The organism is Methylobacterium haplocladii (genome assembly GCF_007992175.1).
Taxonomy (GTDB): Bacteria; Pseudomonadota; Alphaproteobacteria; order Rhizobiales; family Beijerinckiaceae; genus Methylobacterium; species Methylobacterium haplocladii.
This window is the reverse complement of record NZ_BJZT01000045.1, coordinates 1-46,442: the sequence shown is the minus strand read 5'-3', so window position 1 is coordinate 46,442 and position 46,442 is coordinate 1. Positions and strand designations below refer to the sequence as shown.

Genomic DNA, 46,442 nt, shown 5'->3' with positions numbered 1-46,442 from the left:
ACCTAGCGGGCCAGCACGCGCGCCGCTTCCCGGGTCGTCGTCACCGCATCCGACACCTGGGTCACGCCCGAGGAGATCGCCGTGATGTTGTCCGCGATGGTCGCGACGGCGCGCGCGGCCTCCTGCATGTTCACGGACATGTCGCGGGTGACGGCCGACTGCTCCTCCACGGCGGCGGCCGTCGCCACCACGTGGCTGCGCATGATGTCGACGGAGCCCTGGATCGAATCGAGGGCGCCGACGACTTCGGTCGAGATCGCCTGAACGCCCTGGATCTCGCCGTTGATCTGCTCGGTCGCGCGAGCGGCCTGCCCGGCGAGGTTCTTCACCTCCTGTGCGACGACGGCGAAGCCGCGGCCCGCCTCGCCGGCGCGCGCCGCTTCGATGGTCGCATTGAGCGCCAGCAGGTTGATCTGCGCGGCGATGGTGTTGATCAGGCCGATGATCCCGCTCATCGCGTTGGCGGCGACGGCGAGCCTCCGCGTGTGGTCGCCGGCCTCCTGAACGCGGGCGAAGGCGCTCTCGGTGGCGGTCTGAGATTTCGCCATGCTCTCGGAGACTTCGGCGACCGACGCCGCCAGTTCTTCCGTGGCCGCGGCCATGGTCCCGACGCTGCTTGACGTGGACCGGGCCGCGTCGAGCGCCGTGCGCGATTCCTCGGTCGACCGGCAGAGGGCCTGATCGATCTCGCTGAAGTTGCGGTCGATCATCGTCCGCAGTTCGCCGAGCAGTTTCATCTGCGCGGTGATGTCCGTGGCGAACTTCACGATACGGTAGGGCTTGCCGTCACGCCCGAGCAGCGGGTTGTAGGAGGCCTCGATCCAGATGTCGTGGCTCGCCTTGGTGACGCGCTTGAACTGCCCGGCCTGGAACTCGCCTTCGCGAAGCCTATTCCAGAAGGCCCGGTATTCGTTCGAGTTGCGGTAATCGGCATCGACGAAGATGCCGTGATGACGCCCGACGATCTCGTCCCGCGTATAGCCGACGGCGGTCAGGAAATTCGGGTTGGCATCGAGGATCGTACCCGACAGGTCGAACTCGATGACACCCTGCACACGATCGAGCGCCGCCAGCTTAGCGTCTCTCAATGCTGTCTTCTGTGATCCAAACATCGGATTTCGTCATTCCAAGTGTAAGAATTACGTCGCTTTCTGCAGCTGCATCGATCAGCCGCCTCAATTCCCGAGCTGATCATGCACTCGGAATTTGTATGAAGACGGCGATTACATCGACGACCGACTGACCGGCACGACATTGTCCGTGTAATTCATAATGCAAACTTAAGTACATCCGCAGGACCTGCAATCTCTCATCCCTCTGGTGGAAAGCGCCTTTTCAGGCGCCGTGAAGGGCACTCTAAGGAAGCGTTTACCATTCCGCTTCACGATCCCGGCCGGCTGTGGCGCCCATTCGCGCGGCCTGCCGGAGGTCACCACCCGCCATGATGTCCCGCGCCGAGCGCACGCCCCTGAACGACTGGTGGTGGACGGTGGATCGCGGCCTGCTCGCCGGGCTAGGTTGCCTGATGGTGGCGGGCCTGGTCTTCCTGATGGGCGGCGGCCCGCCGGTGGCCGAGCGCATCGGCCTGCCGACCTTCTACTTCCTCAACCGCCAGGCGATGTATCTCGTGCCGACCATCGCGCTGATCATCGCGGTGTCGTTCCTGTCTCTGCGCCACATCCGCCGCTTCGCCCTGGTGACCTGGCTCGCGGGCGTCGCGCTCTGCGTGCTCGCCGGCAAGTTCGGGCCCGAGATCAAGGGCGCGCATCGCTGGATCCAGTTCGGCCCCTTCGGCCTGCAGCCCTCGGAATTCGTGAAGCCCGCCTTCGTGGTGGTCGCCGCCTGGGCCTTCTCGGAAGGCGCGAAGCGGCGCGACATGCCCGGCGGCATCCTGGCCATGGCGCTCCTGCCCGTCACCATCGTGCCACTCATCCTGCAGCCCGATTTCGGGCAGACGATGCTCATCACCATCGTCTGGTGCACGCTGTTCTTCGTCGCCGGCCTGCACTGGTTCTGGGTGGCGGGCCTCGGCGCCGGCGGCCTGCTTGGGGTGCTGGCGGCCTACACCTTCCTCCATCACGTCAAGGAGCGCATCAATCGGTTCCTGGACAAGGATTCCGGCGACAGCTTCCAAGAGTTCTGGTCGCGCGAATCCTTCACCTCCGGCGGCTGGCTCGGCACCGGGCCGGGGGAGGGCGTCGCCAAGCGCCACCTGCCCGACGCCCATACCGACTTCATCTTCTCCGTCACCGGCGAGGAATTCGGCGTGCTGGTCTGCCTCGGTCTCGTCGCGCTGTTTGCCTACATCGTCATGCGCGGCCTAAAGCTCGCGCGACGCACGGACGACACCTTCTCGAGGCTCGCCATAACCGGACTGACCACGCTCTTCGGGCTCCAGGCCTGCATCAACATGGCGGTGAACACCCAGCTCATGCCGGCCAAGGGCATGACGCTGCCCTTCGTCTCGTACGGCGGCTCGTCGCTGATCTCGCTGGCGCTCGGGATGGGATTCCTGGTTGCCCTCACCCGCAAGCGACCCCGCACCACGGCACTCGGCCAGCGCCCCCCAGGGACGGTGCCGTCCGCGGTGCCAGGCCTGATGCAGTGACTACGTTCTGGGAAACAATCGCGCACGGCGGCGCGCCCCCCCTCTCCCCGCAGGCGGGGAGAGGGGGGGCCGCGTCGCGCTTTGGTGAGGCGCGGCCATGACCGTCTTCCAGCCCCTCGTCCTGGTCTGCGCGGGCGGGACCGGCGGACACCTGTTTCCCGCCGAGAGTCTCGCCCATGCCCTGAAGGCCCACGGCATCCGGGTGGCGCTCGCCACCGATGCCCGCGTGGATTCGATCTCCGGCGCGTTTCCGGCCGAAGAGATCGTCACGATCACCTCGGCGACGCCGTCGGGCCGCTCGATCCTCGCGCGGGCCGGCGCGCTCGGAAAGCTCGGCCAGGGCTTCGGCCGGGCCGCGAAGGAAATCCGCCGGCTGAACCCGGCGGCCGTGATCGGCTTCGGCGGCTATCCCACCGTGCCCCCCGTCCTCGCCGCGCAGATGCTGCGCGTGCCCACCATCCTGCACGAGCAGAACGCGGTGATGGGCCGCGCCAACGGGTTCCTGGCCCGCGGCGCCCGCGTCATCGCCACCGGATTCCAGGACGTGCGCGGCGTGCCGGCCAAGGCCACGGCGCGGCGGGTGCACACCGGCAACCCGATCCGCCCCGCCGTGCTGGCGGTGGCCGACACGCTCTATCCGTCGCTCGAACCGGGCAGCCCGCTCCACCTTCTCGTCTTCGGCGGCAGCCAGGGCGCGCGGGTGATGAGCGACGTCGTGCCGAACGCCGTCGAGGCGCTGCCGGCCGATCTCCGCAACCGGCTCCACATCGTCCAGCAGGCGCGGCCGGAAGACCTGACGGCGGTGCAGAACCGCTACCTCGCCATGGGCCTCGCAGGCGTCGAGGCGGCGCCGTTCTTCCGCGACCTCCCCGGCCGGATGGCGCGCAGCCACCTCGTCGTCGCCCGCTCCGGCGCCTCGACCGTCTCCGAACTCGCCGCGATCGGCCGTCCGTCGATCCTGGTGCCGCTGCCCGGCGCCCTCGACCAGGACCAGGCGGCGAACGCCGCGACGCTGGCCGCCATCGGCGCGGCGCTACACCTCCCGCAGACCGCATTCACGCCCGACCGGCTGACGGCCGAGTTGGTGGACTTCTTCGGAAACCCCGAGAAATTGACCGCAGCGGCCAAGGCCGCCAAAACCGCGGGCATCCTCGACGCGGCCGAGCGTCTGGCGGCCGTCGTCGTCGAGACGGCCGCCCGCACCTGATTCCTTCGTAGTTTCGCTTCGGCGCTGAGACGGACCACATCCCATGAAGCTGCCCGACAAGCTCGGACCCATCCACTTCATCGGCATCGGCGGCATCGGCATGTCCGGCATCGCCGAGGTGATGTCGAATCTCGGCTATACCGTGCAGGGCTCCGACGCCAACGACAACGCCAACGTCCGGCGCCTGTCCGAGAAGGGCATCCGCACCTTCGTCGGTCACGAGGCCTCGAACGTCGAGGAGGCCGCCATCGTCGTGGTCTCCACCGCGATCCAGCGCGACAACCCCGAGCTCGTCGCCGCCCGCGACCGCCGCCTGCCGGTGGTGCGCCGCGCCGAGATGCTGGCCGAGCTGATGCGCTTCAAGTCCTGCGTGGCCGTCGCCGGCACGCACGGCAAGACCACGACGACGTCGCTCGTCGCGACCCTGCTCGATGCCGGCAACCTCGACCCCACCGTCATCAACGGCGGCATCATCAACGCCTACGGCACCAACATGCGCATGGGTGCCGGCGAGTGGATGGTGGTGGAGGCCGACGAGTCGGACGGCACCTTCCTGCGCCTGCCGGCGGACGTCGCCATCGTCACCAACATCGACCCCGAGCACCTCGACCATTTCGGCTCCTTCGACGCGATCAAGGACGCTTTTCGGCGCTTCATCGACAACCTGCCGTTCTACGGCTTCGCGGTGATGTGCATCGACCACCCGATCGTGCAGGACCTCGTCGGGCACATCGAGGACCGGCGCATCATCACCTACGGCGAGAACCCGCAGGCGGACGTGCGCCTGCTCGACGTCGACCTGAAGGGCGGCAAGAGCCGTTTTCGCGTCATGATCCGCGACCGGCGTCCGGGCCTGCGCCTGGAGATGGAGGACCTGGTCCTCCCCATGCCGGGCAAGCACAATGCGCTCAACGCCACCGCCGCGCTCGCCGTCGCCCACGAACTCGGCGTGCCGGCCGACGCGATCCGCAAGGCGCTGGCCGGCTTCGGTGGCGTCAAGCGCCGCTTCACCCGCACCGGCGACTGGAACGGCGCCACCATCTTCGACGATTACGGCCACCATCCCGTCGAGATCGCCGCCGTACTCAAGGCCGCCCGCGCCTCCACCGACGGCCGGGTCATCGCGATCGTGCAGCCGCACCGCTACACCCGCCTGCAATCGCTGTTCGACGATTTCTGCACCTGCTTCAACGACGCCGACACGGTCATCGTCGCCCCGGTCTACGCCGCCGGCGAAGCCCCGATCGAGGGCATCGACCGCGACTCCCTGGTCTCGGGCCTCCGCTCCCGCGGCCACCGCGACGCCATCGCGCTCGAGACGCCGGACGACCTCGCCGGCCTCGTCGCCGGCCATGCGGGGGAGGGCGATTACGTGGTGTGTCTCGGGGCGGGGACGATCACGCAGTGGGCCTATGCGCTGCCGGGTGAGCTGGCGGCGCTGAAGGGGTGAGTCTTCGTCCCGATGCGAGCCTCCGATCAGGAACGGACGCGTTTCGGGCGCAGGCTGCGTCGTGATCAGACGGAGGCCGAACGAAAGCTTTGGAGCCGCTTGCGTGACCGACGTCTGGCCGGCTTCAAGTTCGTCAGGCAAGAGAAAATCGGGCGCTACTTCGCCGATTTCATCTGCCGCGACGCCAAGCTCATCGTAGAGGCGGATGGCAGCCAGCACGCAGAGAGCGTGCGGGACCGTATCCGAGACCAGTGGCTCGTTTCGCAGGGCTATCGCATCCTGCGCTTCTGGAATGCGGAGATCATGAACAACACGACCGGTGTCCTGGACACGATCCTCGCCGCGCTCCACCCCTCTCCCCGCGGGCGGGGAGAGGGCCGCAACGACCTCGTCGTCGGCGCGGCAAGCCCGCAGGGCGAAGGTGAGGGGGTCTCGCCGAAAGAGGCTCTTTCGGATGCGCCCCCTCACCCTCGCTTCGGCTTCGCCTCCGCTGGTCACGGACCCGACGAGGGGTCCGTGACCCTCTCCCCGCACGCGGGGAGAGGGGAGGCGCGCGCATGACGATGATGATCGACACCATCCGCTCCGCTGCGCCCGCCCTTCGCGGCCGCCTGCTCGCCAACCAATCGCTCGCGGACCTCACCTGGTTTCGCGTCGGCGGGCCGGCGGAGGTGCTGTTCAGTCCCGCCGACGAGGAGGATCTGGCGCTGCTGCTCGGCGCGCTCGATCCGGCTGTGCCGGTCACGGTGATCGGCCTCGGCTCGAACCTGATCGTGCGCGACGGCGGCATTCCCGGCGTGACGATCCGGCTCGGCGGCAAGCCGTTCGGATCGGTTGCGGTCGACGGCGAGACGCTGCGCGCCGGCACCGCCGTGCCCGACATGCGCCTCGCCAAGAGCGCGGCCGAGGCCGGCCTCGACGGGCTCGCCTTCTACCGCGGCATTCCCGGCTCGGTCGGCGGCGCGCTGCGCATGAATGCCGGCGCCCATGGCGGCGAGACCACCGACGTGCTGGTCGAGGCCCGCGGCGTCGACCGGAGCGGGAACCTCCGCACGTTCAGCCACGCGCAGATGGGCTTCTCCTATCGCCACTGCTCGGCGCCCGACGACGTGATCTTCACCAGCGCGCTCTATCGCGGCCGTCCGGGCGACCGGGCGGAGATCGAGGCCGAGATGGACCGGGTCACCGCAGCCCGCGAGGCCGCGCAGCCGATCCGCGAGCGCACCGGCGGCTCGACCTTCAAGAACCCGGACGGCGGCAAGGCTTGGCAACTCATCGACGCCGCCGGCTGCCGCGGCCTGACGCGCGGTGGCGCGCAGGTCTCCGAGATGCACTGCAATTTTCTGATCAACCGCGACGGGGCGACCGCGGCCGACATCGAGGGGCTCGGCGAAGAGGTGCGCCGGCGCGTCCGAGACAACTCGGGCTATGAGCTGCATTGGGAGATCAGGCGGATCGGGATCGACCTGTAAGGCGTAAGGCGGTAAGTCGTTGCTGATCGGAGAATCGATGATGGCTGCACGCAACATCAAAACCGCCTATTCGAAGATCTCGGTGAAGAGCCAGACCGTGTTGCCGGCGGAAGTCCGCGAACGTCTGGCGGTGGGACCGGGCGATCGGCTTCGCTATCTGCTGACTCCCGAGGGCATCCAGATCGAGAAGGCTCTTCCCGAGAGCGACGATCCCTTCGCCACGTTCACCGAATGGGCCGGGGCGATCGATGAGGAAGACTATGCCGATCTCTAGGCCCGTCGGCCTACCTCCGGGATCGATCGTCGTCGTACCCTTTCCCTACTCGGATCGCTTGGCGGAGAAACGACGTCCAGCCGTCGTGGTGTCGGGGTCTAAGGTTGCGACGGCGGGATTTGTCTGGATCGCAATGATCACGAGCGCGCGTAATCCGATCATGTTCGGCGATCTGCCGATCCTCGACCTTGGTCCGACGGGCCTCGCGGTTTCGTCCGTCGTGCGTCCGGTGAAGCTCGCCTGCGTCGAACCCGGGCGCATCCTTCGCGTGATCGGTGCTCTTCATCCCGAAGAGGCGGACGACGTCTATGAAAGCCTTCGGGAAAGGCTCGGCCCGCTCTGATGCCGATCTCATTTCAGTCCGATCACTACCGGAGCCCTCCCATGCCCAAGCACGTCGCCGTCCTGATGGGCGGCTGGTCCTCCGAGCGGCCGATCTCGCTGAGTTCGGGCAATGCCTGCGTCGCGGCGCTCGAAGGCGAGGGCTATCGGGTGACGCCGGTCGATGTCGGACCGGACGTGGCGACCGTTCTCACCGCGTTGAAGCCGGACGTGGCGCTCAACGCCCTGCACGGGCCGGCCGGCGAGGACGGCACCATTCAGGGTCTCCTGGAAATCCTGAGGATTCCCTACACCCATTCCGGCGTCCTCGCCTCGGCACTGGCGATGCACAAAGAGCGTGCCAAAACGGTGCTGCATGCCGCCGGCGTCGCCGTGCCCGAGGGCCGCGTCGTTAACCGTCATGATGCAGCGAAGTCACACGCGCTGACTCCGCCATACGTGGTTAAGCCGATCGCCGAGGGCTCCTCGATGGGGGTCATCATCGTGCGCGACGGGCGCTCGCACCCGCCCCAGATCCTGGCCTCGGACGAGTGGGTCTACGGCGAGGAAGTCCTTGCGGAGACTTACGTTGCGGGCCGCGAGCTGACCTGCGCCGTGCTGGGCGACAGGGCCCTCGGCGTGATCGAAATCAAGCCTGCTTCGGGGGAGTGGTACGACTTCGATGCGAAGTACGCCGAGGGGGGGTCGATCCACGTTCTCCCGGCCGAACTTAAACCAAATGTTTACCAGCGTGTCCAAGAGTTGTCGTTAACGGCGCATCAAGCACTCGGGTGCCGGGGCGTAAGCCGTGCGGACCTTCGATACGACGACACGCCGGGTGGAACCGGGGCGCTCGTCGTCCTGGAGGTCAACACGCAACCCGGAATGACCCCGACGAGCCTTGTGCCGGAGATGGCAGCCCATGCGGGCTTGAGTTTCGGTGAGCTCGTTCGATGGATGGTGGAGGACGCCTCTCTGGGACGCTGAACGCCGCCGGGCATCCGGACGGCGCCGGCTTTCCAGCAGTGATCGCGAACCGGCTGCAGGGTGTCCTGAAGCCGGTGCTGCGCTCCCGCCGTACCAGGGGATCCCTGCCGATCGAGGCGCGGATTCCCCGCGGCTTCGGCGCCGCGCTGGTCGCCGGCACGCTGGCCACGCTCTCGCTCTTCGGCTTCGTCGCCAGCGGGCGCTACGACGCCTACGTCGCCGAGAACGGCCGCCCCCTCGACATCGCCGCGCGCATCGCCGGCTTCGGCGTCGAACGCGTCACGATCTCCGGTCTGTCGCGGATGTACGAGCGTGAGGTGATGCAGGCCGCCGGCATCGACTGGCGCTCCTCCGTTCCGTTCCTCGACGTCGCACAGATCCGCGAAAAGCTGATGGCCGTGCCGCTCATCGCCACGGCCTCGGTGCGCAAGCTCTATCCCAACGAGATCGTCATCACGCAGGTCGAGCGCGAGCCCGCCGCCCTCTGGCAGAAGAACGGCGAGATCCGGGTGATCGCGGCCGACGGCACCGTCATCGACGAGATGCGCGACGACCGCTACGCCAACCTGCCCCTCGTGGTCGGCGAGGACGCCAATGTCCACCTGCAGGAATATCTCGGCCTGATCGATGCGGCCGGCCCGCTGGGCGAGCGCATCAAGGCCGGCAGCTACGTCTCCGGCCGGCGCTGGACGCTGAAACTCGACGGCGTCGACATCCGCCTGCCCGAGACCGGCGCGGACGAAGCGCTCGCACGCCTGGTCGACCTGGAGCGCAAGAACCGCCTTCTGGAGAAGGACGTCATCGCAGTCGACCTGCGCCTCGCCGACCGGGTGGTGGTGCGACTGACAGAGGAGGCCGCCGCGGCACGCGCGGAGGCACGCAAGAAGACGAAGAAGGGGACCGCGACATGAGCCGTCTCGCCCCCTCCGCCGACCCCGTTGCAGCGTCCTCCCTCCGGTAAGCGTCCCATGCAATCCCACCACGGCCTCACGCCGCGAATGAAGCCCCTCTCGGCCCGCCGGAGCGCGACGCTCTCGGTGCTCGACATCGGCACCAGCAAGGTCGTCTGCCTCATCGCCGAGCTGCAGCCGATCGAGAGCCTTTCGACGCTTCGCGGCCGCACCCACATCGCCCGCATCATCGGCATCGGCCACCAGCGCTCGGTCGGCCTCAAGGGCGGCGCCATCGTCGACCTCGAAGCCGCCGAGAACGCGATCCGCCAGGCCGTGCACGCCGCCGAGCGGATGGCCAAGGTCGAGGTGCAGTCGGTTATCGTGAACATGTCCGGCGGCCGGCTCGCCTCGCAGCGCTTCGAGGCGCGGGTGAACGTCCGCTCCGGTACCGTGACCGGCCACGACGTCGAGCGCGTCCTGGAGACGGCGAGCGCCCACGGCGTCGCTCCCGGCCGCGCCGTGCTCCACGCGCTCCCCACCGGCTATGCGCTGGACGGCCAGGGTGCCGTGATCGATCCGTCGGGCATGATCGGCAGTTCGCTCGGTGTCGATCTCCACGTCGTCACCAGCGAGGCCGCCGCGGCCCGCAACCTGATGCTGGCGGTCGAACACTGCCACCTCGGCGTCGAGGCGGTGATCGCCACGCCCTACGCCGCCGGCCTCTCGGTCCTCGTCGACGACGAGGCCGAGATCGGCTGCGCCGTCGTCGACATGGGCGGCGGCACCACCAGCGTCGGCGTCTTCTCCGGCGGCCACCTCGTCCACACCGACGCCATCGCGGTGGGCGGGCACCACGTCACCATGGACATCGCGCGGGGCCTCTCGACCCGGGTCGCGGCGGCCGAGCGGCTGAAGACGCTCTACGGCTCCGCCATCTCCACGCCCTCGGACGACCGCGACATGATCGCGGTCCACGGGGTCGGCGAGGACGAGGGCGACACGCCGAGCCACGTCCCGCGCTCGCATCTCGTGCGCATCATCAAGCCGCGGGTCGAGGAGATCGTCGAACTCGTCCGCGACCGGCTGCGCAAGGCCGGCTACGCGGCGCAGGCCGGCAATCGTCTGGTGCTCACCGGCGGCGCGAGCCAGCTCGTCGGCCTGCCGGAGACGGCCCGGCGCATCATGCAGGGACAGGTCCGGATCGGGCGTCCGCTCGGCATCCGCGGCCTGCCCGAGGCGGCCAAGGGGCCGAGCTTCTCGGCCGCGGTCGGGCTGCTGGTCTACCCGCAGGTGGCCCATGCCGAGTTCTTCGAGCCACGCCGGCAGCGCGCTTTGGCGCAGACCGGCACGGGCGGGTATTTCGACCAGCTCAAGCAGTGGATCGGCGAGAGCTTCTGAAACGGACTGACACGGTCCCCCGCGAGGGGGGCCGAGCGACGAAAACCGGGCGCTTCAGGGCGCACAACCAACTGCTCAAGAGTTTGAAGGGGCATCACACCATGGCCATCTCCCTGCAGGCGCCGGACATCCGCGAACTCAAGCCCCGCATCACCGTCTTCGGTGTCGGCGGCGCCGGCGGCAACGCCGTCAACAACATGATCGAATCGGGCCTGCTCGGCTGCGAGTTCGTCGTTGCCAACACCGACGCGCAGGCGCTGACCTCCTCGAAGGCCGAGCGCGTCATCCAGATGGGTCTCGGCGTGACGCAGGGCCTCGGCGCCGGCTCGCACCCCGAGGTCGGCTCGGCCGCCGCCGAAGAGGTCATGGACGAGATCCGCGACCAGCTCTCGGGCGCGCACATGTGCTTCATCACCGCCGGCATGGGCGGCGGTACCGGCACCGGTGCGGCCCCCGTCATCGCCCGCGCCGCCCGCGACATGGGCATCCTCACCGTCGGCGTCGTGACGAAGCCCTTCCAGTTCGAGGGCACCCGCCGCATGCGCACGGCCGATTCCGGCATCGCCGAGCTTCAGGCCGCCGTCGACACCCTGATCGTGATCCCGAACCAGAACCTGTTCCGGGTCGCCACGGAGAAGACCACCTTCGCCGACGCCTTCGCCATGGCCGACCAGGTGCTCTATTCGGGCGTCGCCTGCATCACCGACCTGATGGTCAAGGAAGGCCTGATCAACCTCGACTTCGCCGACGTCCGCGCCATCATGCGCGGCATGGGCAAGGCGATGATGGGCACGGGCGAAGCCTCCGGCGAGAACCGCGCGCATCGCGCTGCAGAAGCCGCCATTGCCAACCCGCTCCTCGACGAAGTCTCGATGAAGGGCGCCCGCGGCCTGCTGATCTCGATCACCGGCGGCGCCGACCTGACGCTGTACGAGCTCGACGAGGCCGCCACCCGCATCCGCGAGGAGGTCGATTCGGAGGCCAACATCATCCTCGGCGCCACCTTCGACGAGAGCCTGGAGGGCATCATCCGCGTGTCGGTCGTCGCCACCGGCATCGAACCGGCCCTGATCTCGGCGAACTCGCCGAACAACATGGTCGTCGCCGAGACCGAGCAGCGCATCGCCGAAGTCGCCGAGAAGCTGCGCGCCGAGGCCCGCATCCGGGCCGCCCAGCCGGTCCCGCAGATCGCTCAGACGCCGCGTCCGGTCTCCGACTTCCAGACCGCCGCTCCGGTGCTGCAGGCTCCCGCCCCGCAGCCCGTCGCCGCCGAGCCGGCCCCCGCGCCGGTCGTGCGTGACGACGTCGTCCTGACGCAGGCCCCCCCGCGCACGCAGCTGTCCTACGAGCAGCCTCACGCCCAAGCGCCCGTTCCCGAGGCGGCCCCGCTCCAAGCCGGCCCGTTCGTGCCGCCCCGCCCGCAGGTCGCCCGCGCTCCGCGCATGCCGCAGATCTCCGACCTGCCGCCACACACGCAGGCTCAGATCCGTCAGAGCCAGGCCCCGGTCCAGGCCGAGCCCGAGCCGGATTCGAAGCGGATGTCGCTGCTCCGGCGCCTCGCGACCGTCGGCTTCGGCGGACGCCGCGAGGAGGCCGAGGCCGCCCCGCTGCCGCAGATGCGCCAGCCCGCCGCTCCGGTCCCGCAGGCCCCCTCGGCCCGCGCTCCGGTGGTGCAGCCGCCGCAGTATCGCCCGGCCCAGGGCAACCTCGACGCACAGGGTCGCGTCGCTCCCCAGCCACGGCTGATGGACGACGACCATCTCGAAATCCCCGCCTTCCTGCGTCGGCAGGCCAACTGAGCGGTCATCGCCCTATCCGTTGAAGCTTTTGTGCCACAGGCCCGGGACCGAAAGGTCCCGGGCTTAACTCTGTATTAAGACCTTGAACGAATTCCGCTTTTGAAACTTTGTGGCGGAACCGTGGCTGTAACAGAACGTAAGAATCCGTGATTTGGCCAGCGTTTGCAGCGCAGCTATAAATTCCCCCGGAACGAAAAAGGCGCGACGGTTTTCGGACGGTCAGCGCTCGCAGGGGCTTCAAGCAGCGGACGGACTTATCAGGCGGCATACCCTCGTTCGAGGGTGTGTGGGCCGGGTCCTGGCCGAGGGCTAAGGGAATGCGGACGAACCAACAAACGACGCTGAAGGCGTCCATCTCCCTGAGCGGCGTCGGTGTCCATTCGGGCAATCCGGTCGAGATCACGCTCCATCCGGCTCCCGCAAACGACGGGATCTGCTTCCTCCGGACCGGTATGCCGAATGGCAACGACCGGCTCATCAAGGCCCACCACGCCTGCGTGTCGGCCACCGAACTCTGCACCGTGATCGGCGACGTCGAGAGCGGCGCGGTCGCCACCATCGAGCACCTGATGTCGGCGCTCTACGGTCTCGGCATCGACAACTGCCTCGTCGAGATCGACGGCCCCGAAATGCCGATCCTCGACGGAAGCGCGCTGCCCTTCGTACGGGCCATCGACTCGGTCGGCCTCGCGAATTGCGCAGCCCCCAAGCGCTGGATCAAGGTTCTCCGCCCCGTCCGCATCGAGGTCGGCCGCTCCTTCGCCGAACTCCGCCCGATCGACCGCGGCTTCCGTCTCGACGTCGAGATCGATTTCGAGAGCCCGGTGATCGGCCGCAGCCGCAAGGCCATGGACCTCACCCCGGCGAGCTACCGCCGCGACATCGCCGGCGCCCGCACCTTCGGCATGATGAAGGACGTCGAGCGCTACTGGAAAGCCGGCTTCGCGCTCGGCGCCTCCCTCGAGAACACCGTGGCCGTCGGCGAGACCGCCGTGGTCAACCCCGAGGGCCTCCGCTTCGCCGACGAGTTCGTCCGTCACAAGATCCTCGACGCCGTCGGCGACCTCGCTCTCGCCGGCCTGCCGCTCCAGGGCGCCTACCGCTCCTATTGCGGCGGCCATCGCATGAATGTCGGCGTCCTCTCGGCCCTGTTCTCGGACCGCGCCAACTACCGCATCATCGAGGCCCAGAGCGCCCGCCGCGAGTCGTCCCTGGTGGAACTCGGCGCCGGCCTCGGCATCGCCGCCTTCGCAGCCGATCTGTAACCCTCGCGACACACCAGGCCGCGACGGGGGACGACACCGTCTCCGCCCCATCGCCGCCGCTTTCGCGCCCGAATCGACAGCCACGGTTAAAACGACGTGAAGGGGGAGGGACGGCATTCAGCCGCTGCCCCGCGACGTGATGGCGTAGGGATTTCGGCCCGCGACGAGGCTGCTCCCGCTAGAGGACGTGACAGGGATGCCTCTGACCTTTGCCAAAAGCTCCGCGATTGCGGCCGTGATCGTGACGCTCAGCGCAACTCCGGGTTTCTGTGCCTGGTATGATTCGCTGGACCCGAGCCAGTGGTTCTCCGAGAAGTACAAGCCCGAGGTTCAGCCGGACATTCCCGCGGACAAGCTCTACAGCGAGGGTCTGGCCAATCTCGAGGACCGCAACTTCGAGATCGCGTCGCAGAAGTTCGACGACCTCGACAAGCGCTATGCCTATTCGGATTGGTCCCGCAAGGCGCTGCTGATGACGGCCTACTCGAACTACGAGGGCCAGAAATACGACGACGCGATCAGCGCCTCGAAGCGCTACCTGCAGCGCCATCCGGCCACCAAGGATGCGGCTTACGCGCAGTATCTGATGGCGATGTCGCAGTACAAGCAGATCCCGGACGTCACCCGTGACCAGGACCGCTCGGAGAAGGCCCTCGTCGCCCTGACCGAGCTCGTCCAGAAGTATCCGACCTCGGAATACGCCGCCGACGCCAAGGCCAAGATCCAGATCACCCGCGACCAGCTCGCCGGCAAGGAGATGGAGGTCGGCCGCTACTATCTCGAGAAGCGCAACTTCCCGGCCGCCATCAATCGCTTCCGCGACGTCGTGTCCAAGTACCAGACGACGCGGCACGCCGAGGAGGCTCTGGAGCGCCTGACCGAGGCCTACATGGCGCTCGGCATCACCGCGGAGGCCCAGACCGCCGCCGCCGTGCTCGGCCACAACTTCCCGGACAGCCCCTGGTACAAGGACGCTTTCGCGCTCCTGCAGACCGGTGGCCTGGAGCCGCGCGAGGAAAAGGGCTCGTGGCTCTCGAAGATCTATCGCGGCGTGATCGGCCGCACCGCCGCCGCCGAATAGGCGCGGCGCAGCACATCATCGGGAAGGGCGGGAGCGGCGACGCTTCCGCCCTTTCTCATTTTGGGCGTGAGTTCTGCGTTGGTTCCGCTATTACGCCTTGTCGCGCTCTCTTGCGCCGAACCGGGTTCCCCTTCGGCGGAGCGCGCTCTAGACAGCGACGGCGTTTCACAACCGGGGTCCGCCGCGCGGCATGCTCGTCCAGCTCGCGATCCGTGACATCGTTCTCATCGATAAGCTCGCGCTGAACTTTTCCGAAGGGCTGAGCGTCCTGACGGGGGAAACCGGCGCGGGCAAGTCGATCCTGCTCGACGCCTTCGCACTGGCGCTCGGCGGGCGTGGCGACGGCGGCCTCGTGCGCCACGGCCAGCCGCAGGGCGGCGTCACCGCGGTTTTCGACGCCCCCCTCGACCATCCCGCCCGCGCGATCGCCCGTGACGCCGAGATCGACACCGAGGGCGACCTGATCCTGCGCCGCACGCAGTTCGCGGACGGCCGCACCCGCGCCTTCGTCAACGACCAGCCCGTCGGCGTTCAGGTGCTGCGATCGATCGGGGCGGCCCTCGTCGAAATCCACGGCCAGCACGACGACCGGGCGCTCGCCGATCCCGCGAGTCACCGCGCCATCCTCGACGCCTTCGGCGGCCTGCAGAAACCGCTCGCCGCCACCGCGCAAGCGGCCAAGCGCGTCAGGGCCGCCCGCGAGAAGCTGGCCGAGCACCGCGCCCGCGTCGACGCCGCGCGCAAGGAAGCCGACTTCCTGCGCCACGCCGTCGCGGAACTGGCGACGCTCGACCCGCAGACCGGCGAGGAGGCCATGCTCGCCGAGCGCCGCTCCGTAATGCAGCAGGGAGAAAAGATCGCCCGGGACCTTCAGGAGGCGCTGGACGCCGTCGGCGGCCCGAACTCGGGCGCGGCGCATCTCTCCTCGGCCGTGCGCAAGCTCGAACGGCGTGCGGGCCAGGCGCCGAGCCTGGTCGAGCCTTGCGTCGCGGCGCTGGACGCTGCCCTTACGGCACTGGACGAGGCCCGCGCCGTCATCGATGCGGCGATCCTGGAAGCCGAATTCGATCCGCGCGAACTCGAGCGTGCCGAAGAGCGCCTGTTCACGCTCCGTGCGGCCTCGCGAAAGTACGACGTCGCCGCCGACGACCTTGCGCGGCTGCGCGAGCGATACGAGGCGGATGTCGCCGCGATCGATGCCGGCGAGGAGGCCTTGGGTGGTCTGGAGCGTGACCGCGACGAAGCCGAGGCAGCCTTCGCCAAGGCAGCGAAGACGCTCAGCGAGGGGCGTGCGCGCGCGGCCAAATCTCTCGACGCCTCGGTGAAGGCCGAGTTGCCGCCGCTGAAACTGGAGCGCGCCCGCTTCATCACGCAGATCGTCATCGATCCGGACTCGCGCGATGCCGCCGGCATCGACCGCGTCGAGTTCCACGCCCAGACCAACCCCGGCACCAAGCTCGGACCGATGATGAAGGTCGCCTCCGGCGGCGAACTCTCACGCTTCATGCTGGCGCTGAAGGTGGTACTCGCCGACAAGGGTTCGGCCCCGACGCTGATCTTCGACGAGATCGATACCGGCGTCGGCGGTGCCGTGGCCGATGCCATCGGGGCGCGGCTCGCCCGGCTGTCCGAGCGGGTGCAGGTCGTCTCCGTCACGCATGCGCCGCAGGTCGCCGCCCGTGCGAACACGCATTTCCTGATCGCCAAGGACGCCGTGCGCGGCGCCGACCGTGTCGCCACCCGCGTCGCGTCGCTCGCAAGCGAGGCGCGACGGGAAGAAATCGCCCGGATGCTTGCTGGCGCCACAGTCACCGACGAGGCGCGTGCCGCTGCGGCGCGATTGCTACAGTCGTCGGATGCCTGATCCAATGCGCGACAAAAAGATAACCTTAACCATAAACCTTTGTTAACCACGTTGGGCGAGTTTGATTCGCGACGATAAATTCACGCGGTCGTTAACCGCTTCGATGTGCAGAATCAGGGTTCCGTCCATGGCACAGGTTGCACGTCAGACCGACGCCCACGGCTCCGACCGGATGCATCCCGCCATGAGCGGCGAGACACGCGAGCGTCTCGGCACCGCTTTGCGGGCTGTCTACGAAGGCACGGTCGAAGCTCAGCCTATCCCGGACGCACAGATCGATCTGTTGCTGCGCCTGCGTCACAAGGAACGCGACCAGCGCCGCTCGGCCGCCTGATCCGACAGCCGTACGCGTCGACCAATCACGGCATCGGTCGTCGGGATGACCGAGCTCTACCAGCGCCGCGCGCCGGGCTGGCGACGATACTCGGCGGCCCGGATCAGCGTCATCACGCGGTCGAGATCCAGGAGCAGCGAGGCCTCGCGCCGGCGCGCCCGCTCGATCCCTGCCTCTTCCGTCCCGAACCGCTGCTGCTGCTGAACCAGCGTCAGCTCCCGCTCCAGCCCTTCGCGTTCGCCGTGAAGGGCGAGGAAGGCCGCATCCTGCGGATCGACCGGCGCTCCGCCGTCGACAGGTGAGGGCGGTTTTGCCGCCACGTCGAGCTTCTCCAAATCCAGTCCCACGAACGCCGATACTCGCCCGAATCCACCCGGGTGCAACCGGCGGCGTCGAGCCTGAGCATCCAGAACGCACGGATCGGCAAAGCGGTTCGGATTTTCTGCGAACCGGCCGACACCAAGACTTTTACACTTCGTCCTCACGCATCCGTGAGCGTAGCCGGTGGATGTCATCGGCGTGTCATGTCGCGGTCATATGGCCGGCTGCGTCGAGAGGCTAATGCCGCACTGCCGAAAGGGCAGGGCACATGCCCGCGACAGCCCGGCGACCGCGCCGAGGCCGTTCGCCCGACAGACACGGAGATGCACGTGAAACCCTTCACCTTCGCGCTGGCCATCGGTCTCGCGACCGTTCAGCTCGCCTCCTCGGCGCTTGCCGGCGACATCACCGGCGCCGGCGCCACCTTCCCCTTCCCGGTCTATTCGAAGTGGGCCGAAGCCTACCGCAAGGACACCGGCACCGGCTTGAACTACCAGTCGATCGGCTCCGGCGGCGGCATCAAGCAGATCCAGGCCAAGACCGTCGATTTCGGCGCTACCGACGCGCCGCTCAAGGGCGCGCAGCTCGAGAAGGACGGGCTCGTCCAGTTCCCGACCGTCATGGGCGGCGTGGTCACCGTGGTGAACATCGCGGGCCTCGAACCGGGCAAGCTCAAGCTGACCGGCGACATCATCGCCGACATCTATGCCGGCCGGATCTCCAAGTGGTCCGATCCGAAGATCGCCAAGCTCAACGACGGCCTCAAGCTCCCGGACGCGACCATCACCCCGGTCTACCGCTCGGATGCCTCCGGCACGACCAACATCTTCACGACCTACCTCTCGGCGGTCTCCGAGGGCTGGAAGAAGGAATTCGGTGCCGCGACGACGATCTCCTGGCCCGCGGGACAGGGCGGCAAGGGCAACGAGGGCGTGACCGCCACCGTCAAGCAGGTCCCGAACGCCATCGGCTACGTCGAGTCGGCCTATGCCAAGCAGAACAAGCTCGCCTACGCCCTCATCGAGAACAAGGCCGGCAAGTTCCCGCTCCCCGACGACAAGGCGTTCCAGGCCGCCGCCGCCAGCGCCGACTGGAAGGCCCAGCCCGGCTTCGGCATCTCGCTGACCAACCAGGCCGGCGACGAGGCTTGGCCGATCACGGCCGCGACCTTCATCCTGGTCTACAAGGAGCCCGCCGACCCGGCCAAGGCCGCCGACGTGCTCAAGTTCTTCGACTGGGCCTACAAGAACGGCGACAAGCTCGCCATCGACCTCGACTACGTGCCGCTGCCGGACAACGTCGTCGCGCTGATCCACGACGAGTGGAAGGGCATCAAGGGCAAGGACGGAAAGCCCGTCTCGGGCATGTGAGATGGTTCAACCCTCCCCCGCTCTGCGGGGGAGGGTGCCTCGCGGATGCGAGGCGGGAGAGGGGCGGCTCCGCACTCTCCGGATAACGCGCTCCCCTCTCCCGACCCCTGCTAACGCAGGGGCCACCCTCTCCCGCGGAGGGGAGAGGGGACAGCCCGCTCAACCCGCGCTAAACGCCCCCGCACCGAAGAGCTCCAGCGGATGACCGCGTTGACCCAATCCATCGTCTTGGCCCGAGAGGCACGCCCGGTCCGCAAAGGCCCCAGCAAGGGCCTGGACCGGGCCTTCCGGGCCGCGTCCCTCGGCTCCGCGCTGCTCGTGCTGCTGGTGCTCGCCGGCATCCTCGGCTCGATCGTCTATGGCGGCTGGCCGGCGTTTCGCGAGTTCGGCTTCGGCTTCGTCACCTCGAGCGCCTGGAACATCGGCACCGAGCAATACGGCGCCCTCGTCGCCGTCATCGGCACGCTCGCCTCCGCGTTCCTAGCCCTGCTGATCGGGGTGCCGATCTCGCTCGGCATCGCAATCTACCTGACTCAGCTCTGCCCCGGCTGGGCCCGCAAGCCCGTCTCGATGACCATCGAGCTGCTCGCCTCGGTGCCGAGCATCATCTACGGCATGTGGGGACTGTTCATCTTCGCGCCGCTGTTCGCGCGGTTCGTGCAGACCCCGGTCTCGAACGTCTTCGAGGGCCTGCCGATCGTCGGCTCTCTGCTCTACGCCCGGGTGCCCTCCGGCGTCGGCATCCTCACCGCCGGCATCATCCTCGCGATCATGATCGTGCCCTTCGTGGCCTCGATCACCCGCGACATGCTCGACCAGATCCCCACCGTGCTCCGCGAGAGCGCCTACGGCATCGGCTGCACCACCTGGGAGGTCGTGCGCCACGTGCTGGTGCCGCAGGCCTCGGTGTCGATCATCGGCGCGATCATGCTCGGCCTCGGCCGCGCGCTGGGCGAAACCATGGCCGTGACCTTCGTCATCGGCAACGCGAACCGGCTGTCGGCCTCGATCTTCGATCCCGGCTCGACCATCGCCTCGCGCATCGCCAACGAGTTCAACGAGGCCGACGGCATGCAGCTCAACGCCCTGATGGCGCTCGGCTGCCTGCTCTTCGTCATCACCTTCATCGTCCTGATCATCGCCCGGCTGCTGACGCGCCGCGCGAAGCTCGCCTGAGCGCCGGGAGCCTCGACCCATGGACGCCCGCAATCCCATCCTCGCCACGGCTCCGGCCGGCTCCTTCCCGCCGCGCGCCAACCGCGTCCGCCCAGGGCGGCGTATCGCCGACAAGATCCTGATCACGGCGAGCACGCTGGCGACGCTCATCGGGATCGTCGTTCTGGGCTCGATCCTGCTGATGCTCATCGTCGAGGGCATCAAGGGCTTCTCGCCCATGATCTTCACCCAGCCGACCCCAGGCCCGGGTTCGGAAGGCGGCGGAATCGCCAACGCCATCCTCGGCAGCCTCGTGCTGACGGTCATCGGCATCGTCATCGCGACGCCGGTCGGCGTGATGGCCGGAACCTACCTCGCCGAGTACGGCCGCAACTCCAAGCTCGCCGACCTGATCCGCTTCCTCAACGACATCCTGCTCTCGGCGCCCTCGATCCTGATCGGCCTGTTCGTCTACACCCTGATGGTGCGGCCGATGGGGACCTATTCGGGCTGGGCCGGCGGCGTGGCGCTGGCCATCATCGCCACCCCCGTCATCGTGCGCACCACCGAGGACATGCTGCGGCTGGTGCCGAGCCAGATGCGCGAGGCCGGCGTGGCGCTCGGCGCGCCGCCCTCGCACGTCATCAAGAGCGTGACCTGGCGGGCGGCCTCGGCCGGCATCGTCACCGGCATCCTCCTGGCGCTGGCCCGCATCGCCGGCGAGACCGCGCCGCTGCTCTTCACAGCGCTCAACAACAACAGCTGGTTCAACGCCAACCTGCTCGGCGGCATCCCGAACCTGCCGGTGATGATCTATCAGTTCGCGCTCTCGCCCTACCAGAACTGGCAGAGCCTCGCCTGGGCCGGCGCCCTGCTCATCACCGTCACCATCCTGGCGCTGTCGATCGTCGCGCGCCTCGTCGTCAAGGACCAGCGGGCGCGCTGATCGCACCCCGCTCCGCCAACCCACCAAGGACTCTGACCCGATGAGCCCGACAACCTCGATGAGCGGCCAGCTCGCCGGCCGCAACCCGGCCAACGAATCCGCGCCGGTCCGCATCGCCGTCAAGGATCTGAACTTCTACTATGGCCAGTTCCACGGCCTGAAGAACGTCAACCTCAACTTCCACGACCGTCAGGTCACGGCGTTGATCGGCCCGTCGGGCTGCGGGAAGTCGACGCTGCTGCGCACCTTCAACAGGATCTACTCGCTCTATCCGGAGCAGCGCGCCGAAGGGCAGATCCTGCTCGACGGGCAGAACGTGCTCGACCCCAAGGTCGACCTCAACGAGCTGCGCGCCCGCGTCGGCATGGTCTTCCAGAAGCCCACGCCCTTCCCGATGTCGATCTACGACAACGTCGCCTTCGGCCTGCGCCTCTACGAGCGCCTGCCGAAGTCCGAGCTCGACGGCCGCGTCGAGGATGCGCTGCGCAAGGCCGCGCTCTGGGACGAGGTCAAGGACAAGATGAAGCAGTCGGGCACCGGGCTCTCCGGCGGCCAGCAGCAGCGTCTCTGCATCGCCCGCTCGGTGGCGCAGCGCCCGGAAGTGATCCTGTTCGACGAGCCGACCTCGGCCCTCGACCCGATCTCCACCGGCCGCATCGAGGAGCTGATCGAGCAGCTGCGCACCGAGTTCACGATCGTCATCGTCACGCACAACATGCAGCAGGCCGCGCGCATCTCGCAGTTCACGGCCTTCATGTATCTCGGCGAACTCATCGAGTTCGCGCCGACGACGAAGATCTTCATGAACCCGGACAAGCGGCAGACTCAGGACTACATCACCGGCCGCTTCGGCTGAGCCCCCCGACACCTATCGTACTGGCCCACGCCGGAGCCTTCGACATGCCCGACCACATCGTCTCGTCCTACGATCAGGATCTCGAAGACCTGCGCCGCCAGATCGCCGAGATGGGCGGCGTCGCCGAGAAGATGATGACCGATGCCACGGTGGCTTTGGTCCGCCGCGACACCACGCTCGCCCAGGCCGTCATCGCCGCCGACAAGCGCCTCGATCTGCTCCAGCGCGAGATCGAGGAGCGCTCGGTGCTGCTGATCGCGCGCCGCCAGCCCCTCGCCATCGACTTGCGCGAGACCATCTCCGGCATCCGCGTCTCGGGCGACCTCGAGCGGATCGGCGATCTCGCCAAGAACATCGCCAAGCGCGTCGTCGCGATTGCCGACCAGACCCAGCCGCAGAAGATCGTGCTCGGTGTGGAGCACATGAGCGATCTCGTGCAGGAGCAGCTGAAGGACGTGCTCGACGCCTATTCGAGCCGCAACCTCGACGCGGCCCACGACGTCTGGGAGCGCGACGGCGCCATCGACGCGCTTTACAACTCTCTTTTCCGCGAGCTCCTGACCTACATGATGGAGGACCCGCGCAACATCTCGTTCTGCACGCACCTGCTGTTCTGCGCCAAGAACGTCGAGCGCATCGGCGACCACACCACCAACATCGCCGAGACGATCCACTACCTCGTCACCGGCGAAACGCTGGCGGGAGAACGCCCGAAGAACGACGCGTCGAACTATGCGACGGTCGAGCCGAGCGTCTAAGGTTTGGAGCGAATTGAGCCCGCCGGGCGATCCATGAACGCGCGTATCCTGATCGTCGAGGACGAAGAGTCCCTCACGACCCTTCTGCGCTACAACCTCGAAGCCGAGGGCTTCGAGGTCGTCTGCGCCACCCGGGGCGACGAGGCCGACCTGCTGCTGCGCGAGCAGCTTCCCGATCTCATCCTGCTCGACTGGATGGTGCCCGGCCTGTCGGGGATCGAGCTGTGCCGGCGCATCCGCGCCCGCCGCGAGACCGAGCGGCTGCCGGTCATCATGCTCACGGCCCGCGGTGAAGAGGGCGACCGGGTCCGCGGCCTCGCCACCGGCGCCGACGACTACATCGTCAAGCCTTTCTCGGTGCCGGAACTGCTCGCCCGCGTGCGCGCCCTCTTGCGCCGGACGAAACCGACCCATGTCGCCGGCACGCTCAATGCCGGCGACATCGAGCTCGACCGTGTCAGTCACCGCATCCGCCGTTCGGGACGCGAGATCCATCTCGGGCCGACGGAGTTCAAGCTGCTCGAATTCCTGATGCGTAGCCCCGGCCGCGTCTTTTCGCGAGAACAGCTGCTCGACGGCGTCTGGGGCCACGACGTCTACATCGACGAGCGCACCGTCGACGTTCATGTCGGACGCCTCCGCAAGGCCATCAACCGCCCGAAGCAGAACGACCCGATCCGCACCGTGCGCGGTTCGGGCTATTCGTTCGACGAGATGTTTACGGACGCCTGAGCCGCATCACCGTCAGTGCGAGCGTCAGCGAAGCAATCCAGGGCCGCTTCCCGAACGATGCGAGGTGGCCCTGGATTGCTTCGCTGACGCTCGCACTGACGGAATGGAGCGGAACCCGGCGCGGTAGCGCCGGACCACCAACAAAAATCAGCGAACCCCGGCAACCCGCCTATCGCGCTTGCGCTCGGCGGCGGGCTGGTAGGCGATCTGGGCGTGTGCCGTGCAGTAGGGCAGGCCGGTGATCGCGCGGCCGCCGCAGAAGCGGAAGTCGGGCGAGGTCGGATCGCCGAGCGGCCAGCGGCACATCGACTCCCGCAGATCCATGATCGTGACGCGCTGCGAGACGGCGAGGCCGTTCGGCTCCGGCGCCGCGGGTGGCGGCACCAGCGGGAAATTCGGGGCGGGCCGGTGCGAGATCACGGCCGGCGGCTCCGGCAGGGTCTGCTCCTCGGCCAGGGCGATGGCGGCCTCATCCTCCTGCTCGGACTTCTTGCGCCCGGTGACCTGCCCGGCAGCGCCGTTCGGCTTCACCCGGCCGGCGAGACCGAGCCGGTGGACTTTGCCGATGACGGCGTTGCGGGTGACCCCGCCGAGCTGGGCCGCGATCTGGCTGGCGCTCAGGCCCTCTTCCCAGAGGCGGCGCAGCGACTCGACCCGATCGTCCGTCCAGCTCGGGACAGCTTCCACCATGGCCCCCTCCGATTCAGTCGCGCTCATCGATGGCCCGGTGCTCTGCGCTGTGGTGGTTGGACGGCGATACGCAAAACAAGCCCGCCACGCGCGTTCCGGCGACCTGTCGAGGATGTCCGCCGAGCCCCTCCCTGCGAACAACCGGAACCTACAGGACGGCTCGTTCCCGGTGCAAGGGTCGCGTCGCGGTGCGCGATGGTTTCCACCACCAAACCGGAGGGGCGGATGCGGAACCCGCCAGGAGAATAAGCCTCGGCCTGCGCTCTCAGGCGTCAAGCGCGCCTTAGGGTCAATTCACATATGAAACAATGCAGATCTCGAGCCGTTCGAAAGAGCCGAATAGTCCGTTTCTGCGCGGTTCTCGAGGATGAATTTTTCAGGTCTGTTGCAGATCGGTCGTCGTCAGCGGCGACGTTCACCATCGGATAGTGTCAGGTGGTGCGCGCGACGCAGGTTTGCCGGGCGGCCCCGACCGCCTATGTGAAGCTGCTGTCCGACCTCCGCGATGCGCGCAGGCCGAGGCCGTCGAATTTCCACGATCGGCTGTTTGTCTGGTCGTCGAGTACCTTGAGCATTTTCGAGCGAAGTGGTTTCCGGTTCGCGTGAAGAGAATGCGACCATATGGGAAGATGGAGCGGTTTTCGTGAATCGGAGATCACGGAAATCGATCCGGACCCTTTCGGGAGACGTCATGCGCCCCAGCCTCGCGACCGCCTGCTTGCTCGTGGCCTCGACCATGCCCGTCATGGCAGCACCGACCCAGGGCGCGCCGGCGACGCCGGATGAAGCCCCGATCCGGCTCGCCAACCACCGCGCTGTCTATGATCTCTCCCTCGCCAAGAGCGAGGGCACGCGCGCCGTCGAGAGCGCCACCGGCCGCATCGTCATCGATTTCGCGGGCGATGCCTGCAGGGGCTACACGATCCAGACCCGGCAGGTGACGGTGCTCGCCTCCGGCGAATCCGGCGACCGCACCTCGGATCTGCGCAACACCACCTTCGAGACCGGCGACGGCAAGAGCCTGCGCTTCAAGACCGGCGCCGTGATGAACGGAACGCCGACGCCACCGATCGACGGCACCGCCGAGGCCTCGGCGGACGCGCTCAAGGTGAAGCTGAAGGAGCCCAAGCGCGACCAGTACAAGGTCGACGGCCTGACGCTGTTTCCGAGCCACCACATGCTCCGGCTGATCGAGGCCGCCCGCAAGGGCGAGACCACGGTGGCCGTGAAGGTGTTCGACGGCTCCGACGACGGCCGCAAGGTATACGACACGCTCGCCGTCATCGGCCGCGCCGCCGCCACGCCGGCCGCCATCGCCGGAAACGACCGCGACAAGCCGCTGCGCGAGGGTGAGATGGCCAAGATGCGACGCTGGCCGGTAACGCTGAGCTACTTCACGCAGGGCGAGGGCGAGCGCACGCCGATCTACACCTTGAGTTTCGACCTCTACGAGAACGGCGTCAGCGGCGCGATCCACCTCGATTACGGCGACTTCGCCATCGACGGCACCGTAACCCGCTTCGACATGGCAAAGGCCGATCCGAAGGCCGAGGGCGAATGCGGGAAATAGCTCCCTCGATCACGAGGTCGCGAGCGCTGTAACGCCGGCCCCGCTCCATCCGTATCCGCACGCGGAACGCGTCGGCCTTCGCCGAGGCCGTGCAGCCGGAGAGCCCCTTGCCATGAAGTCGAACGGTCGTAGCCACTTGCAGGGCCTGATGCTCGCCCTGGCGCTCGCTGCGTCATCCGCGCTCGCGCTGCCGACGGTGGCGAGCGCTGTCGAAGTCATGGCGTTCACGCCGGCGGCGCTCGATGCCGCCAAGGCTTCGGGCAAACCGATCATCATCGACGTCACAGCGCCGTGGTGCCCAACGTGCCGGGCGCAGAAGCCTATCCTGTCGAAGCTGCTGGCAGAGCCGGCGTACAGGGACGTTGTCTTCTTCAGCATCGACTTCGACAGCCAGAAGCCGTTCTTGCGGAAACTCGGCGTCTCCGCTCAGAGCACGTTGATCGCCTATCGCGGCGCCCGGGAAGCTGCCCGCTCCACCGGCGACACCGATGCCGTGAGCATCAGGACGCTTTTGGACAAGGCGATTTGATCGCTGCGCGTCCCACGCCGCCGAGGTACCGACGCGGTGCGTACAGCACTCACCGCAAGAAATCCCCGAACGCCCGCGGCCCGTCCGGCACCGCGATCTTGCGCGTCACCGTCAGCGTCCCGGCGTCGATGACGCTCAGGGAATTGTCGCCCCAATTGGCGACGTAGAGGGTCTTGCCGTCCTTCGATGCGGCGATGCCCTCGGGGTGGTCGTCGACATCGATGGTGCCGATGGGTTTGAGGTCGTCGAGGCCGAAGGCGGTGACGGTATTGGAATACTGGTCGGTGACGAATCCGCGCCCGCCCGCCAGCGCCACCACGTAGGGCCGCTCACCGGTCCTGACCCGGCCGATCTCGCGGCGGGCCGCAACGTCGATCACGGAAACGTCGTTCGAAGTGACGTTGGCGGTATAGGCACGGCTTCCGTCCGCCGAGAGCGTCAGGCCGAACGGGTGCTGTCCGACGGCGATCTTCTGCGACTCCTTGGCCGTCGCGAGATCGATGACGGAGACCGAATCCGCCTCGCGGTTGGCCACGAGCAGCGTTCGGCCATCGGGCGTGACGGCGAGGCCGGAGGGTGACTTTCCAACAGCGATCTCACCCGTCTGCTTCAGGCCCTCCGGGGAGGGGGCGAGCACGACGACGCGGCTCGCATACCAGTCGGCAATGTAGACCATGCCGGTCTTCGGGTTCACGCAGATGCCGAGGGGACCGCCCGAAACCGCGAGACTCGCCGTCACCTTCCGCGCGTCGAGATCGATGACTGCGACCGACTGGCCTTCGGGACGCGTGACGTAGGCGCTCTTGCGGTCCGGCGAGAACGCAATACCGGCCGGGGCGCCGTCGAGGGGGATGTGGGCGATAACCTTGGCCTGCCCGAGATCGACGACCGCGACTTCGCCCGCGAGTTGGGCGGTGACGTAGGCTTCTTGGGCTGTGGCGGGCACTGCGAGCAATAGGGAGGCGAGGAGCAGGGGCAAACCGGTGCGGAAGCTCATGCGGGGTCCTGTCGCGTCGATCCGGTTGGACGTCCGATCACCACCATCTCACCCCCAACCCTCGTCCTGAGGTGCCGGAGCGCAATGGAAGCCTCGACAGAGGGCTGCAGCGGCCACTGCAATCTCAGGAGCTTTCCTTCGAGGCTCGGCGATGCCGCGCACCTCAGGATGAGGGGGTGGGCAGGCCGAGGCAATCAGGGAGCCGGTGGCACCCCCAAAAGGCCTGCTCCACCTTGTGGGAGGAGTGGGAGGTGGGAGTGACTCCGCCGGCCTCGCTCGGAGTCCGGCGCGCCCACCCCCGCTTTCGATCCCTCCCCGCAGGGGGAGGGACGAAGCGCTAGCTACGAGCCCTTCTCGGCCTTCTCTTTCACGTTGGCGAGGCTGGCCTTGTAGAGGTCGCTCACGGCCTTCTTGGAGGCTTCGTCGTTCAGGTCCGGCGGCGGATCGTTGTTCATGTAGCCGCGGTAGAACGCGCCCTTCCAGGTGAGCTTGGTCTTGCCGCCGGCATCCTCGACCTCGACCGTCGAGGAATAGTCGTTCACCGGCAGCACCTTCACGTCGACCTTGTCGATCCGGTACATGAAGGTCTTCTTGGCGTCGTCGTACTTGGCGAGTTCTTCCACGACCGTGGCGCCGCCCTTCAGGGTCAGCGTACGGGTCGCCTTGACCTCGTTGCCGCCCTTACCCTCGGTCTTCTCGACCACCGGGATCCAGCTGCCGTCCTGGAAGTTGCCGACGATCTTCCAGACCTTGTCGGCCGGGGCGTTGATCTCGATCGACTCGGAAACCTTCTGGCGACTCGGCCCGTGGGCCTGCGCCGAGAACGACACCGTGGCGAGGGCCGCCACCGTGGCTAGTGTCAAAAATCGCATCGTGTGTCCTCCAATCACGCCGCGTCAGGAGGCGGCGTCGGGTTTTTCGAGAACGCGGTCGGTGCGCCCGAGGGCTGCGGCGACCTTGTCCTCGATCCAGTCCCAGGCCTCGCGCTCCGCGGGCCCGGCGGTCTTGGATATCGCGATGGCGTGGTAGGCCATCTCCGTCAGGATTTTTTCCGGCTCCAGCATCTTCAGCCGGGTCGAGAGGATGGCGGCCTCGAGCACGGCCGCCTGCGCGCGGTTGTAGCCGAGGAAGGGCTTGTGGCTCGCCGCATGCACCATTCGGCCGCGATAGCGAGGACGCTGGGCGTCGTCATCCTTGGCGATCACCTCGAACTCGGCATGCCCGAAGCACGAGGCCAGCCGCCTGCCGCGGATCGTATCGCAATCGACCACCGGCCAGTCGCGCCGTCCCGTGACCACGCCCGCGATGATGCGCACATCGGTCGGCGACGAAGCGACGAAATACGGCGAGGCTTCGAGGTTCAGGATCGTCGGCGAGGGCCGAAACGGGGCCAGCACGTAATCCTCGCCGTCGCGGATCAGCCCGAACGGCACGAGGTGCAGTTCGCCCTCCGGCGACAGCGTGGTGACGATGGTCTCGAGGATGAACGGCACGCGAACTCAGCTCTCGTCCGGCACGAGCTTGCCGCAGACGATGCGGCCGGATTTCGGTGTGCTCAACGCGTCGCTCTCCGTGTTCGATCCGCGGCCTCCCACGGCCTCCGGCTGCACGGCATCGGCCTCAGGCCGCGCGTCGCGCGTGCCGGGTGGCGGCGCGTCGGGGCCGCTGTGTCTGGTGTGCCCGGCCTTCTTGAAGGCCGTGGTGTCCTCTTGGGTACGGTCGGCCGCGCTGCCCCAGTCGAGCGGCTCGTCCTGGACGTAGCGCTTGCCGAGCCGCAGGGCCATCTCGGCCTTGGTCAGTTCGCCGCCGAGATAGAAGGCGTGGGCGCCGTCGCTCGCGACGTCCAGATCCGAAAAGAAGGCCATCGCGTCGGTGCCGACCTTGTGGATCGCGCGGTTGTAGACGTGGATGCCGTCCTCCGCGACCGCGATGCGATAGTTGGGATCGCGCACCTCGGCCGCCAGAGCGGCGATCTCGTCCGGCGTCTGCACGAAGGGCCGCTTGTCGTGAAGTGCCAATAGCTCCCGACTGTAGCCCTTGGGCAGCGCCGAATCCGCCTTGGCGGCGTACATCACCCGCCGCGCCGCATCGTGCTCCTCGACCGTGCGGCGTGTGTGGTTCGAGACCTGCACGATCAGCACGTTGCGGATGGACAGCTCCGAACACATTCCCGCGAGGAGCGCGGTGACGCCGAGGCTGTCGGCCTCCGTCAGCTCGGTGAGGTTGCCGGTGCCCATCATCATCTCGATGTCCGGCCAGCGCTTCCTGACGTCGTTGTAGCGCGCGATCGACTCGACGAAGCCGAAATGGATCGGCTCCAGGATCGGGTCGGCCATGTAGGGCAGGCCAGCCTTCTCCATGCGCTCGATCGCCCGATCGAGGGAGGGCATGTCGTCGGGCCGCATCGGCACGAGGACCGGCACGGCGTCGATCTCGAAGGCGAGGTCGAGGGTCTCTTCGTTGAGGCTCAGCAGGTAGTCCGCGCCCGCCTTCGCGCCGCGCGTGAGCTCGTCGAGGGAGAACGAGTCGACGCTGACCCGGAGCCCGGCCGCCTTCATCGCGCGCACGGCATCTTCGAGATGCAGGAACGGCGTATCGGGCAGGCCGCCGAGATCGATCACGTCCGAGCCGCGGCGAGCGAGATCGAGGCCCTTCGCCACGATCTGGTCGACGCTCATCTTCGAGGCATCGACGATCTCGGAAAAGATGCGCAGGTCGTGCCGGGATAGATCGACCTTCCGGCCGGCGAGCCCGAGAAACGCCGGCAGGTCGACGATCTCGTCCGGCCCCCGCTCGACCGGCAGCCCGAAATGTTCGGCCAGCACCTCCGGGTTCGCGCGGCAGCGCCCGGGCAGCACAATGCGCGTCGCGCCCGCAGGGATCGTAATGCGGCGCTTGATGATCTCCTCGGTCATCAGCGCGGCGACCTTCACGCCGGCATCGGCGATCGACCACGTGAAGCGCTCGGGCGGAAAGGTGTTCGCGACCTTTTCGAGCCGGGCATGGGCGAGCTTGCCGGTGATGAAGACGAGATGCTCGGAGGTTTTTGGTTCGGAGCCGCCGCTCATGCCGCAGCGTCCTGAGACGGTACGCAGGGCGCCTCACCCGCATCCTCGTTCTGAGGTGAGAGGCGAAGCCGAGCCTCGAAGGGCGGATCGAGATGCTGCCACGATGTCTGGAGCCTTCCTTCGAGGCCTCCACTTCGCTCCGGCACCTCAGGACGAGGGGGACGGTCGGCGTTGCGGTCCGGACCGCGCAGCACGATCTCGCCGGCGAAGGCGCGCGCAAAGTCCGGAAATGCCCGGTCCACCAACCCGAGCCGAACGAGTTCGTCCGGCGTCGCGCCGACGGGGCAGGGTGCCGACTTCAGCAGGGTACAGCGTGTCGCGCGGAGCGCCGTGGCAAGCCAGAGCGCGAGACTGTCGGAGGAGACATCCCAGGTTTCGGGAATGTCGGGATGGCCCGAGCGCAACGCCACGGGGTCCCACAGGCAGACACCCTTCGATTCCGCCGCGGCCTCGACGCTACGGAGGATGGCGAGCCGCGGCTCCATCTCAGAAAACACTTCGGCCATGCAGCCCATGGCGTCGAGGGCGAGACGGTGGGCGAGTGCGTCCGAGTAGCCGAGCGCAGTTTGCGCAGTGCGAACGGCATCGGCGAAGGGACCGCCACCGGGGACGATCACGATCGGCCCTTCCGCGCCATCGGCGAGCGCCGCCAGCGCGGAGCGGAGGCGCGCCGCATCGGCGAACAGGCTGCCGCCGATCTTCACGACGTTAACGCGGCTCGAGGCACTCATCGTCACGCCGCGTCGCGCCGACCGAGGGCGCGGAAAGCTTCGACCGCGGCGCTCACACGCACCGGATCGAGCGCGTTGCGCCGGTCGCCATCGCGGCACAGGCCGCCCCGAAAGCCGAGATAGCCCGGTTCGTGCGCAGCAAGCGTCGATACGTCGTCCACGCTGAGCGATCCGGCCAGTCCCGATAGCAGACCGTGCGTTCGGCACGTCGCGACGAAGGCGGCGAGATGGTCGGAGGCGAGCCAATCGCCGAGGCGGCGTCCGGTCTTGCCCCGCGTGTCGATCATCGCGCCGCGAAACCCGGCCGCAGACAGCCGTGCCAGCGCATCGAGCGCGAGACCGTCTTCCGCGAACAACACGCCGATCAACCGCCCGCTCGCGGCCTCGGCAGCCGCCTGCAGAGCCGCGTCGCTCTGCCCCGGCCACACGGCGACCTTCACGTAGTCGACGCCCGTGTCAGCCATGGCAGCGACACATCCCGCCAGGGAAGCCTCCTCGTCGGGCTCGCCCGCGACGGCGCTCGTGGCCACCCGCGCGCCGACACGGGCGACGATGCCTCGCACGATCTCGACGGGCAGAGCACCGAGCGCCCCGTTCTCGGGATCCTTGGCATCCACCAGATCGGCGCCCGAGGCACAGGCGAGGGCGGCTTCGTCCGCGTCGCGGACGCTGACGAGGAGACGGGGGCGGATCGGCTTGGGTTCGAGATCGGGACGCATCGGGACTCGGTGATCGCGGGGCGCCGGTCGCCGATCAGGAGCGGTTCGGCAGCGGCTCGGCGAGGAGGCGGTTCTTCACGACCGAGCGCACGGCGTGCATCCAGTCGTCGTCGGTGTTGGCCCTTATCACGACGAGGCCCTGACGCACGATCCTTCCGGACGCAGCCTCGGCAATCGTCACGGTCAGGTTGAAGAGCTGTGCCGAGCCCTTCTCCGCAACCCCCGTCACCATGAGCTCGGCGCCGGCCGCCTTGGCGATGTCGCCGGTGCATCCGTTGCACTTGAATAGCGGCGCCTGCTTCTTGATCTCCTCGGCCTGTCCGGCGAGGTCGACGAGTTCGAGGCCGCCCTTGTCCACCAGTTGCTTGCGCAACTCGTCGGTGGCGAGATCGAGGCGCTTCAGCTGGGCGGGAGGCGCCTTGCGGCCATAGGGCAGGCTGGGATCGTCGAGTTCTACGGCAAAGATCGCCGCCTTCCGCCCGCCCTCGGCCATGACGGTCGCCGGCAGCAGGGGTGCCAACACCGAGGAGGCAAGTGCGAGGCGGCGGAGAACGCGCATCGGGCGCTGGGTCATGGGCGATGTCTCGTCGAACGCGGCGGCAGACAATGGGCCGTCGCTGACGAATAGCTTGTGCGCGAGGAGGGTTTGGCAACTCCCGGCCGTCGGGACTCCCTGCCCAATGCGCTCAAATTGCCGCGATGCGGCAAGCGCAGCACGGCGCTGAGAGCTTAGAAGATCCTTATGCATCAGCCGTTGAGGGCAGGGCCGAGATGTTGTTAGCGTCCGCCGGCATGCCTCTCTCCGACCTTCGCCTCCTCGCCGTTCCGTTCGCTTTCGCCGTCTGTCTCGGCGGCCCGCCCGGGGTGGCCGCCCAGGAGCCGAAAGCCGAGACCGGCGAACCGCCGCCCGGTTCGCCGAATGCCCAGCCGCCCGCAGCGATGCCGGGCAGCGAGACGCATGTGGCGTTCCTCTACCGCCCGGTCCCGGCGCCGTCCTCCTACGATGCCGAGGCCGAGCCGGAAGACCTCGGCGTCGCCGGCGCACGTATGGCGGTGAAGGACAACAACACCACCGGCCGCTTCACCAAGCAGACCTACACCCTCGACGAGGTCGCGCTGGAGGAGGGCAAGAGTGCCGTCGACGCCGCCAAGGAACTTGCGGCCAAGGGCGTGAAGTACTTCGTGGTGTCGCTGCCCGCCGCCGAGGTGCTGGCCGTCGCCGACGCGCTCAAGGGCGACGGCGCGGCAGTCTTCAACGCCGGCTCGCCGGACGACGCCCTGCGCGGGGCCGATTGCCGCGCCAACGTCTTCCACACCATTCCCAGTCGCGCGATGCAGACCGACGCGATCGCGCAATACATGACGCTGATGCGCTGGCGGAAGGTGTTTCTCATTGTCGGCCCGAGTGACCGGGACAAGGCCTACGCCGAGGCCATGAAGAACTCGGCCAGGAAGTTCGGGCTCAAGATCACAGCCGAAAAGCCCTGGACGTTCGGCCCGCTGATGAAGGCGCGCGGCGACACGCCGACGCGGGCCGAGGCGATGGTGTTCACCCGCGGCCTCGACTACGACCTCGCCGTCGTCGCCGACGAGGAGCAGGATTGGGGCGAGTACGTCCCCTACCGCACGGTCGACCCGCGGCCCGTCGCCGGCACGGCCGGGCTGGTGGCGACGACTTGGCATCCGACCCTGGAGACCTGGGGGGCAGCCCAGGCGCAGAACCGCTTCCGCCGCCTCACGGGCCGCCTGATGCGCCCGCTCGACTACCAGGCTTGGGCGGGCGTGCGCACCGTCGGGGAGGCCGGAACGCAGAAGAAGACCACCGACGCCGCGACGCTCGTTCCGTATTTCACCGATCCCGCCTTCAGCCTGCCGGCCTACAAGGGCGTCTCGCTGAGCTACCGCCCCTGGGACCACCAGCTGCGCCAGCCGATCATCGTCGTTCAGCCGAAGGCGATGGTCTCGGTGGCGCCCGAACAGGGCTTCATCCACCAGCGCACGCCGCTCGACACGCTGGGGGTCGACCAGCCCGAGACGACCTGCAAGTTCAACTGAAGACGCCGCATCGTGCGGCAATCAAACGCTGATGTTTCAAGCGGGCTTGGGCAAAGGCGAATGTTCCTGCGGGGAAAATGCGCTAGATCGCCGGAGCGAATGCGCGAAACAGCGTGCGCGACAGGGAGGATGCGGATGAGCGGTCGCTTGAAGGCGAGCGTGAGCGTTGCGGTGCTCGCCGGAATTTGGCTCGGGCTGTCGGGTGCCGCAGAGGCGTTCACCGCCTACGTGTCGAACGAGAAGGGCAACTCGGTCACCGTCATCGACACCGCAACCATGACCGTCACCGGCACCTGGAAGGTCGGACGACGCCCGCGCGGGATCACGCTTTCGAAGGACGACAAGGAGCTCTTCGTCTGCGCCAGCGACGACGACCGCATCGACGTCCTCGACACCGCCACCGGCAAGGTCGTGCGCTCGCTGCGCTCCGGTCCCGACCCGGAGCAGTTCATCCTCGGTGCCAGCGGCAACCCGCTCTACGTCGCCAACGAGGACGACAGCCAGGTCACCATCCTCGACATCGAGAAGAATAAGGTGCTGGCCGAGGTCCCGGTCGGCGTGGAGCCGGAGGGCATGGGCCTGTCGCCGGACGGCAAGGTTCTCGTGAACACCTCCGAGACCACCAACATGGCCCACTTCATCGACACCAAGACCTTCGAGGTGATCGACAACGTGCTGGTCGACGCGCGCCCGCGCTTCGCCGAGTTCACGAGCGACGGCAAGATGCTGTGGGTTTCGGCGGAGGTCGGCGGCACGGTCTCCGTGATCGACGTCGCCACCCGCAAGGTCGTCAAGAAGGTCACCTTCAAGATCCCGAGCGTGAACGACGAGCAGATCCAGCCCGTCGGCGTTCGGATCACCAAGGACGGCTCGAAGGCCTTCGTGGCGCTCGGGCCGGCCAACCGCGTCGCGGTGGTCAACACCAAGACCTACGAAGTGGAAAAGTATCTGCCGGTCGGCCAACGCGTCTGGCAGCTCGCCTTCACGCCGGACGAGAAGCAGCTCTACACGACCAATGGCACCTCGAACGACGTCTCGGTGATCGACGTCGAGTCGTTGAAGGTGATCAAGAGCATCCAGACCGGGCTGCTCCCGTGGGGTGTGGCCATCTCGAAGAAGTAGTTCAGCGCGTCGAAGCATCGGACCGCCGACAAACGGCGGCAGGAGGGAACGGAATGAAGGCGTTGAAACTTGCCGCGCTGTTCGGAGCGTTGCTTTGCCTGGCCGCACCGGCCACGGCGCTCGACCTCACCAAGAAGCGCCAGAACCTGCCGGACCTCGTGCTCGGCAACGAGGACGGCAACGACTTCGTGGTGGAGAACAAGGACATCGAGCTGGAGGCCGGCAAGGCCTATCGGCTGCGCATCGTCGCCAAGGGGCACCAGGAATACAAGTTCTACGCGCCCGAGTTCTTCCGCAACATCTGGTTCAACCAGATCGTCATCGAGCACAAGGAAATCCACGGCAGCGGCCCGCCGGATCACCTGGAGTTCGACGATCCCGGCGAGATCGCCATCGAATTCGTCGCGATCAAGCCGGGCGAGTACAAGTGGTATTCGCAAGGCCTGGAGGCCAAGGGTCTTACCGGCACGATTTCGGTGAAGTGATGGGCACGGTGACGAAGCTCGACACCAACCCCTGCCCCCTTTGCGGGGGAGGGTGGCCCTCGCGTCAGCGAGGGTCGGGAGAGGGGAGCGCCGGTTCCGGAGAGGTCGCAACCCTCTCCCGACCCGCTTCGCGGGCTATCCTCTCCCGCAGACGGGAGAGGATTTTCGCTGGAGCGCTGGTTTCGGCAGCGCTGTTCGTCGCCGACCCGGCGCTCGCCGACGACAAGTCCGAGTGCGCGGCCGACATCGCGATGATCCAATCCGAGATCGCGAAAGCCCCAGCAGAACCCGTCCTCGCCAAGCTCCGCAAGGCCCTGAAGGTCGCCGAGCGCGAGCAGAAGGAGGGCGAGTTCGACGAGTGTCTCGACGCCGTCGGCGACGCCAGGCGGGCCTTGAAATGAGCGCCGATCCGCGTGAGGGCGCCGCCCTCGACATCGCCGACGTCAGCCACCATTTCGGCCAGCGCGCGGCGCTGTCGAACGTGTCGCTGCAGGTCGGGCGCGGACGCTTCACCGCGCTGCTCGGACCGAACGGCGCCGGCAAGACCACGCTCTTCTCCGTGGTGACGCGGCTCTACAGCAACCAGAACGGCCGGGTCTCGATTCTCGGCCACCCCCTCGATCGTGAGCCGTCCCGCGCGCTCGCCCGTCTCGGCGTGGTCTTCCAGGCGCGCACGCTGGATACCGATCTCACCGTCGCGCAGAACCTCTTTTACCATGCGAGCCTGCATGGCATCGCACGCCGCGCCGCACGAGACCGCATCGACGTGCTCCTGAACCGCGTCGGCCTCGCCGACCGGCGCAACGACAAGATCCGCACGCTGTCCGGCGGCCAGTCGCGCCGCATCGAGATTGCCCGCTCGCTGATCCACGAGCCGCGCCTGCTGCTCCTCGACGAGCCCACCGTCGGGCTCGATCTCGAGTCGCGCGCCGACATCGTCGGCATCGTCCGCGCGCTGGTGCGGGAGGAGGGGCTGTCGGTACTGTGGGCGACCCACATCTTCGAGGAGATCTCGTCCGAGGACGATGTCGTGGTGCTGCACAAGGGCCGGATCGTCGCGCGCGGCCTCGCCGGCCAGATCGGAACGGCGGGCGAGACCCTGGAGGCAACGTTCCGCCGGTTGGTCGCCGAACCCGTCAAGGGCGCATCGCCGAAGGTCGCCGCATGAGCAACACCTCGAACCCAGCCGTCGCCGGCAGCCCGCCTGCGGGCGAGGCCGTCAGGCCGATGCCGCATCTGGGCCGGCTCGATTTCGTCGGCTACCTGCGGGCGCTCGGCGGCATCGTCCGGCGCGAGCTGCTGCGCTTCTTCAATCAGAAGGAGCGGTTCTTCTCGGCGCTGGTGCGGCCGCTGGTCTGGCTGTTCATCTTCGCGGCGGGCTTCCGCAACACGCTCGGTGTCTCGATCGTGCCGCCCTACGAGACCTACGTTCTCTACGAGGTCTACGTCGTGCCCGGCCTCGCCGTGATGATCCAGCTCTTCAACGGCATGCAGTCCTCGCTCTCGATGGTCTACGACCGCGAGGTGGGCTCGATGAAGGTGCTGCTGACCTCGCCCTATCCGCGCTGGACGCTGCTCTTCGCCAAGCTCGTCGCGGGTGTCTCGGTCTCGGTGGTTCAGGCCTACGCCTTCCTCGCCGTGGCTTGGTTTTGGGAAACCGACATCCCGCCGCTCGGCTACCTAACGGCGCTACCGGCGTTCCTTGCGGCCGGGCTGATGCTCGGCGCGATCGGGCTGTTCCTGTCCTCCCTGGTGAAGCAGCTAGAGAACTTCGCCAGCATCATGAACTTCGTGATCTTCCCGATGTTCTTCGCCTCTTCCGCCCTATATCCGCTCTGGCGGATCCGGGAGTCGAGCGAGACGCTCTACTGGATCTGCGAGGCCAACCCGTTCTCGCACGCGGTCGAGCTGGTCCGCTTCGCCCTCTACGCGAAGTTCGAGCCCGTCGCCTGCGCGGTGGTCATCGGAACCGGCCTCGTGTTCTTCACCATGGCCGTCATCGCCTACGATCCCGGCCGCGGCATCATGGCCCGGCGCGGTGGACCGGCAGGCGAGGCGAGCTGAGCCCAGACGTGGATCGATCTATGCTCCGTCCTCTCCTCGCCGCCACCTTCGGTCTCGCTTTGGCGACGCTGCCGGCTCTCGCGCAGCCGAAGCCGGACCCCGATTGGCCCTGCGCCCAGCGCAAGGTACCGACGCTGGGCTACGGCTCGTTTTGGACCGGCCCCGACCTGATGGCCGTCGGCGAATGGGGCAACGACCGCGAGGCGGCACAGCTGGCCCGCAAACTGGCATCCCGGCGGACGGAGCTGAGCGAGGTCGACGGCCTGCTCGACGATTTCGTCAAGGATATCAAAGACAAGGACGAGAAGGACAAGCGCCTGACACGGGTCTTCGCGGGCGTGTTCGAGGTCATCAACGGTGAGCGCAACACCGTGGTCAGCGGCATCATCCGCTATGCGCAGGGGCAACAACGGCTCGCCAAGCGCATCCGCGAGGAGGCCGACAAAGTCAGCGAGACCCGCGACGGACCGGCCGAAGATGCCACCAAGGTCGCGACCAAGGAAGGCACCGACCTCGAAACCGCCTTCAATTGGGACCGCCGCATCTTCGACGAGCGCAACAAGTCGGTGACCTATGTCTGTGAAGTGCCGACGCTGTTGGAACAGCGCCTCGGCGATCTCGCTCGGAAGATCCAGGCGAAGCTTTAGCGCGTCGTTGAGCGGTCCGACCGGACTTGACCGATATCCGTGTCAGTCATCATGCGACGAGCCGCCGATGTCGGCTCGTTCTGCCCGTCGAGTCTGCGAACGCGTTCTAACTGCTGCGCGCATTACGTCGTGTTTCCGCATTGATTCCCTGAAATCGACTGCAGACACCACGACCGAGAGGCCTCGATAATCCCAAAAAATCTTCGAACCAATTGCGGTATCGGATCTTACCACATTATCCCAAAACTTCTGCCTATAACTCCCTAAACCTCTGAATTTGCATCAAAAATCTGTTGCGGGAACACCACGCGCCCGGTCAACTTTCATCAAACGCTGATAGCGCGGGCGATTGTGCCGCGCCGGCAATTGCCCAGCTTGCCCCACCCGTCGAATGTCCTGGCAGACCCCGGTCAACGGGGACGCCACACGACAAGGGCTGGGGAAAATGACGATGCGGGTGCTGCGGGGCAGCCTGATTGCTTCGGTTGCGTTGTTGCCGGGAACGGGCTGGGCGCAGGAATCGACGACGCTGGAGGAAATCAGCGTGGTTGCCACGACGCCGGTCGGCGTCAGCGGCGTCGGACGGGGCGGGGGCCGTGTGGTGTCCACCGGCCCCGATCTCGGCGGCTCTTCGGCGACGGTCTCCGAGCCGCGCCTGCGCGGCGGCGCCCAGCCGCTCTACAAGATCCCGAGCACCGTCGAGTCGGTCACGGCCTCGCAGATCGAGCGTGATACCGGCACCTTCAACGCCGTGGCGACCCTCGCCCGCGTCACCCCCGGCCTGAACCTCTCGGACTCGCAGGGCAACAACAACCGCGTCGACATCAACTATCGCGGCTTCCAGGCCTCGCCGGTGACCGGCGTGCCGCAGGGCCTCGCCGTCTACCAGAACGGCGTGCGCATCAACGAAGCCTTCGGCGACACCGTCAACTTCGACCTGATCCCGCCTTCGGCGATCCAGCGCATCGACATCGTCACCTCGAACCCGGTCTTCGGCCTCAACGCGCTGGGCGGCGCGGTCAACATCCAGATGAAGAACGGCTTCACCTGGCAGGGCACCGAGGTGACCGCCCTCGGCGGCTCGGACGCACGCATCGCCGGCGGCCTCCAGTACGGCAAACAGGTCGGCGACTGGAGCTTCTACTTCAATGGCGACGGCCTGAACGATCGCGGCTGGCGCTTCGAGAGCCCCAGCACGATCGGCCGGATCTACTCCGATGTCGGGTACCGCACGCCGGATTCGGAATTCCACCTTATCGGCAACTTCGCCCGTACCTTCTTCGGCGCCGCCGCCGCGACCCCGACCGACTTCACCCACATCGATCCGCGCGCGATCTTCACCTATCCGCAGACAACGACCACGCAGCTGGGCACCGTCCAGCTTACCGGCCGCGTCGACATCTCACCGACCTGGGATCTCGCCGGCAACGCCTATTACCGCCGCTTCAGCCAGCAATACATCGACGGCAACGACGGCAACTTCGAGGGCTGCAATCGCCAGGGCAGCTTTTTCACGCCACGGAAGCTCTGCTTCGAAGATGACGGCTTCGCGATCGCTCCGGGGCAGACGCAGCGCCAGTTCCGGGACCAATTCCTGATCCTCGGACAAGGCGTCAATGCGCCTGGTATTCCCTTCACGCCCGGCGTTCCATACGGCACGCTCGACGTGACCAAAACGGAGGCGACCGGCTACGGCGGCTCGCTCCAGGCGGCCAATCGCGACCGCGTCTTCGGCTTCGGCAACAGCTTCGTCGTCGGCGGCAGCATCGACGTCGCCGACTATTCGTTCAAGTCGTCGAGCACGCTCGGCGTGATCAATCCGGACCTATCGGTCACCACCGATCCGAACAATCCGTTCTACGGCACCATCCCGGGTCTCGGCACGACCCAGCTGCGCACGGCGGCGGCGCTCGGCATCGCGCCGAGCTCGGTGATCGGCTCGAACCTCTACATGGGCCTCTACGCGACCGACACGTTCGACATTACCGACAGCCTTTCGCTGACGGCCGGCGCGCGCCTGAACTTCGCCCGCGTCACGACGACGGACCAGACCGGCTTTTCCCCGGACGTCAACGGCACCCACTACTTCACCAAGATCAACCCGGTTGCCGGCCTGACCTATCGCTTCACGCCGACGCTCTCGCTCTACGGCGGCTACTCCGAGTCGAACCGCGCCCCGACCCCGCTCGAACTGGCCTGCGCCAATCCCGACAGGCCGTGCCTGCTGCCGAACTCCCTCGTGGCCGACCCGCCGCTCAAGCAGGTCACCGCGCAGAATTACGAGGTCGGCTTCCGTGGCTCGATCCCGAACTTCTATGACGGCGGTCTGCTGAGCTACAAGATCGGCGCCTTCCGCAACGATCTGGCGAACGACATTCTTCAGCTCTCGACGCCGGGTAACGCTGCCCGCGGCTATTTCGTCAACGTTGCGGCGACGCGGCGCGAAGGCATCGAGGTCGGTGCCGAGTACACCCGCGGCGATGTCTCGATCTATGCGAACTACGCATTGATCAACCCGACGTTTCAGTTCAACGGCGAGCTCTCGTCGCCCAACAATCCGCTGACGAACGGCGGCGACGACCCGATCATCGTGCGCCCGGGCAACCAGATCCCCTTGATCCCGAACCACCAGTTCAAGGTCGGCTTCGACTATCTGGTCCTCCCAGGCTGGCGCGTGGGCATGAATCTGCAGGCGTTCTCCTCGGCCTACTATCGCGGCGACGAGGGCAATCAGCTGCCTAAGCTTCCGGCCTACTACGTTCTTGGCTTGAACACCTCTTACCAGGTCACGCCGAACCTGCAGATCTTCGGCCTGGTCACGAACCTGACCAACAACCGCTACGCGACGTTCGGAACGTTCTTCGAAACCGGTCTGGTGGCCAACCGCTACCCCGTGAACGATCCTCGCACGACGACGCTGGCACAGCCGCTCTCGATCTATGGCGGACTGCGCTACTCCTTCGGCGACGCAGCGCCTCCGATGCAGGAGCCGATCATCCGCAAATACTGACGCGGACGGCACGATCGAGACAGCGGCGCGGCTCCCCGGAGCCGCGCCGCCTTGCGTTTCGGCCTACACCGTTGACCCGAAAAAGTCTCTCGCACCCAGGATAAGGCCCGGAATTCCCTAGACCCTATTGCCAGATCATCCCGGGCGGGTTACGCAATCCTGGCTAGGCCATGGGTCGCCGCGCAGCAGCTTTCTGCCGCGGCGCGATCCGGCGGCCGGTTCTTTCGTGCAGGGCGACGTCGCCCACCGAACCACCCAGGAGTGACAGACAGATGGCATTCAAGCTCACCAGTGCAGCTCTCCTCGCTGCCGTCATCGGCGCCGGCATCGCGGCCCCCGTCGTGGCCGCCCCGTCCATGACCAAGATCGACATCGCCGCCTTCGATCCGGACAAGGACGGCACCATCGACGCCAAGGAAGTCGAGGCCGCCGCCACCGCCGCCTTCGCCAAGCTCGAGAAGGACAATGACGGCACCGTCGACGCCAAGGAGCTCGAGGGCCGCATGACCGCAGCGGACATCAAGAAGGCCGATCCGGACGGCGACGGCACCCTCGACAAGAAGGAATACGTCGCCCTCGCCCTCGGCCTGTTCAAGGCCGCCGACCCGGACAACGACGGCACCATCGACGCCAAGGAGCTCATGAGCCCCGCCGGCTCGGCCCTGGTTCAGGTCATCCGCTGAACCGTTCGCAGCGGTCGGGGATCGTCCCATAGAGCACCGACGCCACAAGGCGTCGGACGTTTCCCCCGTTAGAACGGAAGAAGAGGCGTGGATCGTGAGATCCGCGCCCCTTCTGTTTGTGCCGCAACCCGTCGCCGGACCGGACCACCGCGCGGGGCGGCAGGTCCCGCGCTTCCCGCCTCAGTACGCGTTCTCGGTCTTGAACAGCGCGAACGGCGTCGTCGCCAGGATCTGGAGGTCGAACAGGATCGACCAGTTCTCGATGTAGTAGAGATCGTGCTCGACGCGGCGCTGCAGCTTCTCCGAGGTATCGGTCTCGCCGCGCCAGCCGTTGATCTGCGCCCAGCCGGTGATACCGGGCTTGACCTTGTGGCGGGCGAAATAGCCGTCGACGACCTGATCGTAGAGGGTGTTGGCCGCCTTGGCCTGAAGCGCATGCGGGCGCGGGCCGACGAGCGAGAGATTGCCCTTCAGCACGTTGAAGAGCTGCGGCAGTTCGTCGAGGGAGCTCTTGCGGATGAAGCGGCCGACCGCCGTGACGCGCGGATCGCCCTTGGTCACCTGCTTGGCGCAGGCAAAGTCAGTTTGGTCGACATACATCGAGCGGAACTTGAACACCTCGATCAGCTCGTTGTTGAAGCCGTGGCGCTTCTGCTTGAACAGCACCGGCCCCTTCGAGCCGAGCTTCACCGCCAGTGCGACGGCGAGCATGACCGGCGCGAGTGCGATCAGCGCCAGCACGGCGACGACCTTGTCGAAGACGTTCTTGAGAACGACGTCCCAATCGGCCAGCGGCTTGTCGAACACATCCAGCACCGGCACGGCGCCGAGGTAGGAATAGGCGCGCGGGCGCAGCCGCAGCTTGGTCGCATGGGCCGAAAGCCGGATGTCGATCGGCAGCACCCAGAGCTTCGCCAGCATCTGCAGGATGCGGGTCTCGGCCGAGATCGGGATCGTGAAGACGATGAGATCGATACGCGCCCGCCGCGCATAGGCGACGAGGTCGCTGACGTTGCCGAGTTTCGGGTGTCCGGCGACGACGTCGTTCGAGCGGATGTCGCCGCGATCGTCGAACACGCCGACGATGCGGATGCCGCTGTCCGCGGAGGCTTCGAGAGAGCGGATCAGCTCTTCCGCCGCCTCGCCGCCGCCGACGATGGCGGTGCGGCGGTCGAACAGCCCCTTCCGCATCTGCACGCCGGTGAAGACGAACAGGCCGATGCGCTCCAGCGCGAGCAGGCCGAGGCCGCCGGCATAGAAGCTCGCCAGCCAGACCCGCGAGTAGTGGTCGGCGACCTTGGCGAGCACCATGGCGGTCGCGACGATCAGGAAGGCCATCGTCCAGCCGACGGCGAGCTTGGCCGCGGTCTTGGCGATGCTGCGGAACGCGCTGATCCGATAGCAGCCGCTGACCTGGAAGAACCCGGCGGCGAGCCCGGCGATGGCGACGATCGCCGCAATGTAGGACCAGCCGAGGGGCACGAGGCCGGCGAGTTCGATCCGGTGGATGGCGAAGCCGAGACCGGCCAGGAGGACGAGTTCGAGCCCCCGGACGCAGCCCGACAGCACGACAGGGGTGAGTGCAGGGCCCTTCAGCACCGGCGCCAACGCCTCCGCCGGCAGCTGCGCCGAGGCCGGCGGGCCCGCGATGTGCTCGCCCGCATTCTGCAAACGGGACTGCTCGGGGCGACCGGGCGCCCCGGCCACGTCGAGCAGATCACGGACCCCGAAAGCACTCATCGCAGACGCCCAGATTCGCGCTTGAAGACTTCACACGCCGACCGGTCATTCTTGCCAGTCGAGGCTCTCGGAAGCCTTAATGGCCGCCTGTCCGATCAGGCCGATTTCGATGCAATCCCGATGGGCGCCGACCGGACCGATCCTGCTTCGACTGCGCGTGCGACGATGGCGGCGGCGTATCCGGAGAGCACGTCTGCGCCCATCTTCGTCATCGAGAAGCGCGCCTGGACCCAAAGGCTGAGTTCCGCGAACCGCGCATCGCGAGCCTCCGGCGCCATGTCGAGGACCTTGGCGATCGCCGTGGCGAGCGCCACCGCGTCACGCGGGGGAACGAGGTCGAAAGCGCTCGTGCCGAAGATCTCCGGGATACCGCCGACATTGGTCGCGACGAGGGGCTGGCGTGCCGCCGCCGCCTCGATCACGACGTAGGGCAGCGACTCCGCGAGCGACGGCACGACCATCAGGCGTCCGCGGGCGAGAACGGGACGGATCGGCTGGGGCGGCTCGAAGGTCACCGCGTCCCCGAGGCCGAGCTTCTGCACCTGGGCCTGGAGCGACGCGACATCGGGGCCGGAGCCGACCATGAGAAGGCGCAGCGGGCGGCCCTCGGCGTGCAGCGCGGCAAGCGCATCGAGCAGCCAGGGAATGCCCTTCGCCTCGCGCAGCTCTCCGACATAGATGAGATCGTGCTGCGCCTCCGCGGGGACGATCGGCACGAACTCGGCCGCGCTGATCCCGTTATGGACGATGCGCATCTGGCACTTCGGCTCACCGACGAAAGTGCGGTGACGGGCGGCGACGAACTCGCTCTCGAACAGGAAGACGTCGGTGCGGCGGGCCAGGAAGCCTTCGGCCGCCATGTAGGCCCGATGCAACAGACTGCCCGGCCGCCAATTGTAGCTGCCGCCGTGGGGGGTGTAGGCGCGGATCGGCGCCGGAATCGCGTCATCGGCCCGTACGGGCGCCAAGCGCGCGTAGACGCCGCCCTTGGCGCCGTGGCCGTGCAGAACGGTGGCACGCACCCGCTCGGCGACATCGCGCACGACGGTCATGGCCGCCAGGTCCGAGAGGTGCGGGTTTCGACGCATCGGGATGCGCGTCACGCCGAGCGCCAGGCAGGGGGCCAGCTCCCGAAGCGTCTGTTCGGCCATCGTCCCGCCCGTGCTCGAATCGCAAACGAGGCCGACCTTGTGACCCGCCGCGCTCTGCAACCGGGCGAGATCGACCACGTGCCGAAACAAACCACCGATCGGTGCCCGAAACACGTGCAGGATGCGATTCGTATGGGCAGCTTCGGACGTATGGACGGACGCAACCACGGCAGGCCCCTCTCATGGACGGCGATCGGCCGGCTGAAAGGTTGTGCGGCGCCAGCGGTGCGGAGTTGGTTAAAATACCCAGTGTCCGGCCGGCTCCGACGACGATTCCGGAAGTACGGTAAGCGCCGAACTAACGCTCAAGGGACACAAGTTCACGCGCCGTTTCGATCCGTTGAAATCGCCGGCCCCCAGTTGCCCGTGACAGTTTATTTAGTTTAATTCTAATCTGATGAAGGCAGGGTCGGGGCAGACATTCTGGTGGCAGCTGACGCCCCTGCAGCGGGCGCTGCTCAAGCGCGTCGCCCGCGAGGGCTCGCTGGATCATCTGAGATCATGGGAAGGGCGCACCGTCCGCTCCCTCGTCGCCCGCGACCTGCTTCGCCGCCGCTACCGCGAGCGCAAGGGGGCAGGTGCCTGGTTCCTGACACAGAGAGGCACCGACGTCCTGCAACGGGCCGCGGGCGTAGCGGCCCACGATCCCGACCCGTGAGGGCCGCCGCAGGCTCAGGTCGGACCGATGTCGGGCGCCTCTTCCGTCGTCACGACGAAGTCGACCAGCGCGTTCGGGCCGAAGGTCAGCGTCAGCGGCACGTCGGCGGCGTCACGTCCGTAGGCGATCAGGATGCGGCCGATGCGCGGGCTGTTGTTGCGCGGGTCGAACATGTGCCAGCGCCCACCGAGAAACACCTCCATCCAGGCCGCGAAATCCCCGGGTGCATGCGGCAGCGGCAGGCCGATGTCGCTGACATAACCGGTGCAGTAGCGCGCCGGGATGTTCAGGCAGCGGCAGAAGGCGATGGCGAGGTGCGCGTAGTCGCGGCAGACGCCGCGCTGCTCCTCGAACACCTCCGCGGCGGTGCGCGTCGGCCGCGAGTGCTCGTAGCCGAAGGTGATCCGGTCGTGGACGTAATCGCAGATCGCCTGCACCCGCGACCAGCCGGGCGTCAGATGCCCGAAGAGATCCCAGGCGATGTTCGAAAGCCGGTCGGTCTCGCAGTAGCGGCTGCCGAGAAGGAACATCAGCGTGTCCGTCGGCAGCATCGAGGCGACGGCTTCGGTCGCGCTCGTGTCGGGCGGCGCGTCGCTCTCGCTGTGGTCGCGCACCACCGTATCGGTCTTCAGCGTCATCCGGCCGGCCGGTGCGACGAGGCGCATGCACCAGTTGCCGAAGCTGTCGCGATAGCCCTCCAACGGTACAGCCGGGATCGTCAGCAGATAATCCGGACGTTCGAGGTCCGAAAATCGCGAAGAATGGACGTTGAGCATCGCAATGACGGTCGTCGGATACTGGAATTCGTAAGTCATTTCACAGCCGACGAGAATACGCATGCGTTCTTTCCAACGTGATGTTTCGATCGGATTCAAGTCGATGGATGCAAGCCGCGCACCAGCGCCCATCGATCGCGGGTTCATGCAAACGGCAGTCGACCCGAGACGACAATCGATCGGCCGGACGCGCGCACCGTCCGGCCGCCCGTCGAGCCGATCCGCTACTTGCGGCCCGAGGCCTTCACGGCGTCGCTGACGATGTTCTTCGTCGAAGGCGCGGCGGCATTGGTCTTCACGACGGGCTTCTTCGGCTTCTTGGTCTCGCGGCTTCCGCGCTGCTTTTCGGTGGCCATGGTGATCTCTCCCGAATGTCCGGTTGACGTGAATATCGATGCGCGGCGACCAAAACGGCCGCCGATCGCTTCGGGACGAGCGTAGGGCCAATCTTCCAGGAACACGCGCCACACGGAGCAACGGGGCCTCCGAACGGCAGACCCGCCCGGCGCGCTGCGACGGTGATCACGCGGAGAGGAGGAAAGCCACGCGCCTGCCCGGTTCCTGCAGGCGGGGACACGCGGCCCTCAGCCACCGGAGCCTGTGGTGTCCGTCCGGTGATGATCGAGAGTGCCCCGCTTCCAGCGGGAAAGCTAGCT

The 46,442-nt window shown here is 67.3% G+C and carries 46 protein-coding genes and 1 pseudogene; 33 read left to right on the top strand and 14 right to left on the bottom strand.

Annotated elements, in window-relative coordinates; translation table 11 throughout:
- Positions 1–2: 2 nt before the first annotated feature.
- On the bottom strand, positions 3–1,088 hold the full coding sequence (locus MHA02_RS20055) for a methyl-accepting chemotaxis protein (protein WP_238180326.1): 1,086 nt from the start codon (positions 1,086–1,088) through the stop codon (positions 3–5).
- Positions 1,089–1,441: 353 nt separating this feature from the next.
- On the opposite strand from MHA02_RS20055, the gene MHA02_RS20050 reads away from it, so the two are divergent.
- The 15 genes from MHA02_RS20050 (at position 1,442) to MHA02_RS19980 (ending at position 16,953) form a co-directional block, all read left to right on the top strand.
- The gene (locus MHA02_RS20050; protein WP_147082050.1) at positions 1,442–2,608 is read left to right on the top strand and encodes an FtsW/RodA/SpoVE family cell cycle protein; all 1,167 of its coding nucleotides are present in this window, start codon (positions 1,442–1,444) and stop codon (positions 2,606–2,608) included.
- Positions 2,609–2,705: 97 nt separating this feature from the next.
- Positions 2,706–3,815 (top strand): UDP-N-acetylglucosamine--N-acetylmuramyl-(pentapeptide) pyrophosphoryl-undecaprenol N-acetylglucosamine transferase, encoded by a 1,110-nt coding sequence (locus MHA02_RS20045; protein WP_147082048.1) that lies wholly within the window; start codon positions 2,706–2,708, stop codon positions 3,813–3,815.
- Positions 3,816–3,858: 43 nt separating this feature from the next.
- Positions 3,859–5,265, top strand: coding sequence for a UDP-N-acetylmuramate--L-alanine ligase (murC, locus tag MHA02_RS20040; RefSeq protein ID WP_147082046.1), 1,407 nt, complete (start codon positions 3,859–3,861; stop codon positions 5,263–5,265).
- Between the two features lie 12 nt (positions 5,266–5,277).
- Positions 5,278–5,826, top strand: coding sequence for an endonuclease domain-containing protein (locus tag MHA02_RS20035; RefSeq protein WP_147082044.1), 549 nt, complete (start codon positions 5,278–5,280; stop codon positions 5,824–5,826).
- Entirely contained in the window at positions 5,823–6,737 is a 915-nt protein-coding gene (gene murB, locus MHA02_RS20030; RefSeq protein ID WP_147082042.1) for a UDP-N-acetylmuramate dehydrogenase, read from the top strand. The genes MHA02_RS20035 and murB overlap by 4 nt, the downstream gene beginning before the upstream one ends.
- A gap of 40 nt (positions 6,738–6,777) precedes the next feature.
- A complete protein-coding gene (locus MHA02_RS20025) occupies positions 6,778–7,011 on the top strand; it encodes an AbrB/MazE/SpoVT family DNA-binding domain-containing protein (protein WP_147082062.1) in 234 nt (77 codons plus the stop codon).
- Positions 6,986–7,354, top strand: a complete 369-nt coding sequence (locus tag MHA02_RS20020; RefSeq protein WP_306424457.1) for a type II toxin-antitoxin system PemK/MazF family toxin — start codon at positions 6,986–6,988, stop codon at positions 7,352–7,354. Before MHA02_RS20025 ends, MHA02_RS20020 begins: the two co-directional genes overlap by 26 nt.
- Positions 7,355–7,395: 41 nt before the next feature.
- Entirely contained in the window at positions 7,396–8,319 is a 924-nt protein-coding gene (locus MHA02_RS20015) for a D-alanine--D-alanine ligase (RefSeq protein ID WP_147082038.1), read from the top strand.
- Complete coding sequence (locus MHA02_RS20010) at positions 8,286–9,230, top strand: cell division protein FtsQ/DivIB (protein ID WP_147082036.1); 945 nt, start codon at positions 8,286–8,288, stop codon at positions 9,228–9,230. The genes MHA02_RS20015 and MHA02_RS20010 overlap by 34 nt, the downstream gene beginning before the upstream one ends.
- Before the next feature lie 57 nt (positions 9,231–9,287).
- Positions 9,288–10,610: a cell division protein FtsA gene (ftsA, locus tag MHA02_RS20005; RefSeq protein WP_147082034.1), complete on the top strand. Its 1,323-nt coding sequence runs from the start codon at positions 9,288–9,290 to the stop codon at positions 10,608–10,610.
- 101 nt (positions 10,611–10,711) lie between these two features.
- Complete coding sequence (gene ftsZ / locus MHA02_RS20000; protein ID WP_147082032.1) at positions 10,712–12,409, top strand: cell division protein FtsZ; 1,698 nt, start codon at positions 10,712–10,714, stop codon at positions 12,407–12,409.
- 317 nt (positions 12,410–12,726) lie between these two features.
- Positions 12,727–13,674, top strand: coding sequence for a UDP-3-O-acyl-N-acetylglucosamine deacetylase (gene lpxC, locus MHA02_RS19995; protein WP_147082030.1), 948 nt, complete (start codon positions 12,727–12,729; stop codon positions 13,672–13,674).
- A gap of 196 nt (positions 13,675–13,870) precedes the next feature.
- Positions 13,871–14,755, top strand: coding sequence for an outer membrane protein assembly factor BamD (locus MHA02_RS19990; protein WP_147082028.1), 885 nt, complete (start codon positions 13,871–13,873; stop codon positions 14,753–14,755).
- 190 nt (positions 14,756–14,945) lie between these two features.
- On the top strand, positions 14,946–16,619 hold the full coding sequence (gene recN, locus MHA02_RS19985) for a DNA repair protein RecN (RefSeq protein WP_147082026.1): 1,674 nt from the start codon (positions 14,946–14,948) through the stop codon (positions 16,617–16,619).
- Positions 16,620–16,746: 127 nt separating this feature from the next.
- The gene (locus MHA02_RS19980) at positions 16,747–16,953 is read left to right on the top strand and encodes a hypothetical protein (RefSeq protein ID WP_147082024.1); all 207 of its coding nucleotides are present in this window, start codon (positions 16,747–16,749) and stop codon (positions 16,951–16,953) included.
- Positions 16,954–17,009: 56 nt separating this feature from the next.
- On the opposite strand, the gene MHA02_RS19975 is transcribed toward MHA02_RS19980, so the two are convergent.
- Positions 17,010–17,273 carry a hypothetical protein gene (locus tag MHA02_RS19975; RefSeq protein WP_147082060.1) on the bottom strand — a complete coding sequence of 88 codons (264 nt, stop codon included), beginning with the start codon at positions 17,271–17,273 and terminating at the stop codon, positions 17,010–17,012.
- A 330-nt stretch (positions 17,274–17,603) separates the two neighbouring features.
- Here MHA02_RS19975 and pstS point away from each other — a divergent pair, with 330 nt between their 5' ends.
- The 6 genes from pstS (at position 17,604) to phoB (ending at position 23,091) form a co-directional block, all read left to right on the top strand.
- Positions 17,604–18,644 (top strand): phosphate ABC transporter substrate-binding protein PstS, encoded by a 1,041-nt coding sequence (gene pstS, locus MHA02_RS19970; RefSeq protein WP_147082022.1) that lies wholly within the window; start codon positions 17,604–17,606, stop codon positions 18,642–18,644.
- A gap of 201 nt (positions 18,645–18,845) precedes the next feature.
- Positions 18,846–19,820, top strand: a complete 975-nt coding sequence (pstC, locus tag MHA02_RS19965) for a phosphate ABC transporter permease subunit PstC (RefSeq protein ID WP_147082020.1) — start codon at positions 18,846–18,848, stop codon at positions 19,818–19,820.
- Between the two features lie 19 nt (positions 19,821–19,839).
- Entirely contained in the window at positions 19,840–20,745 is a 906-nt protein-coding gene (pstA, locus tag MHA02_RS19960) for a phosphate ABC transporter permease PstA (RefSeq protein WP_147082018.1), read from the top strand.
- A gap of 40 nt (positions 20,746–20,785) precedes the next feature.
- A complete protein-coding gene (gene pstB, locus MHA02_RS19955; RefSeq protein ID WP_147082016.1) occupies positions 20,786–21,601 on the top strand; it encodes a phosphate ABC transporter ATP-binding protein PstB in 816 nt (271 codons plus the stop codon).
- A gap of 44 nt (positions 21,602–21,645) precedes the next feature.
- Positions 21,646–22,359: a phosphate signaling complex protein PhoU gene (phoU, locus tag MHA02_RS19950; RefSeq protein WP_147082014.1), complete on the top strand. Its 714-nt coding sequence runs from the start codon at positions 21,646–21,648 to the stop codon at positions 22,357–22,359.
- 33 nt (positions 22,360–22,392) lie between these two features.
- Positions 22,393–23,091, top strand: a complete 699-nt coding sequence (gene phoB / locus MHA02_RS19945) for a phosphate regulon transcriptional regulator PhoB (RefSeq protein ID WP_147082012.1) — start codon at positions 22,393–22,395, stop codon at positions 23,089–23,091.
- A gap of 147 nt (positions 23,092–23,238) precedes the next feature.
- Here the strand turns inward: phoB and MHA02_RS19940 are convergent, their stop codons facing one another.
- On the bottom strand, positions 23,239–23,781 hold the full coding sequence (locus MHA02_RS19940) for a GcrA family cell cycle regulator (protein WP_147082010.1): 543 nt from the start codon (positions 23,779–23,781) through the stop codon (positions 23,239–23,241).
- 691 nt (positions 23,782–24,472) lie between these two features.
- Here MHA02_RS19940 and MHA02_RS19935 point away from each other — a divergent pair.
- On the top strand, positions 24,473–25,351 hold the full coding sequence (locus MHA02_RS19935; protein WP_147082008.1) for a cell envelope integrity EipB family protein: 879 nt from the start codon (positions 24,473–24,475) through the stop codon (positions 25,349–25,351).
- A gap of 112 nt (positions 25,352–25,463) precedes the next feature.
- On the top strand, positions 25,464–25,880 hold the full coding sequence (locus MHA02_RS19930) for a thioredoxin family protein (protein ID WP_147082006.1): 417 nt from the start codon (positions 25,464–25,466) through the stop codon (positions 25,878–25,880).
- Positions 25,881–25,929: 49 nt separating this feature from the next.
- Here MHA02_RS19930 and MHA02_RS19925 read toward each other — a convergent pair whose 3' ends face one another.
- The 7 genes and pseudogenes from MHA02_RS19925 to MHA02_RS19895 form a co-directional block, all read right to left on the bottom strand.
- On the bottom strand, positions 25,930–26,877 hold the full coding sequence (locus MHA02_RS19925) for a YncE family protein (RefSeq protein WP_147082005.1): 948 nt from the start codon (positions 26,875–26,877) through the stop codon (positions 25,930–25,932).
- A 341-nt stretch (positions 26,878–27,218) separates the two neighbouring features.
- Positions 27,219–27,749 carry an SRPBCC family protein gene (locus tag MHA02_RS19920; protein WP_147082004.1) on the bottom strand — a complete coding sequence of 177 codons (531 nt, stop codon included), beginning with the start codon at positions 27,747–27,749 and terminating at the stop codon, positions 27,219–27,221.
- A 24-nt stretch (positions 27,750–27,773) separates the two neighbouring features.
- Complete coding sequence (locus tag MHA02_RS19915) at positions 27,774–28,370, bottom strand: DUF447 domain-containing protein (protein ID WP_147082003.1); 597 nt, start codon at positions 28,368–28,370, stop codon at positions 27,774–27,776.
- Positions 28,371–28,376: 6 nt separating this feature from the next.
- Positions 28,377–29,945, bottom strand: coding sequence for a DUF6513 domain-containing protein (locus MHA02_RS19910; protein WP_147082001.1), 1,569 nt, complete (start codon positions 29,943–29,945; stop codon positions 28,377–28,379).
- Between the two features lie 161 nt (positions 29,946–30,106).
- Positions 30,107–30,676, bottom strand: a pseudogene (locus MHA02_RS19905) (amino acid kinase family protein); the annotation flags it as partial.
- A gap of 2 nt (positions 30,677–30,678) precedes the next feature.
- Positions 30,679–31,395, bottom strand: a complete 717-nt coding sequence (locus MHA02_RS19900; protein ID WP_147081997.1) for a (5-formylfuran-3-yl)methyl phosphate synthase — start codon at positions 31,393–31,395, stop codon at positions 30,679–30,681.
- Between the two features lie 34 nt (positions 31,396–31,429).
- Complete coding sequence (locus MHA02_RS19895; protein WP_373318394.1) at positions 31,430–31,969, bottom strand: DUF3280 domain-containing protein; 540 nt, start codon at positions 31,967–31,969, stop codon at positions 31,430–31,432.
- A gap of 218 nt (positions 31,970–32,187) precedes the next feature.
- Between MHA02_RS19895 and pedA1 the strand changes: the two genes are divergently transcribed.
- The 9 genes from pedA1 (at position 32,188) to lanM (ending at position 41,461) form a co-directional block, all read left to right on the top strand.
- Positions 32,188–33,450 (top strand): lanthanide ABC transporter ABC transporter substrate-binding protein PedA1, encoded by a 1,263-nt coding sequence (pedA1, locus tag MHA02_RS19890; RefSeq protein ID WP_147081995.1) that lies wholly within the window; start codon positions 32,188–32,190, stop codon positions 33,448–33,450.
- 135 nt (positions 33,451–33,585) lie between these two features.
- Positions 33,586–34,572 carry a YVTN family beta-propeller repeat protein gene (locus MHA02_RS19885; protein ID WP_147081994.1) on the top strand — a complete coding sequence of 329 codons (987 nt, stop codon included), beginning with the start codon at positions 33,586–33,588 and terminating at the stop codon, positions 34,570–34,572.
- Between the two features lie 53 nt (positions 34,573–34,625).
- Complete coding sequence (locus MHA02_RS19880; RefSeq protein ID WP_147081992.1) at positions 34,626–35,057, top strand: cupredoxin domain-containing protein; 432 nt, start codon at positions 34,626–34,628, stop codon at positions 35,055–35,057.
- Positions 35,058–35,218: 161 nt separating this feature from the next.
- Complete coding sequence (locus MHA02_RS19875) at positions 35,219–35,458, top strand: hypothetical protein (protein WP_147082056.1); 240 nt, start codon at positions 35,219–35,221, stop codon at positions 35,456–35,458.
- Positions 35,455–36,225 (top strand): lanthanide ABC transporter ATP-binding protein PedB/LutE, encoded by a 771-nt coding sequence (pedB, locus tag MHA02_RS19870; protein WP_147081990.1) that lies wholly within the window; start codon positions 35,455–35,457, stop codon positions 36,223–36,225. The genes MHA02_RS19875 and pedB overlap by 4 nt, the downstream gene beginning before the upstream one ends.
- A complete protein-coding gene (gene pedC, locus MHA02_RS19865) occupies positions 36,222–37,121 on the top strand; it encodes a lanthanide ABC transporter permease protein PedC (RefSeq protein ID WP_147081988.1) in 900 nt (299 codons plus the stop codon). Before pedB ends, pedC begins: the two co-directional genes overlap by 4 nt.
- Before the next feature lie 20 nt (positions 37,122–37,141).
- A complete protein-coding gene (locus tag MHA02_RS19860) occupies positions 37,142–37,768 on the top strand; it encodes a hypothetical protein (protein ID WP_147081986.1) in 627 nt (208 codons plus the stop codon).
- Between the two features lie 451 nt (positions 37,769–38,219).
- A complete protein-coding gene (locus MHA02_RS19855; RefSeq protein ID WP_174804694.1) occupies positions 38,220–40,778 on the top strand; it encodes a TonB-dependent receptor in 2,559 nt (852 codons plus the stop codon).
- A 272-nt stretch (positions 40,779–41,050) separates the two neighbouring features.
- On the top strand, positions 41,051–41,461 hold the full coding sequence (gene lanM, locus MHA02_RS19850; protein ID WP_147081983.1) for a lanmodulin LanM: 411 nt from the start codon (positions 41,051–41,053) through the stop codon (positions 41,459–41,461).
- Between the two features lie 180 nt (positions 41,462–41,641).
- Here lanM and MHA02_RS19845 read toward each other — a convergent pair whose 3' ends face one another.
- Together MHA02_RS19845 and MHA02_RS19840 are read right to left on the bottom strand one after the other, a co-directional pair.
- Positions 41,642–43,201 carry an undecaprenyl-phosphate glucose phosphotransferase gene (locus tag MHA02_RS19845; protein ID WP_147081981.1) on the bottom strand — a complete coding sequence of 520 codons (1,560 nt, stop codon included), beginning with the start codon at positions 43,199–43,201 and terminating at the stop codon, positions 41,642–41,644.
- A gap of 95 nt (positions 43,202–43,296) precedes the next feature.
- Positions 43,297–44,520 carry a glycosyltransferase family 4 protein gene (locus MHA02_RS19840; protein WP_147081979.1) on the bottom strand — a complete coding sequence of 408 codons (1,224 nt, stop codon included), beginning with the start codon at positions 44,518–44,520 and terminating at the stop codon, positions 43,297–43,299.
- Positions 44,521–44,749: 229 nt separating this feature from the next.
- Between MHA02_RS19840 and MHA02_RS19835 the strand changes: the two genes are divergently transcribed.
- A complete protein-coding gene (locus MHA02_RS19835; RefSeq protein WP_238180442.1) occupies positions 44,750–45,010 on the top strand; it encodes a hypothetical protein in 261 nt (86 codons plus the stop codon).
- A gap of 14 nt (positions 45,011–45,024) precedes the next feature.
- On the opposite strand, the gene MHA02_RS19830 is transcribed toward MHA02_RS19835, so the two are convergent.
- Both MHA02_RS19830 and MHA02_RS22875 read right to left on the bottom strand, forming a co-directional pair.
- Positions 45,025–45,849: a transglutaminase-like domain-containing protein gene (locus tag MHA02_RS19830; RefSeq protein ID WP_147081977.1), complete on the bottom strand. Its 825-nt coding sequence runs from the start codon at positions 45,847–45,849 to the stop codon at positions 45,025–45,027.
- Positions 45,850–46,010: 161 nt separating this feature from the next.
- Positions 46,011–46,142, bottom strand: a complete 132-nt coding sequence (locus MHA02_RS22875; protein ID WP_280178008.1) for a hypothetical protein — start codon at positions 46,140–46,142, stop codon at positions 46,011–46,013.
- Positions 46,143–46,442 lie beyond the last annotated feature (300 nt).

What these genes read in the sequence shown, in the direction of transcription:
- MHA02_RS20050 (WP_147082050.1), top strand. Translation starts at nt 1,442, where the DNA reads ATGATGTCCCGCGCCGAGCGCACGCCCCTGAACGACTGGTGGTGGACG.
- MHA02_RS20045 (WP_147082048.1), top strand. Translation starts at nt 2,706, where the DNA reads ATGACCGTCTTCCAGCCCCTCGTCCTGGTCTGCGCGGGCGGGACCGGC.
- murC (WP_147082046.1), top strand. Translation starts at nt 3,859, where the DNA reads ATGAAGCTGCCCGACAAGCTCGGACCCATCCACTTCATCGGCATCGGC.
- MHA02_RS20035 (WP_147082044.1), top strand. Translation starts at nt 5,278, where the DNA reads ATGCGAGCCTCCGATCAGGAACGGACGCGTTTCGGGCGCAGGCTGCGT.
- murB (WP_147082042.1), top strand. Translation starts at nt 5,823, where the DNA reads ATGACGATGATGATCGACACCATCCGCTCCGCTGCGCCCGCCCTTCGC.
- MHA02_RS20025 (WP_147082062.1), top strand. Translation starts at nt 6,778, where the DNA reads ATGGCTGCACGCAACATCAAAACCGCCTATTCGAAGATCTCGGTGAAG.
- MHA02_RS20020 (WP_306424457.1), top strand. Translation starts at nt 6,986, where the DNA reads ATGAGGAAGACTATGCCGATCTCTAGGCCCGTCGGCCTACCTCCGGGA.
- MHA02_RS20015 (WP_147082038.1), top strand. Translation starts at nt 7,396, where the DNA reads ATGCCCAAGCACGTCGCCGTCCTGATGGGCGGCTGGTCCTCCGAGCGG.
- MHA02_RS20010 (WP_147082036.1), top strand. Translation starts at nt 8,286, where the DNA reads ATGGATGGTGGAGGACGCCTCTCTGGGACGCTGAACGCCGCCGGGCAT.
- ftsA (WP_147082034.1), top strand. Translation starts at nt 9,288, where the DNA reads ATGCAATCCCACCACGGCCTCACGCCGCGAATGAAGCCCCTCTCGGCC.
- ftsZ (WP_147082032.1), top strand. Translation starts at nt 10,712, where the DNA reads ATGGCCATCTCCCTGCAGGCGCCGGACATCCGCGAACTCAAGCCCCGC.
- lpxC (WP_147082030.1), top strand. Translation starts at nt 12,727, where the DNA reads ATGCGGACGAACCAACAAACGACGCTGAAGGCGTCCATCTCCCTGAGC.
- MHA02_RS19990 (WP_147082028.1), top strand. Translation starts at nt 13,871, where the DNA reads ATGCCTCTGACCTTTGCCAAAAGCTCCGCGATTGCGGCCGTGATCGTG.
- recN (WP_147082026.1), top strand. Translation starts at nt 14,946, where the DNA reads ATGCTCGTCCAGCTCGCGATCCGTGACATCGTTCTCATCGATAAGCTC.
- MHA02_RS19980 (WP_147082024.1), top strand. Translation starts at nt 16,747, where the DNA reads ATGGCACAGGTTGCACGTCAGACCGACGCCCACGGCTCCGACCGGATG.
- pstC (WP_147082020.1), top strand. Translation starts at nt 18,846, where the DNA reads ATGACCGCGTTGACCCAATCCATCGTCTTGGCCCGAGAGGCACGCCCG.
- pstA (WP_147082018.1), top strand. Translation starts at nt 19,840, where the DNA reads ATGGACGCCCGCAATCCCATCCTCGCCACGGCTCCGGCCGGCTCCTTC.
- pstB (WP_147082016.1), top strand. Translation starts at nt 20,786, where the DNA reads ATGAGCCCGACAACCTCGATGAGCGGCCAGCTCGCCGGCCGCAACCCG.
- phoU (WP_147082014.1), top strand. Translation starts at nt 21,646, where the DNA reads ATGCCCGACCACATCGTCTCGTCCTACGATCAGGATCTCGAAGACCTG.
- phoB (WP_147082012.1), top strand. Translation starts at nt 22,393, where the DNA reads ATGAACGCGCGTATCCTGATCGTCGAGGACGAAGAGTCCCTCACGACC.
- MHA02_RS19940 (WP_147082010.1), bottom strand. Translation starts at nt 23,781, where the DNA reads ATGGTGGAAGCTGTCCCGAGCTGGACGGACGATCGGGTCGAGTCGCTG.
- MHA02_RS19935 (WP_147082008.1), top strand. Translation starts at nt 24,473, where the DNA reads ATGCGCCCCAGCCTCGCGACCGCCTGCTTGCTCGTGGCCTCGACCATG.
- MHA02_RS19930 (WP_147082006.1), top strand. Translation starts at nt 25,464, where the DNA reads ATGAAGTCGAACGGTCGTAGCCACTTGCAGGGCCTGATGCTCGCCCTG.
- MHA02_RS19925 (WP_147082005.1), bottom strand. Translation starts at nt 26,877, where the DNA reads ATGAGCTTCCGCACCGGTTTGCCCCTGCTCCTCGCCTCCCTATTGCTC.
- MHA02_RS19920 (WP_147082004.1), bottom strand. Translation starts at nt 27,749, where the DNA reads ATGCGATTTTTGACACTAGCCACGGTGGCGGCCCTCGCCACGGTGTCG.
- MHA02_RS19910 (WP_147082001.1), bottom strand. Translation starts at nt 29,945, where the DNA reads ATGAGCGGCGGCTCCGAACCAAAAACCTCCGAGCATCTCGTCTTCATC.
- MHA02_RS19900 (WP_147081997.1), bottom strand. Translation starts at nt 31,395, where the DNA reads ATGCGTCCCGATCTCGAACCCAAGCCGATCCGCCCCCGTCTCCTCGTC.
- MHA02_RS19895 (WP_373318394.1), bottom strand. Translation starts at nt 31,969, where the DNA reads ATGACCCAGCGCCCGATGCGCGTTCTCCGCCGCCTCGCACTTGCCTCC.
- pedA1 (WP_147081995.1), top strand. Translation starts at nt 32,188, where the DNA reads ATGCCTCTCTCCGACCTTCGCCTCCTCGCCGTTCCGTTCGCTTTCGCC.
- MHA02_RS19885 (WP_147081994.1), top strand. Translation starts at nt 33,586, where the DNA reads ATGAGCGGTCGCTTGAAGGCGAGCGTGAGCGTTGCGGTGCTCGCCGGA.
- MHA02_RS19880 (WP_147081992.1), top strand. Translation starts at nt 34,626, where the DNA reads ATGAAGGCGTTGAAACTTGCCGCGCTGTTCGGAGCGTTGCTTTGCCTG.
- pedB (WP_147081990.1), top strand. Translation starts at nt 35,455, where the DNA reads ATGAGCGCCGATCCGCGTGAGGGCGCCGCCCTCGACATCGCCGACGTC.
- pedC (WP_147081988.1), top strand. Translation starts at nt 36,222, where the DNA reads ATGAGCAACACCTCGAACCCAGCCGTCGCCGGCAGCCCGCCTGCGGGC.
- MHA02_RS19860 (WP_147081986.1), top strand. Translation starts at nt 37,142, where the DNA reads ATGCTCCGTCCTCTCCTCGCCGCCACCTTCGGTCTCGCTTTGGCGACG.
- MHA02_RS19855 (WP_174804694.1), top strand. Translation starts at nt 38,220, where the DNA reads ATGCGGGTGCTGCGGGGCAGCCTGATTGCTTCGGTTGCGTTGTTGCCG.
- lanM (WP_147081983.1), top strand. Translation starts at nt 41,051, where the DNA reads ATGGCATTCAAGCTCACCAGTGCAGCTCTCCTCGCTGCCGTCATCGGC.
- MHA02_RS19845 (WP_147081981.1), bottom strand. Translation starts at nt 43,201, where the DNA reads ATGAGTGCTTTCGGGGTCCGTGATCTGCTCGACGTGGCCGGGGCGCCC.
- MHA02_RS19835 (WP_238180442.1), top strand. Translation starts at nt 44,750, where the DNA reads ATGAAGGCAGGGTCGGGGCAGACATTCTGGTGGCAGCTGACGCCCCTG.
- MHA02_RS19830 (WP_147081977.1), bottom strand. Translation starts at nt 45,849, where the DNA reads ATGCGTATTCTCGTCGGCTGTGAAATGACTTACGAATTCCAGTATCCG.
- MHA02_RS22875 (WP_280178008.1), bottom strand. Translation starts at nt 46,142, where the DNA reads ATGGCCACCGAAAAGCAGCGCGGAAGCCGCGAGACCAAGAAGCCGAAG.